The 57,671-nt window shown below is 37.8% G+C and carries 43 protein-coding genes (2 of these 43 cut by a window edge); 35 read left to right on the top strand and 8 right to left on the bottom strand.

The features are described 5' to 3' along the window. The 14 genes from ruvB to yqeB form a co-directional block, all read left to right on the top strand. Positions 1-619, top strand: partial view of a Holliday junction branch migration DNA helicase RuvB gene (ruvB, locus tag HZI73_RS14975; RefSeq protein ID WP_212694187.1) — the 3' portion only. It extends 380 nt beyond the left edge of the window; 619 of the gene's 999 nt are visible here — the last part of the coding sequence; the start codon falls outside the window, past its left edge; the stop codon is at positions 617-619. 200 nt (positions 620-819) lie between these two features. Beyond that, positions 820-1,341, top strand: a complete 522-nt coding sequence (locus tag HZI73_RS14970) for a winged helix-turn-helix transcriptional regulator (RefSeq protein WP_212694186.1) — start codon at positions 820-822, stop codon at positions 1,339-1,341. Between the two features lie 199 nt (positions 1,342-1,540). Then, the gene (locus tag HZI73_RS14965) at positions 1,541-1,969 is read left to right on the top strand and encodes a cell division protein ZapA (protein WP_212694185.1); all 429 of its coding nucleotides are present in this window, start codon (positions 1,541-1,543) and stop codon (positions 1,967-1,969) included. A gap of 362 nt (positions 1,970-2,331) precedes the next feature. Then, the gene (locus HZI73_RS14960) at positions 2,332-4,731 is read left to right on the top strand and encodes a DUF3656 domain-containing U32 family peptidase (protein ID WP_212694184.1); all 2,400 of its coding nucleotides are present in this window, start codon (positions 2,332-2,334) and stop codon (positions 4,729-4,731) included. Positions 4,732-4,742: 11 nt separating this feature from the next. Next, positions 4,743-6,182 carry an FtsW/RodA/SpoVE family cell cycle protein gene (locus tag HZI73_RS14955; RefSeq protein WP_212694183.1) on the top strand — a complete coding sequence of 480 codons (1,440 nt, stop codon included), beginning with the start codon at positions 4,743-4,745 and terminating at the stop codon, positions 6,180-6,182. Then, entirely contained in the window at positions 6,145-7,578 is a 1,434-nt protein-coding gene (locus HZI73_RS14950) for a peptidoglycan D,D-transpeptidase FtsI family protein (RefSeq protein WP_212694182.1), read from the top strand. Before HZI73_RS14955 ends, HZI73_RS14950 begins: the two co-directional genes overlap by 38 nt. 292 nt (positions 7,579-7,870) lie before the next feature. Next, a complete protein-coding gene (locus tag HZI73_RS14945; RefSeq protein ID WP_212694181.1) occupies positions 7,871-8,323 on the top strand; it encodes an NUDIX hydrolase in 453 nt (150 codons plus the stop codon). Between the two features lie 79 nt (positions 8,324-8,402). Next, positions 8,403-9,143, top strand: a complete 741-nt coding sequence (locus HZI73_RS14940; RefSeq protein WP_212694180.1) for a hypothetical protein — start codon at positions 8,403-8,405, stop codon at positions 9,141-9,143. Between the two features lie 11 nt (positions 9,144-9,154). Beyond that, positions 9,155-9,997, top strand: a complete 843-nt coding sequence (locus HZI73_RS14935; protein WP_212694179.1) for an EFR1 family ferrodoxin — start codon at positions 9,155-9,157, stop codon at positions 9,995-9,997. Between the two features lie 130 nt (positions 9,998-10,127). Further along, a complete protein-coding gene (locus tag HZI73_RS14930) occupies positions 10,128-10,967 on the top strand; it encodes an XdhC family protein (RefSeq protein ID WP_212694178.1) in 840 nt (279 codons plus the stop codon). A gap of 120 nt (positions 10,968-11,087) precedes the next feature. Next, positions 11,088-11,564: a nucleoside-triphosphatase gene (locus HZI73_RS14925; protein WP_212694177.1), complete on the top strand. Its 477-nt coding sequence runs from the start codon at positions 11,088-11,090 to the stop codon at positions 11,562-11,564. Between the two features lie 109 nt (positions 11,565-11,673). After that, positions 11,674-12,447, top strand: a complete 774-nt coding sequence (gene yqeC, locus HZI73_RS14920; protein WP_212694176.1) for a selenium cofactor biosynthesis protein YqeC — start codon at positions 11,674-11,676, stop codon at positions 12,445-12,447. Further along, positions 12,444-13,028, top strand: a complete 585-nt coding sequence (locus tag HZI73_RS14915; RefSeq protein WP_212694175.1) for a nucleotidyltransferase family protein — start codon at positions 12,444-12,446, stop codon at positions 13,026-13,028. Before yqeC ends, HZI73_RS14915 begins: the two co-directional genes overlap by 4 nt. Beyond that, complete coding sequence (yqeB, locus tag HZI73_RS14910; RefSeq protein WP_212694174.1) at positions 13,021-13,845, top strand: selenium-dependent molybdenum cofactor biosynthesis protein YqeB; 825 nt, start codon at positions 13,021-13,023, stop codon at positions 13,843-13,845. Before HZI73_RS14915 ends, yqeB begins: the two co-directional genes overlap by 8 nt. Positions 13,846-13,885: 40 nt before the next feature. On the opposite strand, the gene HZI73_RS14905 is transcribed toward yqeB, so the two are convergent. Next, complete coding sequence (locus HZI73_RS14905; RefSeq protein ID WP_212694173.1) at positions 13,886-14,461, bottom strand: DUF1349 domain-containing protein; 576 nt, start codon at positions 14,459-14,461, stop codon at positions 13,886-13,888. 142 nt (positions 14,462-14,603) lie between these two features. Next, the gene (locus HZI73_RS14900; RefSeq protein ID WP_212694172.1) at positions 14,604-15,611 is read right to left on the bottom strand and encodes a uroporphyrinogen decarboxylase family protein; all 1,008 of its coding nucleotides are present in this window, start codon (positions 15,609-15,611) and stop codon (positions 14,604-14,606) included. Positions 15,612-15,797: 186 nt separating this feature from the next. Between HZI73_RS14900 and HZI73_RS14895 the strand changes: the two genes are divergently transcribed. From HZI73_RS14895 to HZI73_RS14870, 6 genes are all read left to right on the top strand, one after another. Beyond that, entirely contained in the window at positions 15,798-16,652 is an 855-nt protein-coding gene (locus HZI73_RS14895) for a PocR ligand-binding domain-containing protein (RefSeq protein WP_212694171.1), read from the top strand. Further along, entirely contained in the window at positions 16,649-18,427 is a 1,779-nt protein-coding gene (locus HZI73_RS14890) for a sensor histidine kinase (RefSeq protein ID WP_212694170.1), read from the top strand. The genes HZI73_RS14895 and HZI73_RS14890 overlap by 4 nt, the downstream gene beginning before the upstream one ends. Positions 18,428-18,457: 30 nt before the next feature. Beyond that, positions 18,458-20,104, top strand: coding sequence for a response regulator transcription factor (locus HZI73_RS14885; protein ID WP_212694169.1), 1,647 nt, complete (start codon positions 18,458-18,460; stop codon positions 20,102-20,104). 136 nt (positions 20,105-20,240) lie between these two features. After that, positions 20,241-21,752, top strand: coding sequence for a sugar ABC transporter ATP-binding protein (locus tag HZI73_RS14880; protein WP_212694168.1), 1,512 nt, complete (start codon positions 20,241-20,243; stop codon positions 21,750-21,752). A 2-nt stretch (positions 21,753-21,754) separates the two neighbouring features. Beyond that, on the top strand, positions 21,755-22,729 hold the full coding sequence (locus HZI73_RS14875; protein ID WP_212698824.1) for an ABC transporter permease: 975 nt from the start codon (positions 21,755-21,757) through the stop codon (positions 22,727-22,729). 68 nt (positions 22,730-22,797) lie between these two features. Next, entirely contained in the window at positions 22,798-23,877 is a 1,080-nt protein-coding gene (locus tag HZI73_RS14870) for a substrate-binding domain-containing protein (RefSeq protein WP_212694167.1), read from the top strand. A 115-nt stretch (positions 23,878-23,992) separates the two neighbouring features. On the opposite strand, the gene xdh is transcribed toward HZI73_RS14870, so the two are convergent. The 3 genes from xdh to ssnA are packed head-to-tail and all read right to left on the bottom strand — an operon-like array spanning position 23,993 to position 30,960. After that, complete coding sequence (gene xdh / locus HZI73_RS14865; protein WP_212698823.1) at positions 23,993-26,557, bottom strand: selenium-dependent xanthine dehydrogenase; 2,565 nt, start codon at positions 26,555-26,557, stop codon at positions 23,993-23,995. Between the two features lie 15 nt (positions 26,558-26,572). Then, positions 26,573-29,575 (bottom strand): putative selenate reductase subunit YgfK, encoded by a 3,003-nt coding sequence (gene ygfK, locus HZI73_RS14860; RefSeq protein ID WP_212694166.1) that lies wholly within the window; start codon positions 29,573-29,575, stop codon positions 26,573-26,575. A gap of 53 nt (positions 29,576-29,628) precedes the next feature. After that, complete coding sequence (gene ssnA, locus HZI73_RS14855) at positions 29,629-30,960, bottom strand: putative aminohydrolase SsnA (protein WP_212694165.1); 1,332 nt, start codon at positions 30,958-30,960, stop codon at positions 29,629-29,631. 629 nt (positions 30,961-31,589) lie between these two features. Here ssnA and HZI73_RS14850 point away from each other — a divergent pair. From HZI73_RS14850 to HZI73_RS14780, 15 genes are all read left to right on the top strand, one after another. Further along, positions 31,590-32,228, top strand: coding sequence for a helix-turn-helix transcriptional regulator (locus tag HZI73_RS14850; RefSeq protein WP_212694164.1), 639 nt, complete (start codon positions 31,590-31,592; stop codon positions 32,226-32,228). Between the two features lie 84 nt (positions 32,229-32,312). After that, a complete protein-coding gene (locus HZI73_RS14845; RefSeq protein WP_212698822.1) occupies positions 32,313-33,515 on the top strand; it encodes a YgeY family selenium metabolism-linked hydrolase in 1,203 nt (400 codons plus the stop codon). A gap of 128 nt (positions 33,516-33,643) precedes the next feature. After that, the gene (ygeW, locus tag HZI73_RS14840; RefSeq protein WP_212694163.1) at positions 33,644-34,837 is read left to right on the top strand and encodes a knotted carbamoyltransferase YgeW; all 1,194 of its coding nucleotides are present in this window, start codon (positions 33,644-33,646) and stop codon (positions 34,835-34,837) included. A 92-nt stretch (positions 34,838-34,929) separates the two neighbouring features. Next, positions 34,930-35,868 (top strand): carbamate kinase, encoded by a 939-nt coding sequence (gene arcC, locus HZI73_RS14835; RefSeq protein ID WP_334300204.1) that lies wholly within the window; start codon positions 34,930-34,932, stop codon positions 35,866-35,868. Positions 35,869-36,038: 170 nt separating this feature from the next. After that, positions 36,039-38,318, top strand: a complete 2,280-nt coding sequence (xdhA, locus tag HZI73_RS14830; RefSeq protein ID WP_212694161.1) for a xanthine dehydrogenase subunit XdhA — start codon at positions 36,039-36,041, stop codon at positions 38,316-38,318. Between the two features lie 21 nt (positions 38,319-38,339). After that, complete coding sequence (gene xdhB, locus HZI73_RS14825; protein WP_212694160.1) at positions 38,340-39,221, top strand: xanthine dehydrogenase subunit XdhB; 882 nt, start codon at positions 38,340-38,342, stop codon at positions 39,219-39,221. After that, positions 39,215-39,703 carry a xanthine dehydrogenase subunit XdhC gene (gene xdhC / locus HZI73_RS14820; RefSeq protein WP_408648265.1) on the top strand — a complete coding sequence of 163 codons (489 nt, stop codon included), beginning with the start codon at positions 39,215-39,217 and terminating at the stop codon, positions 39,701-39,703. The genes xdhB and xdhC overlap by 7 nt, the downstream gene beginning before the upstream one ends. A 16-nt stretch (positions 39,704-39,719) precedes the next feature. Next, positions 39,720-41,201, top strand: a complete 1,482-nt coding sequence (locus tag HZI73_RS14815; protein WP_246552178.1) for a pyridoxal-phosphate dependent enzyme — start codon at positions 39,720-39,722, stop codon at positions 41,199-41,201. Between the two features lie 15 nt (positions 41,202-41,216). Continuing rightward, entirely contained in the window at positions 41,217-42,518 is a 1,302-nt protein-coding gene (locus HZI73_RS14810) for an amidohydrolase family protein (protein ID WP_212694158.1), read from the top strand. Between the two features lie 257 nt (positions 42,519-42,775). Next, positions 42,776-44,485, top strand: a complete 1,710-nt coding sequence (gene ade / locus HZI73_RS14805) for an adenine deaminase (RefSeq protein ID WP_330619527.1) — start codon at positions 42,776-42,778, stop codon at positions 44,483-44,485. A gap of 464 nt (positions 44,486-44,949) precedes the next feature. Further along, positions 44,950-46,170 (top strand): threonine synthase, encoded by a 1,221-nt coding sequence (thrC, locus tag HZI73_RS14800; RefSeq protein ID WP_246552176.1) that lies wholly within the window; start codon positions 44,950-44,952, stop codon positions 46,168-46,170. 28 nt (positions 46,171-46,198) lie between these two features. Then, positions 46,199-47,455 carry an amidohydrolase family protein gene (locus HZI73_RS14795; protein WP_212694156.1) on the top strand — a complete coding sequence of 419 codons (1,257 nt, stop codon included), beginning with the start codon at positions 46,199-46,201 and terminating at the stop codon, positions 47,453-47,455. 522 nt (positions 47,456-47,977) lie between these two features. Then, positions 47,978-49,243 carry a family 16 glycosylhydrolase gene (locus tag HZI73_RS14790; protein ID WP_212694155.1) on the top strand — a complete coding sequence of 422 codons (1,266 nt, stop codon included), beginning with the start codon at positions 47,978-47,980 and terminating at the stop codon, positions 49,241-49,243. Positions 49,244-49,560: 317 nt separating this feature from the next. Next, a complete protein-coding gene (locus HZI73_RS14785; RefSeq protein ID WP_212694154.1) occupies positions 49,561-51,048 on the top strand; it encodes a serine hydrolase domain-containing protein in 1,488 nt (495 codons plus the stop codon). Between the two features lie 95 nt (positions 51,049-51,143). After that, on the top strand, positions 51,144-51,809 hold the full coding sequence (locus HZI73_RS14780) for a flavin reductase family protein (protein WP_212694153.1): 666 nt from the start codon (positions 51,144-51,146) through the stop codon (positions 51,807-51,809). 166 nt (positions 51,810-51,975) lie between these two features. Here the strand turns inward: HZI73_RS14780 and HZI73_RS14775 are convergent, their stop codons facing one another. From HZI73_RS14775 to HZI73_RS14765, 3 genes are all read right to left on the bottom strand, one after another. Further along, positions 51,976-54,717, bottom strand: a complete 2,742-nt coding sequence (locus HZI73_RS14775; protein WP_212694152.1) for a DUF6359 domain-containing protein — start codon at positions 54,715-54,717, stop codon at positions 51,976-51,978. Between the two features lie 283 nt (positions 54,718-55,000). Next, the gene (locus tag HZI73_RS14770) at positions 55,001-57,253 is read right to left on the bottom strand and encodes a DUF7948 domain-containing protein (protein WP_212694151.1); all 2,253 of its coding nucleotides are present in this window, start codon (positions 57,251-57,253) and stop codon (positions 55,001-55,003) included. Positions 57,254-57,276: 23 nt separating this feature from the next. Further along, positions 57,277-57,671, bottom strand: the 3' portion of a protein-coding gene (locus HZI73_RS14765; protein WP_212694150.1) for a DUF4489 domain-containing protein. It continues 151 nt past the right edge of the window; the window shows 395 of its 546 coding nt (coding positions 152-546); its start codon lies off the right edge, out of view — the gene reads right to left on this strand; its stop codon occupies positions 57,277-57,279.

Genomic DNA, 57,671 nt, shown 5'->3' with positions numbered 1-57,671 from the left:
TATGGAGGATTTTGTGATCGATATCGTCATTGGAAAAGGACCAGCTGCAAGATCCATACGCCTTGATTTACCCAAGTTTACCTTAGTAGGTGCCACAACACGTATAGGATTATTAACATCGCCACTTAGGGATCGATTTGGTGTCATTAACAAGTTAGAATTCTATACATTAGAAGAGCTGACCCATATTGTAAAGCGATCTGCTGATGTGCTAAACATTGGTATCGAGGAAGATGGTGCTGTAGAGATAGCTAGACGCTCAAGGGGAACCCCTCGTCTTGCCAACCGCCTTCTTAAACGTGTAAGGGATTTTGCTCAAGTCAAATACAGCGGTGATATTACCATAGAAGTAGCTGATTATGCCCTTGACCTGTTGGATGTAGATAAGAGGGGGCTTGATAAAAGTGATCGTAAACTTCTTTTAACCATGATTGAAAAGTTCAGTGGTGGTCCAGTAGGGTTAGATACTCTTGCGGCAACCATTAGTGAAGATTCTGGTACTGTAGAGGAGGTTTATGAACCATTTCTCATGCAATTGGGTTATATTAACCGTACGCCCCGTGGTCGGGTTGTAACGGATTTATGTTATAAACATTTTGGCATCAACACAGAGCAGTAAGGAATTGACAAATATTTCCAATTGTATTACAATAGAATTAGATCATTTCTAAACACTCTATCATCTATAAGATTGTTAGAAATAAGTACATATAGATATCATTTCTTACCAGGGACAAGCCTATGGTTATTACTTACATGGATTATGCGCATCTTACATACCATTGTCCCATATAAGAGAAATGGGTAAGGGGGAACACCATGGATAAAGAGTTACAAATGTTGAGTCATATTAGTCAGAATGAGCGCGTGACACAGCGACAACTAGCGAAAACATCCGGGTTATCATTAGGTTCCATAAATGCGTTATTACAGAGTATGACGAATAAAGGGTATATACAGGTACAGACGGTTAATGCGAGAACCTTACGTTATGTATTAACGCCCTTAGGTAAAGAAGTAAAAGCACAAAAGACCTACGAAGAAGTGGTTATAAGTTTTCAGATGATTAGTAAAGTACGTTCAATGACAAAGCAAATTGTTTATGAGCAAATAGAGAAGGGTTACAATCGATTTTACTTATACGGAGAGCATGATGAGGTGTATAAGCTTGTTAAGATGAGTTTGATTGAAGCAAAGCGTCTTCATCAAGTGACATATGCTGAAATTGATTCTGTGGATGATATGAACGATGCAGATGGGATTATTATCACTTGGCATAACAAAGATGAACTGGTTAGTTTGCCTTATCTTGTTTTTAATGTATTGAGTGATGTGGTTTAAGTCAAGAAAATAGTATAGGATATGATAAGTATCTAACCTTAGAGAAACAGTAATTCTTAATTGTCAATTATTGTTTCTTTGTGTTATAATAGGATTAATTCTAAATACTGGTAGAAATTGCGGTTAATGTCATGTCTTAACATTGTTAACGTTTCCTACATAAAGTTGTAAAATAAGGGTGAAGGGGGGATTGTAAGTCATGATAGTAAAGAATGATACGAAGGTGATCATTGGTGGTAGTGTATACACATTAAGCGGTGTTGAAAGTGAAGAATATATTCAACGCGTTGCCCTCTATATTAATAATAAGCTGGATGAGCTAAAATCATCGGAGAATGGACAATTACTGAATTCCAGAATGATGAATATTTTATTAGCCATTAATATTGCAGATGACTATTTTAAAGCAAAAGAAGGCACGGATCAAATGGATCAAGCTTTTGAGTTGAAAGAAGAGCATCTCCAAGAAAAAGAACGTGAAATCATTGAATTACAAGAAAACATCCACTATCTTGAGAAAGAGAAGAATGAATTAGTGACGAAGCTAGAGGATTTGCAAAAAATAGCGGATAGTTATAAGGCAGAATTAGATGAATATATTGAAACGTTTGATTTAGAGAAAGAGTAGTAATATAATAGATATTACTACTTTGTTTTTTATATGTTGTTAGGTAGGGGTCAGAACGGTCAAGAACGGATTGGTTCATGTATTGTTGGCTAGGGGTTTTGGAAATAAATACAGGTTAAGCTTTTCATGCACCTAAACGTCCGTGTTTAGAGTGCATGCGCTCACCGTCCGTGGTTCGCTTGACGCTTAACCTGTATTCATTTCCTTTGATAGTGACGTTTGCATGAACCAATTCGTTCTTTCGGAGGTGGCATTCTTTAGTATCTGTATAGAGGAAGTGTAATTGAGAAAAGCAAAAGAATAAAAATAAGAATAGATAAAAGCTGAGTTATGCTTAGATTTAAATAGAAAGGTGTAGCAACATGAAGAAAAAACCAGAGATTTTAGCTCCTGCAGGTTCTTTTGATAGCTTGGTTGCAGCTGTTAATGGGGGTTGTGATGCTGTATATGTTGGAGGCAAGGCGTTTAGTGCGAGAGCTTATGCTTCAAATTTTGATAGGGATGAGTTGTTTGATGCGATAGATTATTGTCACCTTAGAGGTGTAAAAATATATTTAACGGTTAATACTGTATTTAAGGAGAAAGAGATAGAACCATTGATGGCTTATGTACATGAGATGTATCAAGGTGGCATAGATGCTGTTATTTTGCAGGATTTTGGTGCAGCTATGCATATTAAGAAGCATTTTAAGGGTTTGGATTGCCATGCCAGTACCCAGATGACCATACATCAATTAAGAGGTGTGAATTTTCTTAAGCAACAAGGTTTTAGTCGTGTGGTACTGAATCGAGAAGCTACCATGGAAGAGGTTCGCTATATATGCCAGAGGACAGATATGGAGATTGAATGTTTTGTACATGGTGCTCTATGCTATGCCTATTCAGGTCAATGTCTTATGAGTAGTATTCTCGGTGGGCGTAGTGGTAACCGGGGACGATGTGCTGGGACATGTCGTTTGCCTTATAGTCTTTTGGAAGATGGTCAGAAGATTACCCACAATCAAGGTGATTATTTGCTAAGTCCAAAAGATATAGCTACCCTTGATTTAATCCCTGAAATGATGGAGGCAGGCATTGACTCTTTTAAGATTGAGGGACGCATGAAGAGCCCAGAATATGTAGCTGCTGTTACATCTATGTATCGGAAGTACGTGGATATGTATGCGGCTAATAAGAAGAGATACAAAGTGGAAGACCAAGACCGTAAGATGCTTCTGGAGTTATATAATAGGGGTGGTTTTTCAAAAGGGTATTATGTGGATAAAAAGCATCAGATCATGTCCATGAAAAAGCCCAATCATCAAGGCGTTTATATTGGCAACGTGAAGGAAGTATCTGAAAAAGATAAGACGGTTAAGATTCTGGTTGATGAAGCTGTTTATAAAGGAGATATTGTTGAAATATGGACAGGTAAAGAACCTATTCCTCGCATGCATGTGACGCATAATACTACGAATGGTTATCTGACGGTTAAGACAAGTATCAAAGGCATTCGCCCTGGCCAACAAGTGTACCGCACGAGGAATCAACAAACCTATGATGCTATACGCCATAAGGTTATACGCGTACCTAGAAAACAGAAGGTATATTGTGAAGTGGAAATGGTAAAGGGTAAACCGCTTAAGTTAATGTTATCCTACCAAGATATCCATATAAGCCAAGAAGGTGCACACGTTCAACAGGCATTAAAGCAGTCTCTTACAGAAGAACGATTAAGGAAGCAATTACAAAAAACGGGAGAATATCCTTTTGTATTAGACATTGCACATATCCACATGGATCATGATGGTTTTCTACCCATAAGCGTCATTAATCAAGTGAGAAGAGATGCTCTTGAAGCATTAAGTCATCAGATAACAGCTGGTTTTAAGAGGGAAGCCGTAACGATCAATCCAGGTGTACCTTTATCAATTGACAAGAATAAACCATTACAACCGCAGGTATATACCCTTATAAGAGATTTGAAGCAGTATGAGGCAGTAAAAAAATATCCTATTGGTGGTATTTATCTGGAAAGTGAGTTTTTTGATATAAGCACCATCAAAGGGATGATGAATGAATGTCATGATAAAAATATGAAAGTCTATTTAGCCTTACCTAGAATTTTTGATCTTAAAGTAGAAGAGGAGTTTAAGACTTTTATTCTAGAACTATTGGCATTAGATGTAGATGGTTTTCTCATTCGGACCTATGGGGAATATGAACTATTAGAAAACAACCATCAAGACAAGATTATGGATTATAACATGAATATTTTTAATAGCTATACCATAAAAGCATGGAAAGACTTAGGTGCAACACGGGTCACATTATCGCCAGAGTTACATCATCGAGAGATACAGGAATTGCCTTCACAGTCATCAGAGTTACTCCTATATGGCTATCTACCGTTAATGGTGACGAAGCAGTGTGTGGTAAATAATACTACCCGAAATAGTAAGTTATGTTATAATAATAAAAAATATGAAATAAAAGATCGCTATGGTAAGACCTTTTATGTCGATAGAAGGTGTAATCAGTGCATGAATGTATTGTATAATTCCAGTCCGTTGATTTTACTTGATCAGATGGACAAGATATTGCACCAGAATATAAAACATCTAAGGATGGCATTTACCACAGAAACCCAAGACCATATCATGACATTACTAGGGGTAACCTTTGACATTCTTAATGGAAAGCAAATGGTAACGGATGAAATCTTAAATAAGTTAGGTATTAAGGCGTTCAACCGTGGACATTTTATGCGAGGTATTGAATAAGGTGGGAGTATATGTTAGATTTAATCATTAATATGTCGAGATTTATTTTCATAATTTTGGGGTTATACTTTACCTATTTATGCGTAAGGTTATATCAATTAGAAAGTTATAAAGAAAGTAAAGAAAGGCATCAAGAAGATAAAAAGGAACTTAAAAACAATAAAAAAACCGATAAACGACAGTCGGCAGCTCATCGTGCCTTTTATAAAGGTTATTTTTATAAGAATCAAAAGGTAACCATTTTGGCGACACACTTCTTAGGCTTTATGATTTTAGTGGGAGCATCTACGGATAATAAGTTGGATTTGTTGATTCTCTACGTACAAGAAGTATTATTTTTTATGATTGTTTGGTTCTTATTAAAGAAGCTATATGTTCATCATCACTATTTACTTTGGAATATTTCCCTCTTTTTAATGAGCATATCGTTTATTCTGCTGACAAGAATTGATTATAACATTGGATATCGGCAGTTTATTATGGCTGTACTTGGGTATGTTTTTGCTATTTTGGTACCCATATTTATTAAACGATTCACTTTCTTTGATAAATTGGGCTGGTTATATATAGGTATATCCATTACATTATTGGTGCTAGTTACTTTTATTGGTACGGAGAAATACGGTGCGACAAACTGGATTCTCATTGGTGATTCCAGTATTCAGCCATCGGAGATTATAAAAATACTTTTTATTTTCTTCTTAGCAGCCATTATGACTCAGTTAGATGATTTGTTAGGCGTGATTTTTACAGGTATATTTTCATTTATACTTATTGTGTTATTGGTCTATCAAAAAGACTTAGGTACTGCCTTAATCTTTTTTGTTATTTATGTAACACTTGTTTATATTTCGACTAACAAGAGCTTGTATTTCATTGGAGGTTTAACAGCGGGTAGCTTAGGTGCTTTTATAGCTTATAAATTTTATGCCCATGTACAATATCGTGTAGAAGCATGGTTGAATCCTTGGGCAGATATTGATAGAAGAGGGTATCAAATAGCTCAATCACTTTTTGCAATAGGTGCTGGTGGATGGTTTGGCTATGGATTAACAAAAGGCATGCCTAAAGTGATTCCAGCTGTACCAACAGATTTTATATTTGCAGCTGTTTGCGAAGAGTTTGGAAATGTGTTTTCCATATTATTAATTGTCATGATGGCATTATTTTTTATAGAAGGTATTCGTATTGCAAAAGAAACCGATTATAAATTTTATTTGTTAGTGGCCAGTGGTATCAGTTGTATTTTTGCATTTCAGACGTTTTTAATTATAGGGGGCGTCACCAAGTTTATACCCATTACTGGTGTCACATTACCATTCATGAGTTCTGGAGGCACATCTCTTGTCATGACCACCATCATGTTAGGTATTTTAGAAGGTATTCACATGCACAATCAAAAAGGTGAAAACTATGGAAAGAAAAAAGCAAAAAGAGCAGGATCTAAATAAGAAAACGATTAATAACGTGTCCTATATTTTTATAGGTTTATTTGCCTTATTAGTGGTGCACATTGTCATCTTTGTTGTGTTTGATAGTGCAAATATTGTTATTAACTCCTATAACCCTAGATTAGAACAAATAGAAGAAAATATTGTACGAGGCAAAATCATGGATAGAGATGGCAATGTTTTAGCAGAAACCGTCATAGATGGTACAACAGAGTATCGGGTCTATCCCTATGAGAATGTTTTTGCTCATATTGTAGGGTATTCAGAGAGAGGTAAAACAGGTCTTGAAGCTCTTGTCAATTATGATTTACTAAAATCCAATGTAAGTATTATTGATAAGACCATTCAAGCTGTGTCAAACCAAAAGAGTAGAGGTAATAATGTAGTAGCCACCTTAGATGCAGAGCTACAGAAGCTTGCCCATCAACTGTTGGGCAATAGAAAGGGTGCTATTGTGGCTATTGAACCATCAACAGGAAAAATTATATGCATGGTATCAAAGCCTGATTTCAACCCTAATGACATAGAAAGTATTTGGGATAAATTAGTGGAAGAGGAAAAGAAATCACCATTAAAATCCCCACTTGTTAATAGAGCAACTAATGGACTGTATCCACCTGGGTCCACCTTTAAAATTATAACATCTCTGGCATACATGCGTGAAAACCCATCTTGGGAAGATTATACTTATGATTGTAAAGGAAAAGATGTATTTGGAGAGTATACCCTTCATTGTCATTTTAACAAGGCTCATGATAAAGAGACGTTAGAAGATGCTGTTAAGTACTCCTGCAATACAGCTTTTGCAGATATGGCAATGGGAATGGATATTTCTAAGTATCGACATGTGGCAGAAGATTTATTGTTTAACAATCCATTACCTTATTCTTTGCCTTATAAAGAGAGTAGTTTTGTATTAAATACAGATTCCAGTGTTGAAGATATTGCAGAGACTTCCATTGGGCAAGGCAAGACCATCATAACCCCTTTTCATAATGCTTTAATTACTGCTGCAGTGGCCAATGGGGGCATATTAATGAAACCTTACTTAGTGGATCGTATAGAAAATGAAAAGGGCAAAACAGTATCCAAATATTTACCAGAGTTCTACAAAAAAATATTGGAAGTTGATGAAGCAAAAACCTTGACAGGTTTTATGAAAAAAGTAGTCAGTGAAGGAACAGGTAAAACATCTGCGGTAGAAGGCATAAAGGTGGCCGGTAAAACGGGTTCAGCAGAAAATACGACGGGTGTATCACATGCATGGTATGTGGGCTTTGCGCCAGCAGATAATCCTCAATTAGCTGTTTCAATCATTGTGGAAAGTTCTGGAACCAGTACAAAATATGCTGCACCAATAGCAAAAGCGCTTTTTGAAGCATATATAAAAGAATGAAATGAGTAGAAAATGACGTATATCTAGTAAAATGGCATTAAGATGCAAAGTTTCTGGGCTATTAAGGTTGAAAAAAGTAAGAAAAAATTGTATACTTTTTAAGACAAGACATTTAGTAAGAAAAATGTTGAGAATGATAAGAGGACAACACCCATAGCACTGTAAGTTGAATGTGTTAGATGTAAGATATAACCATTGACCTGTATTCAACTTATAAATCAAGTCAGTATATTGAATCCACAACATGCGTTTTTAACTTATAAACGATTCAATATATATAGGAGGCATTTTTATGATTGAAGCAGTAAGTTGTGGTGGGGTGGTAATCCATAAGGGTAAGATATTGTTACTTTATAAAAACTATAAAAATAGATACGAAGGTTGGGTATTACCCAAAGGTACTGTCGAAGATCAGGAAGAATATCATGATACGGCAATTAGGGAAGTACGTGAAGAAGCTGGAGTAAAGGCAAATATTATTAAATATGTTGGGAAAAGTCAATATTCCTTTATGGTCGCCAATGATACGGTAGTCAAAAACGTTCATTGGTATTTGATGAAGGCTTATAACTACTATAGTCGACCACAACGAGAAGAATATTTTACGGATTCAGGGTTTTACAAATATCACGAAGCTTATCATCTTCTGAAATTTGGAAATGAAAAACAAATCATTGAACAAGCGTATAATGATTATTTAGATTTAAAGAAATGCAATATGTGGGGTAATAGAAAGTATATGTAGATTGTAAGTGGCAATGTTAAATGAGACATTGCCATTTTTACGCATTAAAGGTAGGATGACAGAAGAATGGAGAAGACTTATGGAAATTATATTAGGGAGTATAATGGGCGTTTCATTTCTATTAATGCTTGTAGTAGGTAAAATACAAGCTAAACATCACAAGCAAGATACATGTTTTAGAGGTAGTACAACTGATATCATGTTAAATATAGTCATTTGTTTACTTCTACTGATTATAGGAGGATGTTTTTTTTATCCAATTACGGATACATGGTTAGATTTTATTTTATGTCTAAGTCTTGTTGGCTTATCATCTATTCTATTATACTTATACATAAGTTCAAATGTGGAACAAAAGTGGTATGACATCATTTTATTTCCTGTTATGGTGATGATATTTTTTGGTTTTAACAGAATTATAGAATATCTTGTATTAAAGAATATACCTAATTATATCATAGGTGGTCTTATAGGCTGTATGATAGCCAGTCGTTTTAAGAAAAGTAAATATAGAATATATAAATTTATCATAAGTATGATACTCATTGCAATATGCATCACATTATCACCCACCAATAGTAAATACAGTAAACCTTACCGTTATGCTAAGGATTATGTTCTTCAAAAGGGATTTAGTATAGATCAAGACTTATCAATAATGATATCTCGGAAAAGAGTTCGGTTCCATCCAATTAGAATTCATGTGACCATTTTTAATAAACATAATATTGAAATGAGTACATTAATAAAACTTGTATATTATGAAAATGAAATAACAGAAGAAACCGATAGTGAAGATTTACAGGTTATGGCAGAGTAGAGGGGGATATTATGCATGGATTAATCAATAGAAAGAATTGTAAAATAAGTATTTTTTATTTTAGTGGGACAGGAAATACAGCTTGGGCAGTTAACAAATTAGCGGAAAAACTACAACATTATTATGGGAACGTTCAATTAATATCATGTGAATCTGAATATGACATGATGACAGAAGTTGAAGACAGTGACATTATAGGCATAGCATTTCCAACACATTCCTCACTTGCTCCTAGATTATGCCAAGATTTTATTAAAGCATTGCCCAAATCTTCATGTAAACCATTAATTGCATTAACAACAGCAGGGTATATGGCGGGGGACGTATTGTGGCATAGCTTGAAATCATTGAAAGAAAAAGGTTATTTACCACAGGTATTTTGTAATATAACTATAGGTAATAATATGCACCTTCCTATTTTGTCTCCACTACGTGTGACCAGACCAAATAAGCTTACTAAAAGATTAAATAAAGCTGAGAAGAAAGTTGATAAAATGGTTCATACTATAACAGAGGGTGCTCTACTCATAGAAGGGATAAAGCCATTAGGACGATTACTAGGTGTCATACAAAGGTGTATTGCTAGACAATTTAAATCCATTGCATTTAAAGGATTTTCTTCAGATGGAAAATGTAATGGTTGTGGTTGGTGTGTCAAGCACTGTCCTGTTCATAATATCCAACCTGATACTAAAGGTGTAAAAATTCTTGATCAGTGTATGTTATGCATGCGGTGCTATAATTACTGTCCTAATCATGCTATTCAAATGACAAAAAGGACAAAAAATATTAAAAAATATAAGCGTTATAAAGGACCAGAAGGAAAATATATCAATGATCACATCTCCCATTGATTGACAAAGGGTTTTATCAAGAGATATAATGTAATTACCCTTAGAGAAGGGCATTTATACGCATTAGGGGACTTTAATATAAGGAACATGGTAGGCAGAGATAGCCATGTTCTGGTATGGGAGAGATGATATGATCGGTTTATATGAGGAACTCATTAAAATGAAAGATTCTGGGGAGCCAGCAATGATGGTAACGGTAGTAGAGATGACAGGCAATACACCTGTTGCTGTTGGTAAAAAGATGCTGGTTGGTGAAAGTGGAACAGCTTTTGGAACTGTTGGTGGTGGAGCCCTTGAACTGTTTGCTAAAAATAAGTGTACAGATTTAATCAAGGACCGTGTCAGCATGACAGAGAAGTATGTTCTAAGTGAAGGTAAAATTGTAGAGGGCGCAGAGTCTTTACCTATGGCATGTGGTGGAACGGTTAAGCTATTTTATGAATATATTGGGGTTCGTGGTCATATCTATATCTTTGGTGCTGGACATGTGGGGCAGGCATTAATTAAGGTGTTAAAAACCATGAATTTTTATGTGACGGTTATTGATGCTCGTGAAGACATGTTAGCACATGTATTAGAAGCTGATCGAAAAGTGCATATGTCTTATGCGGATTTTATTGACAAAGAAGGCTTAAGGGAGCAGAGTTACGTTGTGGTATGTACACCATCCCACAAGCATGATTACAATGTGGTAAATAAAGTTCTTGAATTAAATCTTACACCCAAATATATGGGGATGTTATGCTCAGAAGTCAAGTTACGTTCATTTATGAAAAAAACATTTGAACGCTTTGGAGACGATATTGATTTATCTTATTTTTATTCACCCATTGGGTTAGATACAGGGGGCGATTCACCAGCTGAAATAGCCATTTCCATAAGTTCTGAAATACTAGCAATAAGTTATCATAAAAAAGGTCACTGTCATATGCGAAAAGATGCTATTATCGACCAGAATAGAATGAAATAAAATAAAGATTGCATTTTATAGGGGTGTGATAAATATAATTATTTATGGCATCTTTATTTCTATCATCTTTAAGTCTTATAGCAAGGAATCTATTAACCTTAGCATGATGGAGGAGCACTTATGATACACATGGTGACAGGTAAGATTAATTCTGGTAAAACAACAAGAATGCTGAATATGTATCGTAACATTGGACGAGGGGATGGGTATGTTTCCATTAAACATATGAAAGATGATCAGGTTCATAGTTACGAATTGATGCGCTTAACAACGAAAGAGAAGCGCTTATTGGTTTTAAGGGAAGATTATTTATCTGATGATTGGGTAGAAGGATGCAAGATAGGTCCCTATAGCTTTTCCAAAAACGCCTTAGATGATGTTCATAACACAATGCTATCCTTGTTAGAACAGAAGATATCCCCCTTGTTTTTAGATGAAGTGGGTCAGCTGGAGTTACAAGGTAAAGCCTTTTATCGAACATTTAAGCAATTGGTGAAAAAAGCGGATGAGCTGTATGTGACAGTACGAGAAGATAACATACAAGACATTGTACAGACTTTTGAACTTCATATTAAGGGATATGACATCATCACATAAATAAGATATAAGAGGTGCTCTTGTAAAAAGGTGTGTAAAAAAAGATAACATATGAACGAAGTATAGTATAACGACAGATTAAGATGAATGTAAAAAATTAGGTGATGGGATGCAATTAATTAAAGCAATAGGTTTAAACATGAGGAAAAGATATATGATTTCTTTGGTAGGCGGTGGCGGTAAAACCACTACCATGTATCGGCTGGCAAGAGAACTTAAAGTCTTAGGCAAACGTGTTCTCGTAACAACCACAACGGCCATTTTCTATCCAACCGAAGACCAATATGATCATCTCTATGTGACAAGATCATTAAATGAACTGATGAGACAATCCCTTATAGGTGGGAAAGGCACTATTACCATTATGGGTAAATACAAAATGAAGGGTGGTAAATTGAAAGGTATTGAACCAGAGTGGGTAGACAGTATTGAACAATCCAGCAGCTTTGATATGATTTTAATAGAAGCTGATGGAGCTAAATGCAAACCAATGAAAGCACCATTATCGCATGAACCAGTGATTCCACCTAAATCCCATATGGTTATAGGGTGTATTGGGCTAGACAGCTATAAAAAAACAATCAATGAAAAGTGGGTACATCGTCCAAGTGTATTAGCCAAAGTGGTTGGTCAAGACATGGATACAGAGATTAATTATGATACTTACAGCAAGCTGATAGCAGCCCAAGATGGCTTGTTTAAAGGGTGTCCACAAAACAGTGAGAAGGTTGTCTTGTTTAATAAAATGGACTTGCACAATGAAAAGGAAATATTTCCACAATTCTATCGTGAACTGGTAGAAAATAATGGGGATATATCAAAGGTTTTAGTGGGCCATGTTCAAGAGGATAATCCTATAGTAAGTGTGGTGAATCGATCATGATACAAGTTATTATACTAGCAGCAGGGTCTTCTAAACGATTTGGTGAGAACAAATTAGGTAAACATCTTCAAGGTAAACCCATACTGCACCATGTGTTTGACGTGGCTCTTGAAGTTAGACAAATGAAACCTATTGTTGTGTATTATCATCAAGATGTATTACATGATGCTTATAATGAGCAAATGCTTTATGTATATAACCCCCATGCGCCTCAAGGAATGAGTACTTCCGTGAAATGTGGCTTATTACACGCACCCAAGGTGGATGCTTATATGTTTATGAATGGTGACCAACCATTGATTACGGTGAAACTTGTAGAAAAATTAATAGAAGCTTATAACCAGGGACGAGGCAGTATTATCGTACCTAAATATAAAGGAAAACGAGGTAATCCTACAATCTTTGATTATAAGTGGCGGGAAAAATTACTGCAAGTAACGGGTGATAAAGGCGGACGAGATTTTATTATAAATTATCCAAAAGAAGTGCATTACGTTGACATAGAAAATCAATATATGGGGATGGATATGGATACTCAGGAGGATTATAAGGTTTTAAAGGAGTTGAAAAGACATGAATGATCGCTTAGTCATTATTAGAGGCGGTGGAGATATAGCTAGTGGTACCATACATCGTCTTGTTCGCTGTGGCTATCGTGTAGTTGTATTAGAGACAGAACAACCAACGGTTATTCGGCGTACGGTGGCTTATGCTAATGCCATATTTGATGGTGACATGACCATTGAAGGTATCAAGGCAATGAAGGTAGACCATGTCTCCCAATGCCAGAAGGTATGGGATAAAGGACATGTACCTGTTCTAGTTGACCCAAAAGGGGAGAGTACCCAAGTTCTTAAACCCCTCGTCGTTGTAGATGCCATTTTGGCAAAAAAAAATCTGGGCACAACCATGAACATGGCACCCATTGTTATTGGATTAGGACCTGGATTTGAAGCTGGTCGCGATGTGCATGCTGTGGTGGAAACAAATCGAGGTCATTATCTGGGTCGCGTCATTCAGGAAGGTCCAGCTATGACCAATACAGGTATTCCAGGCAACATTGACGGGTATAGTTGGGAAAGAGTTATACGGGCACCTAAGGCCGGTATTGTATATACAGAAGCCCATATAGGCGATGTGGTGGAACAGGAACAGTGTATCGGACACATAGGTGATACACCTATTCTAGCGCCTTTAAAAGGCGTTATACGAGGTCTTATCCATGAGGGGATACGTGTTACAGAAGGGTTTAAAATTGGAGATGTGGACCCTCGAGGTACGTTAGACCATTGTTTTAGTATATCAGATAAGGCAAGAGCCATAGCAGGTGGCGTGCTTGAAGCGATACTCTATTTTGAAAAAGGTGATGGCAGCATGAATAAAAGGACAGAGGGATAAGTTCATTATCCCTTTGTCCTTTATCATTGTTGTGATTAAACTATATACCTTTTCTCATATCCTCAACAGCTTTATCCGTATATTTAATGTCACTGAATGCAACCTTACACCCTAGTCCTGCTGGACTTTGGGCTTCTAGACCGACAGATGCTTTATCCAAATTTTTGACATCAAACTGAAATAGGCGTACCATCCGCCATTCCAAAGCATCATGAGAAAAATACAAGCCAATGACTTTATCTTTTTTACTCAACTTCATCCATATAGATGGACTATCCACTTTTTCACCATTTGCATCATCACTTGCACCGTCTGTAACCACACTTACCACAGCTGGATGCCCTATGTCAGTACTCTCAAATGCGAACTTTATCCAAGCTTTTTCATCCACATAAAACATCATAGCACCTGCATCATAATAAGCTTTAAAGTCAGGTCTTACCTTGCATTCCAATGTAAAATCACCTTGAACGTCAAATGCATAGATTGGTGCATTATGAGCGAGATAATCCGATGCAGGAGCTACAAAAAAATCGGTTTTAGCATCGGATTCAATGATAATGGTTTCTTTTTCCTTGTTGAAATATTTTGGTTCATTAATCCACTTATTAAACATGAATATCCTCCTCCAGAATGCGTTCTTTATAACAACCATTTAATAATACCTTATTTATCATACTATATATGCTATAAAATGCCAATCAAAAGTTAGTCATAGATGTACATGAAATGAGGAACGTATCTGGCGGTATTCACCATTATTGATTGTGGAAGACTTCAAACATGGCTAGAATATTTTCAGGGGTCACATCAAATTCCAAAGCATGGGTAGGTGCACAGATGTAGCCCCCATCTTTGGACATAATTTTCATGATTCTGCGGGTTTCTTCCTTTACCTCATCAGGTGTAGCATGTGATAAAAGCTGCTGAGTAGAGATACCACCCCAGAAGGCAAGTTTATCACCGTAGGTAGTTTTTACTTTTTCTATATCATAAATCTCTGGTTGAAATGTTTGGTAACAGTCTAAACCAATTTCAATAAGATCGGGCATGATGCTTTCTATATCACCACATGAATGTTGGAGGATATAGAGGTCTTTTGTTTTAACACGGTCATACATCCGTTTCATACGGGGCTTAATAAATTCACGCCAATACTGGGGTCCCATAATAAGGCCCTTTTGTTGTCCCCAGTCATCACCGAAATAAAAACCATCTAAATCATATTCTAATGCAATGTCTATAACTTTTAAATTATAATCACAGATATCATCGTATAGTTGATGTAGCTTTTCTGGTTGAAGTACCATGGCCATTAACACTTCTTGCATGCCCATTAAACTCCATGAACGTTCAAACATGGAAAAACCAATACCAATAAAGGTAAAGCGATCATCTTTATTAGCCATTAATTCTTCAAATTCCCCTCGTAAGCGTTTTTCATTAATGGGTGGAAAAACATAGTCATAGTTATCCAGATCTTTAATCATGTAGTTTTCAACAACACCAATGTCTTTATCAGCGCCTGAACGATTCCAAATAACACCAAATTCATCTTGAAAATGTTCTTTTTTATCGGGTAATTCAGTTGGCCAGCCCCAATATTGTTTATAATTTAGATGTAAGTCATAATCATTGATAAACTCTTTTTTACCTGTAAAAGCAACCATGTTATCATAAGCTTGTTGGGTAAAGTCTGCATGAAATGGCACAATATCAGTCGCTTCATGATTAAGGGCTTTTATCACTCTTTCTCGTTTTGTCATCTTATATCCTCCTTTTGAAATGTACAACGATGTTATTTTTATATAACGTAAAACAATCGATTCTCTACATTAAATATAAAATAGCGTGACACAAAATAATAGAATAATTATTTCAAAATAGTACTATTGTTCATTTGGAGGAAAAGTGCTACAATAAGACATAGACAATTGAGAATGGAGAATGCTATGAAAGTTATGTTTGATAACCAAGGGGTTCAAGATTTACTGGATGATTATCAAAGAATTGTCGGTGTTAGAATTGCTGTTTATGATTTGGATTATAGAGAAGTGTATAAAAGTCCTAAGGAAATTAGTACCTTCTGCCAATTGATGCGAAAAAATAGTAGAATTGATCATGCATGCAGGAAATGTGATGTAAAAGCATTTTCCCATGTAAAAAAAACAAAAGAGATTTACCCCTACCAGTGCCATATGGGGTTAACAGAAGTCGTAGCGCCCATATTAGATGACGATGTCATTGTGGGGTATATTATGGTTGGGCAAATACTAAATCAATCAAATGTGGAGAAACAATGGGATTATATAACGAAGAAGAGTAAATTCATGGGAGCTGATATTACCAAGTTAAAGTCCCAATTTTTAGCTTTAAGGCAGCTGGATAACCATGACATTCAAGCGATCACCAAAATTATGCAAGCATGTGCATCCTATATCTGGTTAAAAAATCTTGTTCATGTAGAACGGGCCCCCTTATCCGAGAAAATACGTCTCTACGTGGAACAAAACATGTCTGAGAAGATATCTACCGATAGTATATGTGCACATCTAGGTGTTGGAAAAACCAGTATCTATCAGTGTGTTAAACAAAATTATGGGGTGTCTTTGATGCAATATATCAGACATATCAGAATTCAAGAAGCAAAAAAACTGCTTACCACCACAGATGGTTTAATCGGTGAGATTGCAGAAGTTGTTGGTTATGATGACTACAATTATTTTTCTAAAGATTTTAAAAAAATCACAAACATGTCACCAAGGGTTTATAGAAAGACAAAAGACACAGGGAGAAGCATGCTATGAAATTAAAACGTATTGGTGTACGTATCACCATGTATTATTCTTTGGTCATATTGGTTCTTATATTAATCATTAGTATTTCTCTGAGTTATGTTTTTTCAGACGAAATTATCGTTCAAAATAATAAAATTGCCAACCATAAAATTGATATCATTACTTATAATATTGGGGCTGAGATTGATAACATAAAAGACCTGCATAAAGAGATTACCCAAAATCCCAAGATAAAAGGACTGCTGAATAGGGCTTATGAAGGTGAGAAAAGCATAGAACTGGTGAATGTTCTTTCTCGAGAACTATTAAATTATAAGCAAAAGACACCCTATATTGTTAATCTCTTTTTCGTGGATATTGAGGATCATATTTTGGACCCTTTGTATCGGCTGGATTACTATAATGAGATCATTAGCAATAATCATGAGTTTGAGCAATATAAGCAAGACAAGTATAGGGCAAAGTTTTCCAACCCCACATCTTACCCCATAAAAAATAGTTATGTCAATAACAACATTATCTATTATGGACAAGTTCTTCGTGATGATGATTATCGTTTATTAGGCTACTTAATTCTTAACCTAAGAATAGAAATATTGTTCAGCGAAATAGAGGCGTTTTGTCAGGAAGCCTTTGATGCAGCTTATATTGTTAATGAGAATGATACCATCATACACTACATTGGAGAAGAAGACGAGAAAGAGCCTTTATCCTTTATAAATCATGCAATCAACCCTGAAGAGTCTCTCTATAAAAAGGATAATGAGCGTTATTTTGTTTACGAGCGACCCATTGAAAAATACCCATTATGGAAAATCGTTGGTATTAACAAGTATGATACAGTCATGTCTAACATGACCACATTGTATCGACTGGTTATCTACATCGGTCTTATATCCATTATTGTCATTATATGGGTCAGTTTCTTTATTGCTAAAAAGATTACAAATCCTATTCGTGATGTGAGCAGTGCCATGAAAAAATTTGAGCATTTTGAATGGCCTGAGGTTATTGAACCCAAAACAGAGGATGAGTTGAAAAATCTGGTCAGCGGTTTTAACAAAATGGTCATTAACATAAAACGCTTAACCCATCAGATAGAAAGGGAAACAGAAGAAAGGAAAAAAGTTGAACTGGCTTCTTTACAATTCCAACTGGAGCTCTTACAATCCCAAATCAATCCTCACTTTATTCATAACACCTTAAACTCCATGCAGTATTTGGCGTTGCGGGATAATGCCCATGATGTCCGGGAGATGATCAGGTCCCTTAATCTACTTCTTAGAGGAAGTATGTCCGTCGGTACGGAAGTAATACCTCTAGAAGAAGAACTCAAGTATCTGGATGGCTATATCAACATTCAAAAAAATCGATACAAAGATCGATTTGAAGTGGTTAAAGAAATCAGTGACGATATATACCCTTTGCAGGTACCTAAATTAATTCTTCAACCACTCGTGGAAAATGCTCTATATCATGGTATTTTACCCAAAGAAAAAAAGGGCATCATTACCGTCTATATTAAAAAAGAATCGGATGCAGTTGTTTTTAAAATCATGGATGATGGTATTGGTATGGATAAAAAAAGGTTAGAAACCATCTATCATAAAAAACAATCAAAAAGAACAAGCGGCTACAATCATATTGGGTTAAGCAATGTCAATGAAAGATTAAAATTGTATTTTGGAGCTAATTGCAGACTAGATATTTCCAGTGAACCAGGTGTTGGTACATGTGTGATGTTTAAAATACCTTTGGACCATCATGGTATAGAAGGACATTAGAAGGTATAAATAACCATAACAGGAGGTTCGATGATGTATAATGTATTAATTGTGGATGATGAGAATCCAGCTGTAGACATGTTGAAGATTATTATTGATTGGGAAGAGCAAGGGTTCTATATAGCTGACACAGCCTTTAATGGGAGAGAAGCATTTGAAAAATATGAAAACAATCCTTATGATTTGATCATAACAGATATTCAGATGCCTGTGATGGATGGTATTGAATTCATTAAACGTGTCAAAGAGAAGAAACCTGAACAGCCCATCATTATTTTAAGTTGCCACGAAGAATTTAGTTATGCAAAAGCTGCTGTAAAAATGGGTGTCACAGACTATTTAATCAAAGACCTTCTTACAAAAGAAGATTTATATACGGTATTAGGAAAAGTGAAAGAAACCCTCAAGCATGAAGATGAACGCTTAAAAACCCTAGAGGTTCTAAAAAAATATCTACTGATGGACGATTATCTATTTACCATACAAAATGAAATGTTAAAATCCATTATACTTGAAAACTTAAGTTATCAAGACATAGAAACTAAAATAAATAAGCTGAATATTGATCTAAAAAGCGATGATTATTTACTCCTTCATATTACAGAAGACCATGTGCACGAAAAAGATAGGGAGTTGCATCATGACGAAAAAAACATCTACCGCAGATGTATTGTTGATACAGTTAATACGGTTTTGAACGATAGGGCTTATGGCAAAATGGACGGGGGCATGTGTGTTTATCTGAAGGAAGGTGAATATGTTGCTCTGGTAAAAGTCCAGCCCATTATAAGTGAAAAACATTACCTTGCGGACAGCTATGCTCTAGCTAGTAAAGTAAAACGTGACATCACGAAATTGGTAGGTAACTCCCTAACCATCATTATAGGTCAAGTATTTGGTGATTTAACCAAGGCACCTAATATGTATGAGCAAACCAAGGATACATTACTCTATCGTTTTTATTTTGGAAAAGGGAAGATTCTCTTCTATAATACCATCATTAAAAAAGTGGCCCCTGTAAAACCTGAAAAAATTGAAGAAGCCTTAAACAGTATTCATCAATGGGTAGAAGAACGCAATCTAACATGCTTAATGGATAGCATTGAATTAATCTATCAAGATGCTTCTAACGGGTTCATGCAATATAATTATGTCCAGTATATCGCCACACGATTTATGGAAATGGTCATGAAGATTAGTAAAGAATACGCAATAGCCTATCAAGAGTTGTTTGGCACCAATTACTTGCCCCTTAATACCATACAGCAGCTGGATACCATTGACGATATAAAAAACTGGTTTAAAGACTTGTTCACGCGAGTCGTAACAAAGATGAATGAAAAAAAATCAACGTACAGTCTGCGTGTACTTCAAGCGACAAAATACATTACACAAAATTATCATAAAGCCATAAGTTTAAACGATATTGCAAATCATTTGCACATCAATAAAATCTATTTATCAAGAATTTTTAAAGAAGAAACTCAGATGACCATAACCGAATACATTCATTATGTTCGTATTGAAGAGTCCAAGAAGTTAATCCAGCATAGTGATTATAAGATGTATGACATTGCAGAAAGAGTGGGTTATATCAATATCCAGCATTTCAATACGCGCTTTAAGAAAATAACAGGCATGACACCTCTACAATTCAAAAAAACAAATAAAAAATAGAGTTTATATTGATTAATTTTAGTTTATATTGATTAATTTTCATAAAAATATTTGTGCTACTATTAAAACCGTAGAACAAATATTTTTTTTGTGTAGTAAATTGTATAAAATGACGGAACGGTAGGTGATCAAAAAAGTGAATAACACGTTGGAATTTCGAGATATATGCAAAAATTTTCCAGGCGTTAAAGCATTAGATAATATGAGTTTTAAGGTGCAATCGGGGGAAGTGGTTGCTTTTTTAGGAGAGAATGGTGCAGGTAAATCAACACTCTTAAAAATATTAAATGGTGATTTTCAGCAATGTGAAGGGAGCTATTTAATAGACAATGAGGCCATTCAGTTTAAAAATCCGTATGAGGCCATTCAAGCAGGCATCAGCATTATCTATCAAGAGCGACAAGTGGTGGACTATTTAACAGTTGGCGAGAATGTCTTCATGGGAAATATGCCTTTAAAAGCCAATGGCTTAGTAGATTTCAAAACCATGAATGAAGCCACACAAAAGATCATAGATGAATTTGACTTAGATATGAAAGCCACAGACCAGGTTAAACATCTGAGCGTAGCCTATCAGCAAATGGTTGAGATCATGAAGGCTTATAATCGGCAGTTAAAAGTCATTGCTTTTGATGAGCCAACAGCAAGTTTATCCAATGCAGAGATAGAAAAGCTATTCTTAATTATTAGGAATCTAAAGAAAAAAGGTGTCATCGTCTTATACGTTTCTCATCGATTAAAAGAAATCTTTGAACTTTCGGATCGGGTCATTGTGTTTAAAGATGGGCGATTAGTAGATATAAAAAATACCAAAGAAACAAATGAAGCAGAGCTTGTTAAATTAATGGTTGGTCGTGATCTAGGTGATGTATTTAATGAATTGGATAGGAATGAAACATTTGGCGACAACATACTGGACGTGAAGAACCTAAGTAATCATTATGTAAAAGATATTTCTTTTCATGTCCGTAAAGGAGAAATTCTAGGTCTATCTGGTTTGGTTGGTGCTGGAAGGACCGAAACCATTAGAAGCATATTTGGCGCAGATCCTTTGTTATCAGGAGACATCTACTTTGACGGTGAAAAGGTTCAGATAAAGTCCCCTGAAGACGCTATTGCATTAGGCATGGGGCTATGTCCAGAGGATAGGAAAGGTCAAGGGATAGCACCCATTCGGTCCGTGAAAGAAAACGCCAGTATGGCTATACTAAAGCGTTTAACCAAATTTGGATTCATTCAGAAAAAAGCTGAAAAAGAAGTGGTTCAAAAAGGTATTGTTGATTTGAATATCAAAACATCGTCCATGGAAAAACAGATTGTGTATCTAAGTGGAGGAAATCAGCAAAAGGTCATCCTGGCTAGATGGTTAGCCCATCATCCCAAATTACTGATACTAGATGAACCAACAAAAGGTATTGATGTAGGTGCAAAGTCTGAGATATACAGGATCATATGTCGATTAGCAAATCAGGGTATTGGTATCATTATCATATCATCAGAGTTACCTGAAATCATAGGCATATCCGACCGGATTATGGTAATGGCTAATGGTGAAAAAAAAGGTGAACTGAATCGACAAGAGGCAACAGAAGAGAGGATACTAGGATTAGCAATGCTTGGAACGGATATAGGAGGAAGTGAAAAGTGAGTATGCAAACGAATGAAGTAAAACAAGATAAATGGAGCATTATAAAACAATACATTGGCTCTGAAAAAATAGGGCTCATGATTGCATTAGTAGTGATGGTTATCATTTTTTCATATTTGTCCCCTCATTATTTTACTGCAAAAAACTTGATGAACATTTTGGTGGCATCTTCATTGGTGGGACTTGCGGCTATTGGTCAGTCCTACTTGGTCATCGGTGGGCAGATAGACTTATCCCCAGGGGCTGTTGCAGGGTTTTCAGGTGTATTGGCGGCTATACTGTTACAAAATGGATTCGGTACAGTACCTACCTTGTTGATTGTTGTTGTAGCAGGTATTTTAATTGGCTTTATTAATTCGCTTATTGTGAATACCTTAAAGATAGCACCATTTATTGCAACGCTGGCAACCATGCAGGCTATTCGAGGTCTGGCTTACATTATCTGTAATGGTAAACCTATTTATATCCAAGACAAGACCTATCTCAGCATTGGAAAAGACCGTATTCTGGGTGTACCTATACCTGTTATTATACTTATTTTGGCGTTTATTGTGTTTATTATTCTATTGTCCAAGAGTCGTTTTGGTAGAAACCTCTATATTGTAGGAGGGAACCCAGTCGCTGCCCGTTTAGCAGGTATTAACGCTAAACGTGTCATATCAAAGGCTTTTATGATTACATCTGGATTATCTGCCCTTGGTGGAGCAATACTGGCATCAAGAATGAATTCAGGGCAGCCTTCATCATCCATGGGCTTAGAAATGAGTGCTGTAACAGCTGTTGTTCTTGGAGGGATTGCATTTACAGGAGGTATAGGAAGTCTAGGAGGAACCGTTATTGGTGTCCTTATATTACAGGGTTTTAATAATGGACTCTTAATCATGAATGTACCACAGTTTTGGCAATATGTAGCAAGTGGCTTATTACTTGTTGCTGCCTTATCATTTGATTATTTGAGATCTAGAAAGAGAGTATAGTATAATCAATAAGACTATTGATTACATTATAGATGTAAGGATATGCACATAAAAGAGGAGGAAATGAAATGTCTAAATTTACAAAGTTAATTGCTTTCATGATGGTGGTTATGATGTTAATCGTGGGGTGTAGTAAACCAGCAGATGATAAGACCAATAAGGACACAGGTTCCAAGACAGAAACCAATAACGATGATGCAAAAGACAAAGATATTGTTCTAGCAGGGATTTATAAAGATTTAAGCCAAGTCTGGTTCCAAGGTACATCATCTTCAGCTAAAGCCAAAGCTATGAGCATGGGTGCTAGTGACATGTTGTTGATTGATGCTAAAATGGATGCAGATACATACTTAAATGCCCTTGACAATATCATAGCTCAAGAAGTGGATGGGTTAATCGTATGTGTACCAGATCAAAAATTAAGTACCATTACGGTGGAGAAATGTAAAGCAGCAGGTATTCCAGTTATCGCAGATGATGATGGTTTGATTGATGAGAACGGTGTGCATATTGCTCCTGCTCTCGAACTGGATGCTTATCGTGTAGGGCAGCAACAAGGTGAATGGTTAGTGAATCATGTGAAGGACAATGCATTAATTAAAGACCCAGCTAAAACAGGTTATTTTGTTCTTGAAATGACCACCGTATCCAGTGTTTTACCTCGATCAGAAGGTGCACTTGATAAGTGGAATGAGTCCAACATGGAGCTGCCAGAACAGAATGTAATTCGTGGGGACTATTTAGGTTCCACAGAGGAAGCATTTACAGTAGCATCCGCTATCATAACAGCTAACCCACAAATTGATACCTGGTTTGCTACAGCACCTAATGATGAAGGTGCGGCTGGTATTGTAAGAGCATTAGAACAAGCGGGCCTTGATCAAAATGCAGTTGTAGCTGGTTTAGGGGGCTACTTAGCAAAAGATGAATGGAAAAAAGACTATTCTGCCTTTAAAGCATCAGGTTATTTTAGTTCGAAAGTAGATGGTGAAGCAGTAGCTGAAGCCATGATGAACCATTTATTACATGGCACAGAAATATTTGGCGAGTACAAAAAAGAAGGTGCTGAATTTGGTGTTTACCCTCTAGGGGCCATTATGGTCACAAAGGATGACTATAAAGAGGTTATGGGGGCAGATGCTGAATAGAGAAGTGTTTGTTTACTAGTTGTTCATAGACGTTTAGCATTATTTATAGGTAGCGTTATAGTAAAAGAGGGATATGCCCAACAAGTATGGTTGAGATATCCCTCTTATAATACTATTATTTCTTTATGGATTTTTTAGAATAGGGGGTATTATCTAAAGGCAAACTTCGCCTAAAAAGTCCATCGTAGCGATAGTAAGCCTGTGCTACAGCTGGTGCTGTAGGGATGGAACAGATTTCTCCAATGCCTTTTGCACCATGGGCTAGCCCATCATGGGTCTTACCAACGATAATCGGTTGAATGTCAGGCACTTGATTAGCTTTAAGAAGTCCTAAAGTTCCAAATTTTCCTTGAGGAACACTTTCTATAAGGGGGTAATCCTCTGTAAGGGCATAGCCAAGGCTCATCACAACACCGCCTTGAATCTGTCCTTCAATGGCGTTAGGATTGATAGGTGTACCCACATCATGAGCCGCATACACTTTGGATAACTTGCCCTCATCATCTAACACAACCACATGGGTCGCATACCCATAGGTTACATGACTATATGGATAAGGTTTATCGGAGCCCATAGGGTCCGTCACACAAGTGTATTCTCCATAATATTCTTCCCCTTCTAGTTCCTGTAAGGTTTTCGTCTCTAATGCTTCCTTTAATTGATTGGCAGCAATCTTTGTTGCTTCACCAGTAAAGACCGTTTGCCTTGAAGCCGTTGTATTACCAGAATTAGGCGCAACAGTTGTGTCCGGGTCACAATGAATAATATCACAGGGTGCTACACCTAATACTTGACAAATCATCTGAGTCATGACGGTAGCTAGACCCTGACCAATACAAGCTGCACTGGTATGGGTATTAATCTTACCATCCTTTATAATAAGACGACAACGGCCAGTATCAGGAATGCCTACGCCAAGGCCGCTGTTTTTCATGGCACATGCAATCCCAGCCTTTGGATGCTTGTCATAGATCTCTTTTACAGCTTCTAAGGTTTCAGTAAAGGCTGTATAGTCGTCTGCAATTTGACCATTAGGAAGTATCTGTCCAGGGCGTATAGCATTCTTGTATCGAAATTCCCAAGGGGATAGCCCCGCTTGTTCAGCAAGTTGATTTAGGTTGCATTCGATAGCAAAACAACTCTGGGTTACACCAAAACCACGAAAAGCACCGCCTGGCGGGTTGTTGGTATAAACAGCTTTACCAAGAATGTCAATATCTTGATAGTTATAAGGACCTGCTGCATGGGTACATGCACGTTGAAGCACAGGACCACCTAAGGATGCATAAGCCCCAGTATCCGAAATAATAGTAGCTTTCATGGCAGTTAAGTTGCCTTCTGCATCACAAGCCGTCGTAAATTCCATCTCCATAGCATGACGTTTAGGGTGGACAATAAGACTTTCTTTACGGCTTAAGGATACTTTTACAGGCTGTTTGGTGATATAAGCAAGTATAGCCGCATGATGCTGTACAGACATATCTTCTTTACCACCAAAACCACCACCAACCATTTTACTGACCACACGGACTTGGCTAGCTTTAAGTCCTAATGCTTCAGCACATTCTTTTCGTGTCTGATAGATGCCTTGATCGGCACAGTAGATGATCATGCCATCTCGATCAGGTACGGCTAGAGCAGTCTCCGGTTCTAGGAAAGCATGTTCTGTAAAAGGTGTGCTGTAACGGTTCGTGACCACATGTTCAGCATGTTTAATTTTCTCATCGGCATTCCCTCGTACAAGATGCTCAATGGATAAGATATTACCACCTTCATGAATGAGTGGGGCATCCTCTTTCATGGCGTCAGCAGGGCAGGTGAGTGGTTTCAGTACTTCATATTGTATGTCAATGGCTTTTTTAGCCGCTTCAAGTATTTCTTTTGTCTCAGCCGCAATAAGAACAATGGCATCGCCCATATAACGGGTGGTGTCACCTTCAGCTATGAGTACATCCCAATCTTTTTTAATGTGGCCGACTTTTGTTGCACCAGGGAGTTCTTTTGCTGTAATAACAGCTTTTACACCAGCCATTGCTTTGGCTTTTTCTGTATAGATATGTTTAACAATGGCTCTAGGGTGAGCACTGCGTACACTACTGCCATAAAGCATCTGATCCACATACAAATCATCCACATATTCTGCTTCACCAAGCGTTTTACCAACGGCATCCACACGGTGCATGTTTTCACCAACTCGACCAGTGAAGGCCGTTTCTGGTATAGGCATATTTTCTCTCAATATGTTAGCGGCTAGGGTAACAGCCGTTACAATCTTTGTGTAGCCGGTGCATCGGCATATATTGTTGCGAAGTGCATGGCGAATCTGTTCCTCTGTTGGTGCAGCATTTTGATCAATTAAGCCTTTTGCACTGATGACCATGCCAGGCGTACAGAAGCCGCATTGAACAGCTCCTGCTTCTGCAAAGGCATAAGCATAGACACTCTTTTCACGATCAGTAAGTCCTTCTACAGTGATAATGTGTTTACCTTCTAATCGGTCAGTATTCAGTATGCACGACTTTGTTGCCTTCCCATCAACAAGAATCATGCATGTGCCACAGGCACCTTCACCACAGCCGTTTTTTACCGAGGTAAGATGGAGCGTATCACGTAAATAATGGATGAGTTTTTGATTTTGATTCACATGGACTTTCTGTCCATTGACTATAAAATCTGACATCATATGTCACCCCAATCAATAATTATAATAAGTGTATTGTTCACAGACAGCCTGCATCATTTCCATGATTTCAACGGGAATATCTGGATACGTTTCATGTAGATTAATGGTCATTAACTGGCCATCTAGACGTAAAACACATTGTCCGACAGTTTTATCTTTAATAAAGAAACCGGCATTATGACTTGACTGTAACATGGCTTCACTACCAAATAGTGTGAATTTATCTTGGTAAGGTGCACTGCTGTAAGGGCAGAAGGTTTCACAGTTTCCACATTCATTACACATGTTATCCAAGTGTATAATCTGTGGCATGTGTTGACTTGGTATCTTAACGGTTATATTAGCACGATTAGGACAGACATCCACACAAGCTTCACAGATGGTTGAACATTCAAGGCAGCGATTTCCATCGCTGTTGGATACAGGCATTTCTAAAATACCTTTCTTAGCATAAGCCCTCTCAGCATCTCCTTTGTAGGAAAGGTCTTCAAACCCTGTTTCGGTAATAGCTTCTTTCTCTAGGACAGAGAGAGCAAAGCTGGTAGCGTCTGCAATGGCCTCAACAATGGTGGCTGGTCCTCTAAGTGCATCACCTGCTACATAGACATGGTCCATACTGGTTTCACATGAATGAAGATCAGCTTCCACATAACCTTTATCCGTCAGGGTTATACCTTGTTGGGCAAACCAACTGCTGTCTATTTTCTCACCAACAGCTGCAACAACTGTATCCGCTTCAACAGTAATCATGTCATCTGTTGGTACGGGTCGTCTCCTGCCAGAGGCATCAGGTGCACCTAAGATCATCTTCTGACAGGTGAGTTTACCATCTACCCATTTAGTAGGGGAGAGTAATTCCATAAAGGTTATACCATCTTCCAGTGCTAGATATAATTCTTCTTCATCGGCGGGCATATATTTTTTGGTTCTTCTGTAGATCAGGTAGACATCTTTTACACCTTGCACACGTTTGGCTGCACGAGCAGCATCCATGGCTGTATTACCACCACCAATAACGGCTACAGATTCACCAAGATGCATGTTTCCTTTCTGCTTACGATAGTCAGCTAAGAATTCGAGGACATTCTGAGGTGTAGTACCTTCTAATGGGAGGATACCTGGTTCGTAAGCACCAACTGCAATTAAGATGTATGGATAACCTGCTTCTTGTAGGGTTTTAATGGAATTTTGCTCACTATTAAGCTTAATGGTTACGCCCATAGCTTTTACAAGATCAATATCATGCTGAACGGATTCAGAAGATATTCTGAATTCAGGTACAACATGTTTCACAATGCCACCAAGGGAATCTTGCTTTTCAAAAATGGTCACATCCATACCAGCTCGACCAAGGAAATAGCCTGCAGCCAATCCAGCTGGTCCACCGCCAATGACAGCCACTTTAGCATCCGATTTTTTTTCTGGTACGGTAATGGTTCCAAGTAATGCATCCATGGCTTGCTCTGCTGCTAATAGCTTAGCGCTGCGTATTTTAACCGGTTCTTCATAGAAGTGGCGGGTACACTTGGTCATGCAACGATGGTTACATACGGTACCAGTAATAAATGGAAGGGGATTTTTATCCACAATAATTTGGAGTGCATCCAGATAACGACCTTCTTCCACACAGTGTAAATATGCAGGCACAGCTTGTTCAATGGGACAGCCATGGGAACAGGGGGCCATGAAGCAATTTACCAGAGGTACGGTGTCTTTTATTTTACGGCTTGGCATGGGTTTAATGGGTTTTATATGATGAGGGTCTGTAAGGGCATATGTTCTTAATTGATCAAGAGCATCAGGATTTACAGGATTATCGGTCTTCAAGCTATTGCCAAGTTTTTCAGCTATTTGAAGACATCTACCATAGCCACCTGATTTTAATAACGTGGTTGCAATGGTAATGGGCCATATGCCTGTATTGTAGATATCCGTTATATTAAAAATCTCTGCGCCTCCAGAGTAAGAGATGTTTATATCACCACCTAGAGCCTTGGTTAATTTGTCAGCAAGGGATATGGAAAGGGGGTAGAGGGAGCGGCCAGACATATACATTTCCTCCCCAGGAAGCTCATTTTGGGTGATTTTAACAGGAAATGTATTGGTCAGTTTTACGCCAAAGCTAACATGATTATTTTTTGCAATCCCTTGTAAGCGTTTAATCATGGGTATAGCATCCTCGAACTGTAAGTCGTTCTGGAAGTGATGCTCATCAAATACAAGGTAATCATAACCCATCTCATCTAAGGTGGAACGGGCATAGTCATAGCCTAATAAGGTTGGGTTACATTTTATATAAGTATTTAAGTGTTTTTCTTTCATTAAATAAGAAGCAATACGTTCAATTTCTTCAGGAGGACATCCATGAAGGGTAGAGAGGGTAATGGATGTGCATATGCTTGAAGAAATAGAGTGTACATAGGATTCATCCACGTGATGCCAAGCATCCAGATTATCCAAAATATACTTTTCGCAAGTGGCCCATATCTTGGAGTGAGACGCATCTTTTAATCCCTCGATAAAGGTATCAATTTTCTTCGATGTAATACCTTCATAATCATAACCAACAGACATGTTAAAAATAAAACCCTCAGGGCTGCCAAATCCATACTCTTTTGATAAGAGTTTAAGCCCATACCATGCTTTTACATATTCGTCAAAGGCTTCTGGTACAGTCAGTTCTGTGGACCATTCCACGTTATAACCCTCATCTTCTGCCTTAATACAAGGTTTGGAGACAGGAAGGTCTTCCCCATCAAGGGTCTGAACAGTTTTTAATTCAAAGAAACGGCATCCAGCTACATAAGCGGCAATGATGTTTTGGGCAAGCTGGGTGTGAGGACCTGCAGCAGGTCCAAAAGGTGTTTCCAGGTGTTCACCAAATATATCTAGCTTTTCACCATGGGTATGATGATAATACTTTTTCACCCCGAAGATCTGTTGATGCTCTTCTTTTTCCTGTAAAATCCATCCCATCAGTTCATGGAATGGTATCGGTATCATACGGTCATTCATAAACAGTACCTCCTTCAATTGATTGATCTTATCCTAGAACCTTATCACGGTAATTATCGATTCATCTTTTCCCATAAGGTCACAGCCAATTCTCGTGAATGTGCCATGAGTTGTTCCTCATCTATACCAAGTACTTGACGATCTTTCATGACAAGTTTCCCATTAATCATGGTAGTCGTTACATGACGGCCACTTAGACCAAAGAGAATATGCCCATTGCAGTTATTCCCGTCTAGAGGCGTAAAGGGGTTATAATCCGCAATAATCACATCTGCATAAGCACCTTCTTTTAAGATGCCTAATGGTTTGTTGTAGAAGCGATTAGCGATTGCAGCATTGTTATGAAAAAGCATTTGTGGTACTTCACCCCAAGCAACAGAAGGGTTACATAATTGATGCTTAGGAAGAATATTGGCTACTTTCATGGACTCTAACATATCACTGGTATAACCGTCTGTTCCTAGACCTAGAGGAATGTCACGGCGCATCAGTTCTAATACAGGTGTGAAACCAACAGCATTACCCATATTGGATTCTGGATTGTGAACAACCATGGTATCTGTTTCTTTTAGAAGATCCATTTCCCGTTGATTCACATGAATACAATGAATAGCAAGGGTATCTGGACCAAGAATTTCATGGTCCATTAACCGTTCAACAACTCTCTTATTATATTGAGAAAGAGCGTCATGGAGATCCCCGATGCCTTCCGCAACATGCACATGATACCCGGTTTCTGCTGGTAACTGACTTGCGATATAATCAAGACTGGTATCAGAAAGAGTAAATGAAGCATGTAAGCCCATCATACCTTTTTGCATGTCCGTTACATCCTTCTTAGCTGCCTGAATAAAATCCACATTTTCTTTCACAGCTTCTACCATGGCATGGTGACCATGCCGATCCGATACTTCATAACATAGCGACGTTCTTATACCCAATTTTTTAGCTACTTCAGAGATTTCAAAGAGGCTGCCAGCAGTGGCACCATAACTAGCGTGATGGTCAAATACTGTTGTCACACCATTTTTAATACATTCTAAATATGTGACATAGGCACTTAATTGCACATCTTCTAAGGTTAAATGCTTATCAATCTTCCACCACATACCTTCAAGGATTTCTAAGAAATTAGAAGGATTGTGATTGTTAAGCATCATAGCACGTGCTAGGGCACTGTAAATATGATGATGAGTGTTGATAAGTCCTGGCATAATCAATCCACCTTTTGCATCCACAAAAGAAGCTTCAGGATATTTTGAACGTAATGCATCGGTACTTCCCACATCACTTATACATGGTCCATCTACAACAAGGCAACCATCCTCTATAAAAGGCTGATTTGGATCTCTTGTAATCATACGGCCGTTCCCAATTAAAATCATGTATATCGCTCCTTTAATCTATTGTTATTGTGAAATGAATTAATCCACATGATGTCTTTGAAGAAAAGACATTCATGATGGAAGAAAGGGACAAATGTCCTAAAATATTTTGCATATATCTGTAACATGATAATAAACGTATGGCGATAAATAGAATTATGCGTCATATATAGAAAATTATCATGTTCAACGACAACATATATATCTTGTCGATAATTCCGACAATTATGTCGAAGGTGTTACCATGGCTATTGAAAAGGATAATGTAGTATGCATTATTTAATGGACTGCTTAATTGCAGTAAGTATAGAAAAATACAGTTGTCACAAGTATATCCTCTTAATAACAGACTACCATCATTAGAGGCAAAAGTCAAAGGAAATAAAAATATTTTTGTAAGAAAAAAATATTTTTGTAAATCTAATTGATTTGTTGATTCCATGGTGTTATACTGTAGTTATAAATAAATAGATTTTGGGTGTCACATGTTATGAAATGACGAAATATTATATTATTTATGTCCATAAGTTACAATGAATATTTAACGAGTGGATAGGTGTTATTTCATAAGATAACGTTATCAGTGGATAGTGCAGCATGCTAATAGGTTGTACACATGAGAGGATTATATGATGGAAGATATGAATTTGGAATTTTTAAAAAGATTAGCGAAAGGGCTTGTAGAACATTTTGGTAGTCATTGTGAAGTGGTTATTCATGATCTAAAGTCTCATAATCTACAAAAAACAATTATAGCCATTGAGAATGGTCATGTGACCAATCGTAAGATTGGCGACGGGGCTTCACATATTGTGTTGGATACCCTTAACCATCAGGAAGAGGAGTTGGAAGATGCCATTGGGTATCTTACCAAAACCCATGATGGACGTGTCTTAAAATCCAGCAGCATCTACATACGTGATGAAAAAGGAGAACCCCAGTATATTTTTTGCATAAATTATGATATGACACAATTAACCATTGCTGAGAGCGCTATAAAATCGTTACTTAATCTAGAAAGCACCCCATGTACCGAAGCAGAAGAAATCCCAACCAATGTCAATGATTTGTTAGATGACCTTATTGAAGAATCCGTGAAACGTATTGGAAAACCTGTTGCTCTTATGAGTAAAGAAGATAAAATCAGTTGTATAAGATTTCTTAACGATGCAGGAGCCTTTCTCATTACAAAATCAGGTGACAAGATATCCACATACTTTGGTATATCAAAATATAGTATTTATAACTATATAGATATAAAACGCTAGGAAAGTGCTTAACAATAGGGTAAGCACAATGAAAATGAGATTTATAATAAACATATTATCTTGAGATAAACAAGGAGGACGATGATGGATTTTAACGCTATTAAAGAAAAAGCTCAAACGTATAAAGGAAAGATGACCAAGTTTTTAAGAGATTTAATTGCTATACCTGGTGAAAGCTGTGGTGAAGAAGGTGTCATTCGCCGGATAGCCAAAGAGATGGAAGAAGTAGGATTTAACAAAGTAGACATTGATAAAATGGGAAATGTTCTGGGATATATGGGAACTGGTAAAACCCTTATTGCCTATGATGCACACATTGATACAGTAGGACTTGGGGAAATGAGTAATTGGACCTTTGATCCTTATGCAGGTTATGAAAATGATGAAGAAATTGGTGGTCGTGGTGCGTCAGACCAACTTGGGGGTATTGTATCCAGTGTATACGGTGCAAAGATAATGAAAGATCTGGACTTATTAAGTGATGATTATACCGTCCTTGTTACAGGTACTGTTCAAGAAGAAGATTGCGACGGTTTATGCTGGCAGTACATTATTAATGAAGACAATATTGAACCTGAATTCGTTGTGATTACAGAACCAACAAATGGCAATATCTACCGAGGACAACGGGGACGTATGGAAATTCGTGTTGAGGTAAAAGGGATATCCTGCCATGGGTCTGCTCCAGAGCGAGGTGACAATGCGATCTACAAAATGTCAGATATTCTTCAAGAAGTAAGGGCGCTGAATGATAAATTACATGTGGACCCATTCCTTGGTAAAGGGACCCTTGCAGTATCCGAGATATTTTTTAATTCACCATCCCGTTGTGCCGTAGCCGATATGTGTGCTATATCCATTGATCGACGTTTAACAGATGGAGAAACCTATCAGTCAGCACTTGAAGAAATACGTGCCTTACCAACTGTTCAGAAGTATGGTGCTGAAGTAACCATGTATAAATATAGTCGACCAAGCTGGACGAATCTAACCTACCCAACAGATTGTTATTTCCCAACGTGGGTTATACCAGAAGACAGTAAGCCTACGAAAGCAATGGTTGAAGCTTATGAAGGCATGTATGGTACACCAAAAGTGGATAAATGGACATTCTCAACCAATGGCGTATCCATTATGGGTCGATATGGTATACCTTGTATTGGATTTGGCCCTGGTAAAGAAGAAGAAGCACATGCACCTAATGAGAAGACATGGAAAGCTGATTTGGTAAAATGCGCAGCTGTCTATGCCGCATTACCAACCATTTACTGTAAAGATAAGAAATAGATTTCAATTAAATCCAGTAAGAGTCGTCATCATTTATAATGAATCAATCCTATCATCAATAAAATAGATTAAGCTTTATCGCATAGATGATAACATGTAAGTTTTTATAGCGAAGGGAGAAAGACAAAATGAGCAAAATGGAAAAGTATATTAAGAAACTGAATGATTTAGATTTTAGTGATATGTACAATAATGATTTCATCTTAACTTGGGAGAAGACAGATGAGGAGTTAGAGGCTGTTTTTACAGTGGCAGATGCGCTTCGTCATATGCGTGAAGAGAACATTTCTACGAAAATATTTGATAGTGGATTAGGTATCTCTTTATTTAGAGATAACTCCACCAGAACACGTTTCAGTTTTGCATCCGCATGTAACTTACTGGGACTTGAAGTACAAGACCTTGATGAAGGTAAATCACAGATAGCCCATGGTGAAACCGTACGTGAAACAGCTAACATGATTTCCTTTATGGCAGATGTTGTGGGTATTCGTGATGACATGTATATTGGAAAAGGAAACACCTATATTCGTAATTTCTCCAAATATGTAGAGCAAGGTAACGAGGACGGTATTTTAGAACAGAGACCCTCCATTGTTAACCTTCAATGCGATATTGACCATCCAACACAATCCATGTCGGATATGTTGCATCTTATACATGAATTTGGTGGTGTTGAGAACTTAAAAGGTAAGAAAATTGCCATGACATGGGCTTACTCACCATCTTATGGAAAACCGTTATCTGTTCCTCAAGGTATCATTGGCTTAATGACCCGTATGGGTATGGATGTGGTTCTAGCTCACCCAGAGGGTTATGAAGTGATGTCGGATATTGAAGAGGTAGCCAAAGACAATGCGGCTAAATCAGGTGGTTCTTTCACAAAAACAAATTCGATGGAAGAAGCTTTTAAAGATGCCGATATCGTTTATCCTAAGAGCTGGGCACCATTTGTGGCTATGGAAAAAAGAACCGAATTATATGGGAATGGTGATTCAGAAGGTATAAAAGCTCTAGAAAAAGAGTTACTGGCACAGAATAAACAACATCAAGATTGGCAATGTACGGAAGATTTGATGTCCTTAACAAAAGATGGTAAAGCATTATATATGCATTGTTTACCAGCAGATATAACAGGTGTAAGCTGTGATATTGGGGAAGTGGATGCATCTGTATTTGATCGATACAGAGTGCCTCTATATAAAGAAGCCAGTTTTAAGCCTTACATCATTGCAGCCATGATTTTATTAAGTAAAGTGAAAGACCCAGCGAAATGTTTTGCTGAACTAGAGGAAAAAAATACACAAAGACAGTACAAATAGATGAAATGCTGAACCTGCAAAGAGACTATGGGAGCAGTCTCTTTGTAGATTAGACGATTAAAGTTAGACATACTTTTTTAAGGGAGAAGGATATGGTTATGGTTAAAAAAAGAATTGTTATTGCATTAGGTGGTAATGCATTAGGTAAAAATTTGCATGAACAAATGCTAGCAGTAAGAGAAACAGCTAAAGCCATTGTAGACTTAGTAGAAGAAGGTCATGAAGTGGTTATATCCCACGGAAATGGTCCTCAAGTAGGTATGATTCAAAAAGCCATGGACTCACTGATAAAAAATGAACCCCAATATGGTAAAGTACCATTATCTGTATGCGTGGCTATGAGTCAAGGTTATATCGGTTATGATTTGCAAAATGCTTTAAGAGAGACATTGCTTGAGAGAAGCATAGTAAAACCAGTATCAACGGTTATTACACAGGTCATTGTTGATGAAAAGGATAAAGCATTTGAAAACCCAACCAAACCCATTGGAAGTTTCATGACAAAAGAAGAAGCACAAGTGCTAATGGATAAGGGTGTTAAAGTTATAGAAGATGCTGGACGTGGTTACCGTCGTATTGTAGCTTCTCCAAAACCCGTTGATATTGTAGAGATAGATACCATTAGAACCTTGTTAGATGCTGGTCAGATTGTTATTGCAGGTGGTGGTGGGGGTATCCCCGTCATGGTTCGAGGTAACCGCTTAAAAGGTGCAAAAGCTGTTATTGATAAAGATTTTGCCAGCAGTACACTTGCACAATTAATAGATGCTGATTGTTTAATCATCTTAACAGCAGTGGAAAAAGTAGCTATTCATTTCAGAAAGCCTGGTGAACGTTGGCTTTCAGATCTTAGCATAAATGATGCAAAAGCTTATATGAAAGAAGGACATTTTGCTCCAGGTTCCATGTTACCTAAAATTGAAGCAGCTGTAGAATTTGCGGAATCTGCTAAGGATCGTTTTGCACTGATTACATTGTTAGAGAAAGCAAAAGAGGGAATTGCAGGTAAAACAGGAACAGTCATTAAATAACCATTGGTATTCTAAATATTTCTATTTCCATTGGAGCAAAAATGCGTTAAGATGAAGTTAGATATGTATTTCAACGAAAAAAGAAAAAGATTCTGTTAGGTACTCATATAATAAGGGTATACAAGGGAAGTTATATGAGTCACATGATAATGATACAAGGAGGGATATAGATGAGTGTAGGTCTAAGCGTTAAACGGGTTGATGCTTTTGAAAAAGTCACGGGACGTGCTCGGTATACGGATGATTATCATTTAGATCACGCCTTAGTAGCAAAAATTATGCATAGTACCATTGCCAATGGACTGGTTAAACAGATAGATATATCAGAAGCAAGTAAGTTACCAGGTGTTGTGAAGATTGTAACGTGCTTTGATGTACCAGATATCACCTACCCAACAGCTGGGCATCCTTGGTCTGTCGATCCAGACCATCAAGATGTAGCTGATCGAAAATTATTAAATACACGTGTAAGATATTATGGTGATGATATAGCAGCTGTTATTGCAAAAGATGAAGTAACAGCGTCAAGAGCTCTTAAGCTTATTAAAGTAGAGTATGAAGAATATGAGCCTATGGTAGCCATTGATGCATCGCTAAAAGATGGCGCACAGGCACTTCATGAAGCATACCCTGATAATATTTTGAATCACACCCACTATGAAAAGGGAAACTATGAGGAAGCCATTAAGGAAGAAGGTCTTATACGATTTGAAGGGGAATACAAGACACCCATGGTAAAGCATTGTCATATTGAAACCCCTATTTCCTATGCCTATGGTGAAGCGGGTCGTATGGTTGTTGTATCGTCAACACAGATACCCCATATTGTTCGTCGTATTGTGGGTCAGGCGCTAGGACTTGGCTGGGGGAAGGTAAGAATTATTAAGCCTTACATTGGCGGTGGTTTTGGTAATAAACAGGATGCATTGTATGAACCGCTGAATGCCTACTTGTCACAGGTCATTGGTGGACGATGTGTGAAATTAGAGCTCACAAGAGAAGAAACCTTTGTTAATACCCGTGTTCGTAATGCCATGCGTATTAAGCTTATCAGTTATATACGGCCTAATGGCCGTTTGGTTGCTAGAAAAGCTGAGCTATTTGCCAATAAAGGTGCTTATGCCTCTCATGGTCACAGCGTTGTATCCAAAGCAGGTCATGCGGTTAAGCAAATCTATCATGATGAAAAGGCAACCATGGGTGATATGTATAGTGTATTCACCAACATGCCTGTGTCAGGAGCTATGCGTGCTTACGGTATTCCACAGATTACATTTGCCTTAGAAGCTCAAATGGATGAGATGGCTGAGAAATTGAAGATCGATCCCATAGCCATTCGAAAAATGAACATGATGCAGGAAGGTTTTGTGGATAATCAGATCAAGTGTAACAGTTATGGTTTAGAAGCTTGTATTGATAAAGGGAAAGAAACCATTGATTGGGATAATAAGCGTAAGGCCTACGCCAACCAAACAGGTCCCGTACGTAGGGGTGTAGGGATGGCGATTTTCAGTTATGCCACAGGCGTATACCCCATAGCCTTAGAAACAGCATCTTGTCGTATTGTACTCAACCAAGACGGTACCATACAGGTACAAATGGGTGCAACGGAAATTGGTCAAGGTGCGGATACCGTATTTTCACAAATGGCAGCGGAAATTCTTGATATACCCATGAGCCATGTGCATATTATTTCCACACAAGATACAGATGTGACACCTTATGACTCAGGTGCTTATGCTTCCAGACAATCCTATGTATCAGGTATGGCAGTCAAAAAAGCAGCCATAGAGCTTAGAGATAAGATACTAGAACATGCTGAGTTTATGTTGAAGTTACCTGTAGGTAATTTGGATTTAGCTCATTGTCATGTTGTCAATAAACAAACAGGTGACGTGCTTGCTTCCTTAGAAGAGGTGGCAACCCACGCTGTTTACAACATGGAAAAATCCGTTCATATTACTGCAGATGTTACCAATCATTGTAAATCCAACACCTTCTCATTTGGTGCTTGTTTTGTGGATATTGAAGTGGATGTACCCATCGGTAAAATAAAAGTAAACAAAGTCATTAATGTCCATGATTGTGGCAAACTGCTTAATCCCCAGTTAGCTGCAGCACAAGTACATGGTGGGATGAGTATGAGTCTTGGATTTGGGTTAAGTGAACAGATGCTGTTTCATGAAAAAACAGGTAAGCCACTCAACAATAATCTATTAGATTATAAACTTCCAACAATCTTAGACACGCCCAAACTGGAAACAGATTTTGTAGAAACTTACGATGTCTCTGGACCATTTGGTAATAAGGCGTTAGGTGAGCCCCCTGCAATTCCTGTTGCCCCAGCTATACGCAATGCTCTGTTCCATGCAACAGGTGTTAGTTTCCATGAAGCACCATTAACCCCTCAGAGACTTGTTGAGAAGTTTAAATCACTGAATATGATTTAGTTTTAAGAAAGGAGCCTTATTATGTATGATATAGAAAAAATCTATCAGGCTACTTCTGTAGAAGATGCCATTAAGCATCTTGTGGCTGATCCGGATTCACTAATCATTGCAGGTGGAAGTGATATCTTAATTAAAATTCATGAAGGTAAACTGGCAGGCTGTTCTCTAGTAAGTATCTATGGATTAGATGAACTAAGAGGTGTAACCCTTCAAGAGGATGGACGGATTAAAATAGGTCCTCTTACCAGTTTTTCACATATAACAAAAGACCCTATTATTCAATCATATATACCTGTATTAGGTGATGCTGTGGACGAAGTTGGTGGACCACAAGTTCGAAATATTGGTACCATTGGCGGTAATATTTCCAATGGTGTCACAAGTGCAGACAGCGCATCCACATTATTTGCCCTTAATGCTGAATTAGAGATTACAGGGCCAAATGGCAGTAAAATAATACCCATTAAGGACTATTATCTAGGTCCTGGCAGGGTTGATCTAAAAAATGGCGAGTTATTAACAGCTATCTACATTCAAAAAGACAATTATGAAAACTATTATGGCTGTTATATCAAATATGCTATGCGAGATGCTATGGATATCGCTACATTAGGTTGTTCCGTTTCCTGTAAGTTAAACCATGACAAAACCCATCTTGAAGATGTACGTCTTGCTTATGGCGTTGCAGGTCCAGTACCCATGCGATGCCCAGAAACGGAAGAAGCAGTAAAAGGCATGGCTATCTCAGAGACATTATTTGATGTATTTGGTAAAACGGCATTAACAGAAGTACGCCCAAGGGATTCTTGGCGAGCATCTAAAATACTACGTTTACAACTTGCGGAAGAACTATGCAAAAGAGCCCTTAAGGAAGCAATTAGAAGAGCTGGAGGTGAATGCTAATGGCAAAAGTTCAATTGCACCTATTTGTTAATGGTGAAGAACATGACCTTATAATAGATGATCGATCATCACTTCTTGATGTCCTAAGAAACGAATTGCATCTTAACAGTGTAAAAAAAGGATGCGAGGTTGGGGAATGTGGTGCTTGTACGGTGCTTATTAATGAGGAAACCATCGATTCTTGTATTTACTTGGCTATATGGGCACAAGGCAAGCATATTCGTACCCTTGAAGGCTTAATGGATGAAGAAGGTAATCTATCGGATATTCAACAAGCCTTTATTGATGAAGCTGCTGTCCAATGTGGTTTCTGTACCCCTGGTTTTATTATGGCGGCTATACCCATATTAGAAAATGATGAAGCATTCACAAGGGATGACATTAGAAAACATCTTGCAGGGAACTTGTGTCGCTGTACAGGCTATGAAAATATAATTAATGCCATAGAAAAGACTAAAAATAAACGCATGCATAAGCAGTAGGCTTATGAAGGAGGATATGATGAATAGTAAATTTAATCTGATTGATTTAACCATACAGGAAGAAGCTTTGGAGAATGTTGTAAAGCGTGCCAAAGAGCGTGGTATTGTTATTCCTACATTAGCACAGATGAAGAATCCAGCGTTAATACCAGACGATGTAAAAGAGAAATTAAAAGAGGTTGGTCTATGGGATATCGATCCTGTCAACCTATATCGCATTACATGGCATAATGAACCTACAGAAACAGGTGGTAGCTTTAACGGGGCAAATTACATGGTATTGCCTGAAGAGATAACAGGTGTAAAAGCTAAGGTCATTGCCTTATGTGGTAAATGGTTTCCAACAGGGGCTCATAAAGTGGGAGCTGCTTTTGGTTGTCTCGTACCTCGTCTTGTAACAGGACAGTTTGACCCAACGAAGCAAAAGGCTGTATGGCCGTCCACAGGAAACTATTGCCGTGGCGGAGCTTATGATTCTGCCTTATTGTCTTGTGATTCCATTGCCATTTTACCAGAAGGTATGAGCAGTGAGCGTTTTGAATGGTTAGAAAAAGTAGCAGGTGAAACCATTAAAACACCTGGTAGTGAAAGTAATGTAAAAGAAATATTCGATAAATGCTGGGAACTTCGTAACTCCGGCGAAGACCTAATGATTTTTAATCAATTTGATGAATTTGGTAATTACTTATGGCATCATGAAGTAACAGGAGCTGCTATTGAAGAAATTTTAAATCAAGAAATGACAGAAGGACAAAGATTCAGAGGTTATATCAGTTCAACCGGTTCAGGCGGCACCATTGCAGCAGGCGATTACCTTAAGAAGTTGTACCCAACAAGTAAAATTGCAGCCAGTGAAGCACTGCAATGCCCTACAATCTATAGTAATGGTTTTGGTGAGCATCGTATTGAAGGCATTGGTGATAAGCACATTCCTTGGATTCATAATGTGAAGAACACGGATATGGCTGTAGCCATTGATGACGAAGCACCCATGAACTGGATTCGTATGTTCAATGAGCCAGAAGGGCTTGCACTCTTAAAAGAAAATGGTGTAAGTGATGAGATCATTGATCAATTAAGTCTTGTTGGTATATCCGGAGCTGCCAATATCATTTCAGCCATTAAATTTGCCAAGTACTTTGAGTTGACTGAGAATGATGTGGTTGTTACGATTCTTACCGATTCCATTGACATGTATCAGAGTCGCTTGACTGAGCTTAATGAAGAAAGAGGCGCATTTACAGATAAAGTAGCCTATGGTGTTATGGAAAGATACTTCAAAGGCATTAACACAGACTATATTAAGGAACTGAGTTACAGAGACCGTCGTGCAGTCCATAATCTTAAATACTATACATGGGTAGAACAACAAGGTAAGAGTTATGAAGAGATTCTAGCTCAATGGTATGATGACAATTATTGGCTTGATATTCCCAAGCATGCCGAAAAATTGGATCGTCTGATTGAAGCTTTTAATGAAAAAGTAAAAGCACTATAGAGGTGAGTATAACTTATGTATGATTTAGCAATAATGGGAGGTCAACCCTATATCGATGGTAATTACACCAATAAAAACCTCTATATCAAAGATGGAATGATTGCGTGTATGACCAATGAAGTACTGCCAGCTAAAGAAACCTATCATGCAGCTGGCAAAAAAGTACTTCCTGGTTTCATAGACCCACATGTACACTTTGCATTAGGTGGCGGACGGTACACATCATGTGATGATTTCTACTCAGGCTCGATCAGTGCTGCTTATGGTGGGATAACAACGTACATTGATTTTCTAGACCCCATAGCTCGAGGAGAAGAATTAGAAGATGCACTTCGTCGTAGACAAGAACTGGCCAAAGAAAGTGTCATTGATTATGGATTCCACACGACCATAAAAAATCCACAAGGTCAAGTCCCACAAATTGTGGATGAAATGAAACGTTTGGCGTTGCCATCGGTGAAGTTGTTTACCACGTATTCTGATTCTGGACGACGCACGTATGATAATGAAATCATCCAATTACTTCAATGTACCAAATCCAGTCATATTATTGTTTTAGCTCATATTGAAGCAGACGACTTAATTGATTTAAATCCTTCTTATGGTCCACAGGATTTATTAAAAAGCCGATGTTCCAAAGCAGAGACAAAGGAAGCTCTTAAACTCGCTGAGTTGACAAGGACTTATAACGGTAAGCTATACATGGTGCATTTAAGCAGCGGCTATACACTACGTGCATTAAAAGAACAGTATAGTGATATACTCAATAAAGATTTTATCGTTGAGAGTTGTCCGCATTATTTTTCCTTATCATCCACGGCTTTTGAAGGGGATAGAGGGTATGCGTACACCATGGCACCTCCTCTTAGAAGCGAAGAAGAAGTGATGATTTTAAATGCTTTATTTGATGATGTGTATACCATTGGTACCGATCACTGTCCTTTTATGAAAAATGAGAAGAACCATCAACACCTTCTGGATATACCCATGGGTATTGGTGGTGTGGAACATTCATTCCGTATTTTATATGCCAAATATGGGGATAAGGTAATTGATAAAATGACCATTAACCCTGCAAAAGTTCATGGTTTGTATCCTAGAAAAGGTGTATTGCAGGTGGGTTCAGATGCTGATGTGGTTATCTATGACCCAGATGGTGAGTATACCATAAGTAGTGATCACTCCAGATGTGATTACAGTGTTTTTGAAGGTAAAAAAGTCATGGGACGTATTGAATCAACCATTTCCCGAGGCAATTTTGTTATAAAACATGGTGCATGGGTTGGAGGAAAAGGGATATACTTAGAACGTACATGAAGATGAATAGAGGTTATGAAATATAAGGGGCTGTGTCATCAAAGCAGTTTTGTTGGCTAGAAGTTTTTGGAAACTATAAGAGGTTAAGCTTTTCAGACACCTAAACGTCCATGTTTAGAGGGTCTGCGCTTCGCCGTCCATGGCTACGCTTTTCGCTTAACCTCTTATAGTTTCCTACGATATTGACATTCTTCTACTTTGATGACACAGCCCCTTATACTAAGCATGTCAATGACTTAGAATTAAAGGAGGTTATCATGTCAATTGTTCAAAGAGTGAGAGTGGCTAGAGGTGAGAAGAAGGCAACAAAGGTACTAAAGAATTGTCAGATTGTCAATGTATTTAATGGAAAAATTGAGAAGGCTGATATTGCTATAGAAGAAGGCTATATCGTAGGTATTGGTGACTATGAAGGTATTGAGGAAGTGGATATTGAAGGACGTTTGGTGTGTCCTGGATTCATTGATGGTCATGTCCACATTGAGTCATCCATGTTAACCCCTGAACAATTTGCAAAGGCTGTCATACCAAAAGGTACCACAACGGTCATTGAAGACCCACACGAAATCGCTAATGTCTGTGGACTGAATGGTATTAAATATATGTTGGATGCAAGTGCTAAGTCGCCACTGGATGTCTATGTCATGTTACCATCATGCGTACCATCCACAGAGTTTGAGAATGCAGGAGCTGTTCTACTGGCTGATGATTTGGCAACACTAAAAGGGCACCCTTATGTATTAGGGCTTGGCGAAATGATGAATTATCCTGGTGTTTTATGTGGTAATAAAGACGTGTTTGATAAGTTGGCGTTAATGGAGGATGCCATGATTGATGGGCATGCACCTAACCTAGCAGGAAAAGGGCTCAATGCTTACATTACGGCAGGTATAAAAACAGATCATGAGTGTACAACGGCAAAAGAACTAAAAGAAAAAACAGCTAAAGGCATGTATGTACACATTCGTGAAGGCTCTGCTACCCGAAATTTACATGATCTTATAGGTGGTGTAACCAGCTATAATAACCGTCGTATTCTATTTTGCACAGATGATAAACAACCTTATGATATTAAAAATGAAGGTCATATTAATTACAATATTCGTTTAGCCATTGAGCATGGTATTGACCCTATTATTGCTATTCGAATGGCAACTCTGAATATAGCTGAGTGCTATGGGCTAAAGCATAAAGGGGCGGTTGCACCAGGTTATGATGCAGATTTGGTTATTTTAAATGATTTGGAATCAGTTGATGTAGCCATGGTATATAAAAAAGGAAAATTAGTTGCTGAAAATAATCGAGCATTGTTTGATATAGAGCTTTATGAAGAGCCTCGTGTGTTGGATACGGTTCGTGTAAAAGATATTAATGCTATATCTTTTGATATACCACTGCGTTCAGATATTGCTAAGGTGATTCAGCTTGTGGAGCATAATGTGACCACGAAGCATGTAAGGCGTAAGGTAGATGTAAAGGACCATGTATTCCAGCATAATAAAAAACTTGATATTCTGAAATTAGCTGTAATTGAACGGCATAAGGGAACAGGTAATGTTGGTCTTGGTTTGGTTGAAGGGTATGGGTTAACGGGTGGTGCTGTGGCTCTTACCATTGCACATGATTCCCATAATATTATTGTTATTGGTGATAATGATGAGGATATGCATGGGGCTGTTAAAGAGCTTGAGCGTGTTAAGGGTGGTATTACCATTTGTTCAGAAGGAAAGATATTGGAGACGTTGCCATTAGAGGTTGGTGGTTTGATGACAGGGGCTTCTATGGGGTTTGTGGAGGCTAAGCTTGAGGTGATGGAGAGGATTGCTCTTGATAAGGGTGTGAATAGAGAGATTGATCCATTTTTGACTTTGGCGTTTTTGGCTTTGCCGGTTATTCCGGATTTGAAGTTGACGGATAGAGGGTTGTTTGATGTTGGGGTTTTTGGGTTTGTGGATATAGAGGATTAGATTCGTTGAGTTGGGTTTTGTTTGGGGGGCTAGTGCAAGACGGTCGTCGTTAAATAGGTATAAAAAAACGTTCATGCTAAATATTTGAAGAAACTCTAAGCGCATTTCAATGAATTTTGCTAAACCTTAAAACTCCCGTTGGTCAAACAATTAAGGTTCTTAACGCAAAATGCATTTCCATTTGCTAAGATTTTCTAACAAATATTTAGAAATCACTGTTTTTGTATACCTATTTAACGACTTCGGTGGTGGTTGGGCTAGTGGTTGTTTGAACCAGTAGTAAGTTTTAGAAAGAAAATATATTTTATTGTAGTGGGGGCGATGGTTGGATATGGGATATCCAACTGATGTCTTGGGGGGTTGAGTGAATGGTGAGTAATTCAGTTTTATATTAGGGATTGGATTATGTTTTTTAGGCAAAAACATATAATTTGAGTGGAAATGAGGGATGTCATGTGAAGTATGTGAGGAATTATAGATGTACGTTGTGTGGGGAAACTTTTGATAGGGAAGAGAAGAGCCTGACTTGTCCGGTGTGTGGGGATAAGGGGATATTGGATGTGGAGTATGATTATGAGGCTTTAAAAGGGGTGTTGACGAGAGATTTTTTTGAGGCGAATGATAATTATACCATGTGGCGGTATCAGGATGTGATGTCGGTGGATGATAGGTTCATAAAGGGGACGCTTCGGGTGGGGTGGACACCTTTGTATGAGGCGAACCGGTTGGGGGATGTGGTGGGTGTTAAGTCGCTTATGATTAAGGATGAGGGACTGAATCCGACGGCGTCTTTGAAGGATCGTGCTTCGGCGGTGGCTGTTGTGAAAGCTATGGAAGAGGGTTATGATACGGTTGCTTGCAGTTCGACTGGGAATGCGGCTTCTTCTTTGGCGGGGAATGCGGCTAGGGTGGGGTTGTCTACGGTTATTTTTGTTCCGGAGAGAGCGCCACAAGGAAAGCTTGCCCAATTGCTTATTTATGGTGCGAAGGTGATTTCGGTTCAGGGTGATTATCGAGATACTTTTGAGTTGTCTAAGGCAGCCATTGATCATTGGGGATGGTATAACCGTAATGCGGCCATTAATCCTCATCTTGTTGAAGGTAAGAAGACTGTTGCGTTGGAGATTGCAGAACAGATGAATTGGCAGGTTTCTGATTGGGTTGTGGTATCTGTTGGAGATGGTTGTACCATTGGTGGCGTATATAAAGGCTTTTATGATTGTTACATGCTAGGGCTTATTAACCGTATACCTAAGATATTGGGTGTTCAGGCTGAAGGTTGTTGTCCTTTTTATACGGCATATCTATCTGATGAACCTCTTAAACCAACAGAGGAAAATACGTTAGCAGATAGTATTTCTGTTGGTATTCCAAGAAACCCAGTGAAAGGATTAAATGCTGTTAAAGCTTCGGGTGGCACTTGGATTACAGTGACGGATGAGGCTATCTTAGAAGCCATGAAGACATTGGGTTCCAGTGAAGGTATATTTGGTGAGCCAGCTGGTGTAACGGGTCTTGCCGGACTTATCAAGGCTGTTCAAGAAGGTATTGTAACACCCGATGAATCTGTTGCGATGATTGTGACAGGTAATGGGTTAAAAGATGTTAAAAATGCCCTTCAAGCAGCTGGTGAGCCAATTAAGTGCGAACCGGATATTGAAGCATTAAAACCATATATGGTATAAACGAGGCTTCACATAGGGAGGTGGTCTAATGACGGATATCCAAGTGTTAAAAGGTCATATTATCTATACGAAGGAAAAGGATGCTTTTGAAGTCCATGAAAACAGTTATATCGTTATTAAGGAAGGTACAGTAAGAGGTATTCATGACACATTACCTGAGGTGTATAGGTACGTACCTGTGATGGATTATGGAAACGCCCTTATCATACCGTCATTTATTGATTTACATATTCATGCACCACAATACATGCAGATGGGAGTAGGGTTAAATCTAGGACTTATTGATTGGTTGAATCAGTATACGTTCAAAAATGAAGCAAAATTTGAAGATGTGGCTTATGCGAAGAAGGTATATCCTCGTTTTGTTGATGCTCTCTATCAAAATGGTACATTACGGTCATGTATATTTGCTACGATCCATAAGGAAAGTACCCGTGAATTGGTAAAGGCCTTAGAGAATAAACGACTATCAGCTTACGTGGGCAAAGTTAACATGAATCAGAATGCACCTGATGAACTCCTTGAGACAACAGAAGAGTCTATTCGTGAAACCATGGGGTTTATTGAGGCTATTGGCGATTCAGAGTACGTGAAACCAATTATAACGCCACGATTTGCTCCCAGTTGCACCAGTGATTTAATGCATCAATTAGGGCAATTATCCCATGATAGGTCCATACCCATACAGACCCATCTGGCCGAGACAAAACGTGAAATTGATTGGGTTATGTCACTATTTCCAGATAGCAAGAACTATTCTCACGTATATAAAGATCATCAATTATACGGGGATCAAAAATCATTGATGGCTCATACCATCTATTTAAGTGAAGATGAACTTGAAATGGCTAAAAACGATAATATATTCCTTGTGCATTGTCCTAATTCGAACCTGAATCTAACAAGTGGCATCATGCCTGTCACCACTTGCATTGACAAAGGTTTACAAGTAGGTATGGGCTCTGATGTAGGTGCAGGTCATAAAATTGGTATGCATCATACCATAACATCTGCTATTCAATGTTCTAAAATGCGTCATGTCCTTAATCCAGAAGAACGTATCTTAAAAGAATCAGAAGCCTTTTATCTAGCTACTAAAATGAATGGGCGGTTCTTTGGTAAAGTGGGTAGTTTTGAAGAAGGTTATCTATTCGATGCACTAATTGTTAAAGACCCTGATGATCTGATAGAGGAGCTTACACCATTAGAACGCTTGCAGCGTTTCTTATATTGTGGTGGTCCTGATAGTATTATTGGCCGCTATTTAGAAGGGTGTAGTATCTAAATATAGATGTAAAAAGTCTATAATATATGATTAAAATCATTAAAACATATGAAAATGAGCTTTTGTTTCATAATAAATAGTATATTAACGATGCGTTGAATATTATAAGAAGATAAAACCTTGTAAACCCTTAAATTTAAAGGGGTACAAGGTTTTTTTGTTTGACCTTGGTTTGATAAAAACTGTTCGTGGAATTTGGTATATAAAATTAGGCATAGGATGTCATTTATTTTCTTGTTAAATATTAAGAAAATATTAAATATTATTTTTATATATGGAAAATAATGCTATACTTATATATATTGTAGTCAAGGAACTGAAAAATGAATAATTAAAGCTATTGTAAAGAACATTAAATGAATGATTGTTAATTACATGATGATAGAGGAAATTACTAAAGTCATTGAACTAAAAAGCTAACATAAAATCTCAACATAAAACATAGGGAGGTGATTGCACACAATACATTGGGTAGTATTAACTATTGGTAAGAATATGTAAAAAAGAAAGGATGAACATGTTATGGAGAAAAGGTTTGCAAGGAGTTTTAAAAAAGTGTTAGCAGGTGGAAAAGTAACTTTTGTTGTACTATCTGTACTTATTTTTATTTTCAGCTCAGCCCCTGTGTTTGCTGCTAATCCAGCATCAGATCCCAATAATACTGGAAATTGGAAAGTCAATTGGACATTTACAGATGAGTTCAGCGGTGGTAAATACGACAGCCATCGTACAGCTAAGTGGAATTATTTAAATACGAACTGGGCTGGTAGAAACCCTGCCATGTTTCATGAAAACAATGTACGTGTCTCTAATGGTCTTTTAATGATTGACACCATTAATCATAATATGGTAAACAACGGAAGCTTTGAACAAAACAACCTAACCTCTTGGTCAACTTGGGGAACTGCTAAAATAGCTGTTGGCAGCACAAGCAAACAGCAAAAACCACAAGAACCTATTTATCGAGGAAAATATGGTATTCAATTGAGTGCTTCATCTGGGGCTAGTCAATACATTTCAGGACTTTCTCCAAATACAGATTACAAATTGATCTTGTATGGGAGAAATATTAATGGTGCTAAAATATCTTGTTCCGTGAAGAACTATGGTGGACCTGATAAATATGCCGGTATCGATAGCGCTAATTTTAAACTGGCTACCATAGCATTTAAAACAGGTTCAAGCAATACATCGGCTCATATCGGATTTTCCAATATGCATGCAGCCGGTACAGTGTATATCGATGAAGTAGCAGTGGTTAAAAAATGGATTGATGGGCAGGAAATGAAAGGCGACTACTACTACACAGCTGGAACACTGCGTTCAAGAAACTTAACATCTCGTGGCTACTATGAAGTAAAAATGAAAGTTTCAGCAAGCTGTACAACAAGCTCGTTCTGGTTAAGGAACCCTAGTACCCAAGAAGAAATTGATGTGGTTGAAGCTGTCGGCCGGTCCATATTTGATGCAGATAGCAGGTATCATATGCCGACGAATCTACATGCCTTTAAACACGATTTACACTTGCCGCAAACCATTGATACAGGTGTGGATTTGGCAAATGGGTATCATACATATGGTGTGGAATGGGATGCCAATAAAATCGTATATTATTTTGACGGTGTACCAAAACGTACAATTTGGATGTCCAGTGTGGCTTGGGCAACCGATTTTTCTCAGCCTCAGAATGTATTAATAGACAGTGAAATTTTTTCATGGCACGGAATGCCCGATAAAGGCTTTAGCACGACACTTTATGTAGATTATATTCGAGCATGGACAAAATAACTGTGATTAAGGTGGTTGGTATACGGATGAAAAGGCTATCGAATTGATTTAGATTTTTGCATATAGCACAATAAATAAAACTCCCAAGATGGGAGTTTTATTTATACACCGAATGTATCGATTCTGTTAAAGAAATAGATTTTATAGTAACAGCATGAAATGTTTAAGAGGTTATCTCTTAATGTTACATAAATGTTAGGTTTAATGGTCAATATGTAAGGTACTTATATTGTCAAATGCTGGTAAAGTGTATATAATTTTATTAAATCGATTAAAAAACATCATCATTGCAGGCTGCAAAACAACAGGAGGAACAAATGAAAAGAAAGATTTCTATGGTATTGTTATCATTAGCTGTATGCATCACACCTTTCTTCTTTAATTATAGCCATTTGGAAAAATGTAGTCATATGGAAACATTTGTGACATGCCTGGAAAGTGAAATACCTGATTTACTTACGAAATATAAAATTCCAGGGGCTTCCATCTCCATCATTGAAAACGCACACATAAAATGGGTTGGAACATTTGGATATAAGGATGTAAGTAATAAAAGTAAGATGGATAGAGATACTGTATTTCAGGTTGCTTCAATTTCAAAACCCCTTACAGCCCTTGGAATAATGAAATTGGTCGAGCAAGGCAAAATTGAGTTGGATGCACCGATTGATCAATATGTGACCAGGTGGAAGATACCTGAGTCATCCTATGATAAAAAACAAGTGACCATTAGAAGATTGTTAAGCCATACCAGTGGTTTATCCAATGGAGGAGGATATCAGGGGTACTCTCCACACAAAGATTTGCCTAGCATAGAAGCATCACTTGACGGTATCAAAGGTAAAGCGAAACCCGTAAAGCTTATTGGCAAACCAGGTACAAAATATAACTACTCTGGTGGAGGATATATGTTATTGCAATTGTTAATTGAAGAAGTGACAGGTATTGATTTTAACACCTATATGGCAACACAAATATTCAAACCTGCACATATGATGGCTAGTAGTTTTAAGTGGAAAGATGACTTAGATTTGCATATTGCAAAAGCCTATGATGAACAGTTAAATCAGATACCTAATTATTTGTATGTGGAAGAAGCAGCAGCAGGATTATATACAACAATAGATGATATAAGTCAGTTTATCCTATCAGAAATAAATAGCTATCATGGAAGTCATGACTTATTAGAACAGGAAACCATGAAACTTATTTATACGCCAGTAATGAAAATATCCAGCCTGTTAGGTCAGGGTCAAGTCACCTTGGGGCATTATATGGATGAACCAGAAGAGGGTACTCAGTTAATAACCCATAGTGGTTCTAATAGAGGATGGCGAGCTAACTTTACCATTAATCCATATGAAAAGACAGGCATTGCAATATTGACCAATGGTAATAATGGGGATTATGTCATTAATGAAGTATTAAACGCATGGTATCATACCACATTAAACGTCAATAGCTTTCGTTATAAACTAAAGCATATCCTTTCAGCCAGTACGTATTCAATTTCATGTTTTCTTGTACTATGGTCAGTTTTATTATTGTATGCATTGATACAAGACATCAAAGGTGGTAAACGAAAAATGACTTTGCTAAAAAACAAATACACCTTTATCTTGAAGTGTTTAATCAGTATTTTGTTCGTGTATTTCACTTATCTCTTTAAATATTACATATCTTTCTTACTTCGCTTTGCAGACCCTCATCTTGAAAATATATTATTTTATGGGTTCTGTATAAGAGTCTTGGTAGGCATATTGCAGAGAAGTTTTAGGAGAACACCTCAATCGTTTAAGAAATAAAAAATCAAGTAGGAGTATTAAAAATTGACTTATAAACATGACATATAGTTGTCCTGTTGCATGTGATATACTTAATCAAAAGGAGGGTTATTCATATGAAAAAAGAATTTTCTACAAGACCTGAGGTAATAGATGAACAATTTTTGAAATACTGTGGTGGTTTTTCATGGTATGATTTTGTGACAGCAATGCCAGCGTTGGTATTTCTTGTTACGGGATGGAAATCAAATGGAAAAGAAAACGCTTGTTTGCAATCTTGGTCAACTTTTGTCGGTGGCGGAACCAATGACTTTATCTGTATTTTAGGTAGAGTTGGAAAGCATGGACATATGTATCGTTCACTAAAAGAAACCGGTGTATGCGTAATCAATTTCCCCTCATATGATATATATGACCGCTGTATAAAAACCATTGGAAATAATGAATTTGAAACGGATGAGATTACAGCTGTCGGTCTAACAATGGAAAAAGCTACAAAAGTTGATGCACCACGTATCAAAGAGTGTCACTTAAATATTGAGTGTGAGTTATTATGGGAGCATGAGCTTTTCCAGGGGAGCGACGATATGACGATTGCCTTGAAAGCGGTCAATATCTGTATGGAAAGTGATCATTATAATCAGGATAAGCTCAGTAGATATGGAAAGACCGGTTATTTATTTCAGGTTGATCAGCCTACTAACCCTGAAACGGGAGAAATAACATCCATTAGTACTGGAACATTTGAGCCAAGAGAACCCCTTCCATGGAATACAAAGTAAACAACCCCAATTTTCTTAGTCAACGATACATATATGAGATTAAAAAGCATACGGTGAAAAATTTATGCGTAAATAGCACGAAAAAGGCAGCAGATACGTATCCACTGCCAAAGGAAAAAACTTCCCTATTTCATCACCTCCAATATGGAGGTTTTATTTTTTATCCTTAATTGACAAATTCTATTGAAGAAACATATTTCAAACCAGGCAATAGCATGTAATCATTTCGCTTACCTGTTACACGTATTTTACGTCCCAATGCACTTGGGTTATTCAGCGGACTGAATTGATCTCTCATGTTGGATTCTAGCTTCACAGCTATGAAATCTGCTTGCCCATTGTTTGTATCAGCAACTTTAACAGCGTAGATACCATTCAGATCTGCAACAATATAACCTGTCAAAGTAACCACTGTTCCATTAGGTTCAGCTTTTGCTTGAGCAACAGTTAGGGCAGAGGGGTTATCCTCTGCAAATGCAATAGAGGATACCTCCCGAAGACCGGGTAAGAGCATATAGTCATTACGTGTGCCAGTAACAATAATCTTTTTACCGAGAGCATTTGGATTATTGAGAGGACTAAATTCATCCCGCATATTTGCTTCTAATTTTACGGCAATAAAGTCTGCCTGTGAATCATTGGTATCAGCAACTTTAACAGCATAGATACCATTCAGGTCGGCAACAATATAGCCTGTTAAGGTAACAGTTGTTCCATTAGCTTTATTTAAGGAGGCTGCAACGGATAGGGGATCTGGGTTATTACTAGAACCTACAAATTCAATGGAGGTTACATTCCTAAGACCTGGTAGAAGCATATAATCATTACGTGTACCCGTTACGACGATTTTACGGCCAAGTGCACTTGGGTTATTAAGAGGACTAAATTCGTCCCTCATACTTGCTTCAAGCTTTACGGCTATGCTTTGGGCAGACGCGTCATTTGTATCTGCAACTTTAATCGCATAGATACCATTCAGGTCAGATGTAATATATCCCGTTAAGGTCACTTCTGTACCATTAGGCTCAGCTAAAGCCGCTGCAACGGATAACGCACTGGAACCATTGTCCACAATAGGTGTTGTGTTACCATTAGTGACACTATAATTACCGTTAAGATGATTGATAAATGTACCGTCTATTCCATATACAGCCAATGTAATGCCTGTATCTTCTTTGACTGCAATAGAGGCTTGACCGGATGCATCAATCTGGGCTGTACCGAGAATAACATTATCTTTTAAGGCAGCAACAATATGTCCCGCTGTTCCTGTTACGGCACCTTGCAGGTAGCCATAGCCTGTGGTTAGACCTGTAACTGTCTTAGTATCTGCCGTGTTACCACTTGCTTTTAATCGAATCTTAACAGGTGGTGAAGCAACTGATACAATACGGGCTGTTACAGCTGTGGGTAATGGTGTTGGAACATTATTGTAGCCCGATGACGTCCAAGAACCGCCAAGGAGCAGTTGGCCTTGTTGGCTTCCACCATCTAAATAAGCGCCAAATGCAGGTGCTGTTGCATTACCAGTAATAGCCACAGCAAAAGGTTCGTTTTCATAGACATAAGAAGGGTAGAGTGCAAAGGTTGCTGTATTAGGAGGGGTACCATCTGATGGAAGTGGTGCGCCAAAAGACCCTGCTGCAAATGTATCGGTATTCCATGGATCATATCCTCCAGATGGATTAGACCAAGGTTCTGGTTGCTGTTCAGCTTTTTCAATATCAATCATTGGATTGGGTGTAACGGTACCAGCTGTATGGGTTACGCCATCAAAACCTACATAACTTTCAGGAGTAGCTAACCAGTTAACGATATTAACACTAAGAGTTGCTGCATGTCCTGTATCATGCCAACCTGGCCAAGTTTTCTTAGTTGTGCCATCTGTTTGGCGAAGATACTTAGGGGTATCATCTTCAACAGGTGAAGAATCACCGATAAAAGCTGCTTTTCCAGTACTAGGTTTGGAGATTGCAACATATGGGCCTTCTGCCTCACCACCAAAATACAAGCCTGTATCGGCAGCATAAGACCATTTTGTTGCATTATCGGATGAACTTAAGTAAACAAGACCTTTTGCTTTACTGCCATCAACGATGGATAGGGTAGCGCCGCCTGCCATTAGGATAGGGTCTACACCTTGGGTAATACCTTCTGTTTGAGAGGCTGGTCTTACATCAGAGACACCTGATTTACAGTCAATGGCATTGAATCGAAATCGTATACCAAAATTCTCAGATAACCAACCTAAATTTGCATCTTGGGGATTACGCATATCGCCGTATTCGCCACCTAAATTATAAGTGGCATCGGTGGAACGATTGTAACCATTAAACACTTCCGTGGCATCCCAAGTATTTAAATTTCTATCGGCATTGTAATGATCTGCTATGAAGTAAATGCCTTTACCAGCGTTTACAAATTGCATAAGGGCATCATATTCGGATGTTTTTAATGGACGATTAGGTTCTGCCATAACGAAAACGTCAGCTTGTGATATACCTGCATATGTAATAACACATTCGTTGAGAGCTACAAGAGATGGTTGACGGTCATCGTAAAAGCGAATAGCGCCATCATTATTTTTGTCAATACCTCGGTACTCTCTAACTGTATAACCTTCTGCCACAAGGGCATCTGCAAAGCTTGAAAAAGCACCATCAATGACCCAATCCGCACTACCTTCCGTACCACCGTGAGATGTATCAAATAGTACCAGTTTGCCATTGTCATTTGCTGGCAAGGGTGTTTTTTCAGGGATAACATTATTCCAAGTATAAGGGGTAGAGGCATGAGATGTAAAAGAATCTGTCATTTCAGTTGGGTTTAGGTAAGAATTTACTGTGAGTAAGAGTACGATAGTCAATAATAGGCATTTGAACTTCTTTAATAAAAACATATGTTTCATCGTGACGACCTCCCATAATAGAATTAGGATAAGATATATCCTAATTCCATTTTACCTAATTTTGGTAAAAAACAAAAGAAAATTATGTTAATAAATAGTAAATATATCAAAATTCAGACAGAAGAAGTAAATGTAGTGATAACACCGAATAAAAATATAAATACCTGTATGATAGATGCATCAGGCATTCACCATACAAGTACTCATATTCTTTTAACCTCTGCTATAGTCTGTTGTTTGATTTATTAATACTAGGTTTGATAGAATTACCTATTAGACGATTTTATTCATTAGAACCTGCTTCATAAACAATGGCAGTGATATGTTGATTGGTAATACTTATCTCTGGTGATATAGGGGTTATAGGAGGATTCGTATTAATCTTTGAAATATATGCGTCAGAAAAACCCCCAGCAAAAGTTGGTTGAAAAGCTCCTGGAGTCGTTGGAAAGTCTACGGATAAAGTCCTTCCTATAATATAAGCCGTATCAATATTATTAACGGCTATTGCCCATCCTTCATCACGGTTACTTCCGCCAAGATAGGTAGAATACATAAGACCAGAGCCATCAACATTTAACTTCGTTACAAATGCGTCAAAATTGCCTGCAATTTCTGGTTGAAAAGCTGCTGCCGTCGTTGGAAAGTCGACGGAGTTCGTTTCTCCTGTCACATAAGCACTGCCGTTAGTATCTACAGCTATTCCAAAGCCTTGGTCCGAGCCACTTCCCCCAAGATAGGTAGAATATATAAGTCCAGTGCCAGTAGTATTTAGTTTGGTCACAAAGACATCAAAGTCTCCTCCGCTATAAATGGGTTGAAAAGCTCCAGCAATTATTGGGAAATCTAATGATCTGGTTTGCCCGGTCACGTAGGCACTTCCAGTACTGTCTACAGCTATTGCAAAACCAATATCACGATCGCTTCCCCCAAGATAAGTGGAATACATAAGAGCAGAACCATCAATATCTAATTTTGTTACAAACCCATCAAAATCACCTCCACTGAATGTTGGCTGAAAAGCTCCAGGAGTTACTGGGAAGTTTCCAGATTTTGTCGCTCCTGTCACATAAGCACTACCCATATTATCAATGGCTATTGCATTGCCGCCATCATCAGAATTTCCTCCAAGATAGGTAGAGTAAACAGGAGCTGTACCATCAACATTAAATTTTGTTACAAATGCATCTGAATTTCCTCCAAACACTGTCTGAAAAGCTCCAGCTGTGGTTGGAAAGTCAATCGATAGAGTCCCTCCGGTCACATAGGCGCTGCCAGTACTATCTATTGCTACGTCATCTCCTATATCACTATCATTACCACCAAGATAGGTGGAATAGATAACAGCAGAACCATCATCACTTAACTTTGTTACAAATGCGTCACTGGTTCCTCCTCCAAATACGGGTTGAAAAGCTCCAGCAGACGTGGGAAAATCAACTGAACTAGTTGTTCCTGCCACGTAGGCACTGCCAGTATCATCTACTGCAATACCATTTCCTAAATCTCGGCTACTTCCCCCAAGATAGGTGGAATAAATAAGAGCAGAGCCATCAACATTTAACTTTGTCACGAATGCGTCGCCTGTTCCTCCTCCATATACCGGTTGAAAAGCTCCAGGAGTCGTTGGAAAATCAAGGGAGTTCGTTTCTCCTGTCACGTAGGCACTTCCCGTATTATCAATAGCTATTCCAAAACCAAACTCAAAACTGAAATCTGAATTGTTTCCTCCAAGATAGGTGGAGTACACAAGACCTGGATCTATGATAATAGGGTAGTCTGGATTATAATCTGTCTTCATGTCAAAGCCATAAGTACTTGTCATATCTTCATGATTCTTTAACTCAAATCTACTATCTATTTTCACCTTTCTTCCTTCAATCTCCTGATAGCTTACAGGACACTCATCCATAAGAACGCCAAGCTCATTTTGGATTAATAGGTTGCCTTCTTTGTCTAGGGTTATGCTATCTGCACCCTTATAGCTTAGCCTGATATCCTGTGAATTTGCTCCTGGATGCAAAACAAATTCATACTTCAACTGACCGTTCAATCCATAAAACATTAAATCTATACCTGTCCACAGCTCTTTATAAACCACCTTCTCATAAGTAGCTAAATCGGTGTACCATTTGTTAGGATCATTTCCCTTAAGATAATTGATTCTTCCAGTAGACCTCACTTTACTTTTTATTTCTACATCTGGATTAGCATCGATAAACTGCATGACTAGGGTCACTCCAATTTTTTTTGCTTCATCCTTATTAATATCACTTTTATTTAAGTGTTCGTTATGACTTCTATTAGCTGTTCCCTTAACAAAACTTAAAACGACTTCCTCAGAAGTGAAGTAAAATCCAAAGTTTTCTCTTTTAGCATAGTACTTAACCCTGGAATCTATCTGTCCAGCGTTTGTGATGAAAACCAATGGTATTTTGTTTAAACGACTCAGGATCTTATCCTTTTCAGTTGCAGATAATTTCTTAAAAGAATGAAAATCCTGTTTTTGTTCTGCTTCTTTATAAATAATAGGCACTAAATTCACTCCTTTATTACTGGCTATTGTATTATATTGTTAACACTTATTGTAACTGCTGTTATTCTAATAAAATAGTCCACGCAACCTTGACAAGGTTTTGGGAAAAGACACCTGTTAAAGCTAAATGTATCCGTCGTTTCTAAACGCTGGGAGCTGGTACTTGCAGTTAAAAATCTTCTATATATGAAGCTCTCAATAACTTTATCACCGCTACCATCAGCTCTGCAAATTAAGTCATACCTAAGTACTACCTCTGCGGTACCTGGAGGAGTAACGCCATCCTCTGGCTGTAATATGACATTAACTTGGCTTGAAAAATAAATATCAACCACAGGTTTAATAAAACATGAGGTATCAACCGTTACAAGGGATGTATTAAATGTTTGCCCTGTCGTTGTAAAGCTTATTTTGCTAC

The organism is Vallitalea pronyensis (assembly GCF_018141445.1).
Classification (GTDB): Bacteria; Bacillota; Clostridia; order Lachnospirales; family Vallitaleaceae; genus Vallitalea; species Vallitalea pronyensis.
The sequence above is the reverse complement of the archived record's forward strand: the minus strand, read 5'-3'. Positions and strand labels throughout refer to the sequence as shown.

Excerpts from the sequence above, each read along its gene's own strand:
- HZI73_RS14775 (WP_212694152.1), bottom strand. The coding sequence starts at position 54,717 with ATGAAACATATGTTTTTATTAAAGAAGTTCAAATGCCTATTATTGACT.
- HZI73_RS14875 (WP_212698824.1), top strand. The coding sequence starts at position 21,755 with ATGCAAACGAATGAAGTAAAACAAGATAAATGGAGCATTATAAAACAA.
- ssnA (WP_212694165.1), bottom strand. The coding sequence starts at position 30,960 with ATGATTTTAATTGGGAACGGCCGTATGATTACAAGAGATCCAAATCAG.
- xdhA (WP_212694161.1), top strand. The coding sequence starts at position 36,039 with ATGAGTGTAGGTCTAAGCGTTAAACGGGTTGATGCTTTTGAAAAAGTC.
- HZI73_RS14900 (WP_212694172.1), bottom strand. The coding sequence starts at position 15,611 with ATGACAAAACGAGAAAGAGTGATAAAAGCCCTTAATCATGAAGCGACT.
- xdh (WP_212698823.1), bottom strand. The coding sequence starts at position 26,557 with ATGTCAGATTTTATAGTCAATGGACAGAAAGTCCATGTGAATCAAAAT.
- HZI73_RS14850 (WP_212694164.1), top strand. The coding sequence starts at position 31,590 with ATGATGGAAGATATGAATTTGGAATTTTTAAAAAGATTAGCGAAAGGG.
- ygfK (WP_212694166.1), bottom strand. The coding sequence starts at position 29,575 with ATGAATGACCGTATGATACCGATACCATTCCATGAACTGATGGGATGG.
- HZI73_RS14945 (WP_212694181.1), top strand. The coding sequence starts at position 7,871 with ATGATTGAAGCAGTAAGTTGTGGTGGGGTGGTAATCCATAAGGGTAAG.
- HZI73_RS14845 (WP_212698822.1), top strand. The coding sequence starts at position 32,313 with ATGGATTTTAACGCTATTAAAGAAAAAGCTCAAACGTATAAAGGAAAG.
- HZI73_RS14890 (WP_212694170.1), top strand. The coding sequence starts at position 16,649 with ATGAAATTAAAACGTATTGGTGTACGTATCACCATGTATTATTCTTTG.
- HZI73_RS14870 (WP_212694167.1), top strand. The coding sequence starts at position 22,798 with ATGTCTAAATTTACAAAGTTAATTGCTTTCATGATGGTGGTTATGATG.
- HZI73_RS14960 (WP_212694184.1), top strand. The coding sequence starts at position 2,332 with ATGAAGAAAAAACCAGAGATTTTAGCTCCTGCAGGTTCTTTTGATAGC.
- HZI73_RS14905 (WP_212694173.1), bottom strand. The coding sequence starts at position 14,461 with ATGTTTAATAAGTGGATTAATGAACCAAAATATTTCAACAAGGAAAAA.
- HZI73_RS14950 (WP_212694182.1), top strand. The coding sequence starts at position 6,145 with ATGGAAAGAAAAAAGCAAAAAGAGCAGGATCTAAATAAGAAAACGATT.
- yqeC (WP_212694176.1), top strand. The coding sequence starts at position 11,674 with ATGCAATTAATTAAAGCAATAGGTTTAAACATGAGGAAAAGATATATG.
- HZI73_RS14790 (WP_212694155.1), top strand. The coding sequence starts at position 47,978 with ATGGAGAAAAGGTTTGCAAGGAGTTTTAAAAAAGTGTTAGCAGGTGGA.
- HZI73_RS14885 (WP_212694169.1), top strand. The coding sequence starts at position 18,458 with ATGATGTATAATGTATTAATTGTGGATGATGAGAATCCAGCTGTAGAC.
- HZI73_RS14915 (WP_212694175.1), top strand. The coding sequence starts at position 12,444 with ATGATACAAGTTATTATACTAGCAGCAGGGTCTTCTAAACGATTTGGT.
- HZI73_RS14965 (WP_212694185.1), top strand. The coding sequence starts at position 1,541 with ATGATAGTAAAGAATGATACGAAGGTGATCATTGGTGGTAGTGTATAC.
- ygeW (WP_212694163.1), top strand. The coding sequence starts at position 33,644 with ATGAGCAAAATGGAAAAGTATATTAAGAAACTGAATGATTTAGATTTT.
- xdhB (WP_212694160.1), top strand. The coding sequence starts at position 38,340 with ATGTATGATATAGAAAAAATCTATCAGGCTACTTCTGTAGAAGATGCC.
- HZI73_RS14940 (WP_212694180.1), top strand. The coding sequence starts at position 8,403 with ATGGAAATTATATTAGGGAGTATAATGGGCGTTTCATTTCTATTAATG.
- HZI73_RS14810 (WP_212694158.1), top strand. The coding sequence starts at position 41,217 with ATGTATGATTTAGCAATAATGGGAGGTCAACCCTATATCGATGGTAAT.
- HZI73_RS14935 (WP_212694179.1), top strand. The coding sequence starts at position 9,155 with ATGCATGGATTAATCAATAGAAAGAATTGTAAAATAAGTATTTTTTAT.
- ade (WP_330619527.1), top strand. The coding sequence starts at position 42,776 with ATGTCAATTGTTCAAAGAGTGAGAGTGGCTAGAGGTGAGAAGAAGGCA.
- HZI73_RS14780 (WP_212694153.1), top strand. The coding sequence starts at position 51,144 with ATGAAAAAAGAATTTTCTACAAGACCTGAGGTAATAGATGAACAATTT.
- HZI73_RS14955 (WP_212694183.1), top strand. The coding sequence starts at position 4,743 with ATGTTAGATTTAATCATTAATATGTCGAGATTTATTTTCATAATTTTG.
- xdhC (WP_408648265.1), top strand. The coding sequence starts at position 39,215 with ATGCTAATGGCAAAAGTTCAATTGCACCTATTTGTTAATGGTGAAGAA.
- yqeB (WP_212694174.1), top strand. The coding sequence starts at position 13,021 with ATGAATGATCGCTTAGTCATTATTAGAGGCGGTGGAGATATAGCTAGT.
- HZI73_RS14895 (WP_212694171.1), top strand. The coding sequence starts at position 15,798 with ATGAAAGTTATGTTTGATAACCAAGGGGTTCAAGATTTACTGGATGAT.
- HZI73_RS14785 (WP_212694154.1), top strand. The coding sequence starts at position 49,561 with ATGAAAAGAAAGATTTCTATGGTATTGTTATCATTAGCTGTATGCATC.
- HZI73_RS14970 (WP_212694186.1), top strand. The coding sequence starts at position 820 with ATGGATAAAGAGTTACAAATGTTGAGTCATATTAGTCAGAATGAGCGC.
- HZI73_RS14815 (WP_246552178.1), top strand. The coding sequence starts at position 39,720 with ATGATGAATAGTAAATTTAATCTGATTGATTTAACCATACAGGAAGAA.
- arcC (WP_334300204.1), top strand. The coding sequence starts at position 34,930 with ATGGTTATGGTTAAAAAAAGAATTGTTATTGCATTAGGTGGTAATGCA.
- HZI73_RS14795 (WP_212694156.1), top strand. The coding sequence starts at position 46,199 with ATGACGGATATCCAAGTGTTAAAAGGTCATATTATCTATACGAAGGAA.
- HZI73_RS14925 (WP_212694177.1), top strand. The coding sequence starts at position 11,088 with ATGATACACATGGTGACAGGTAAGATTAATTCTGGTAAAACAACAAGA.
- HZI73_RS14930 (WP_212694178.1), top strand. The coding sequence starts at position 10,128 with ATGATCGGTTTATATGAGGAACTCATTAAAATGAAAGATTCTGGGGAG.